Annotated in this window: 45 protein-coding genes (1 of these 45 cut by a window edge); 38 read left to right on the top strand and 7 right to left on the bottom strand. The window is 41.6% G+C overall.

All coding sequences use genetic code 11. The features are described 5' to 3' along the window. From ID165_RS09640 to rhaM, 3 genes are all read right to left on the bottom strand, one after another. A protein-coding gene (locus tag ID165_RS09640; RefSeq protein ID WP_192350128.1) for a cytosine permease crosses the window boundary here: on the bottom strand, positions 1-814 show its 5' portion. Its footprint begins 611 nt before the window's first position; only the first 814 of its 1,425 coding nucleotides appear in the window; its start codon is at positions 812-814; the stop codon falls past the left edge of the window. Between the two features lie 100 nt (positions 815-914). Then, positions 915-3,647: a glycosyl hydrolase gene (locus ID165_RS09635; RefSeq protein ID WP_370539757.1), complete on the bottom strand. Its 2,733-nt coding sequence runs from the start codon at positions 3,645-3,647 to the stop codon at positions 915-917. Then, a complete protein-coding gene (gene rhaM, locus ID165_RS27095) occupies positions 3,535-4,008 on the bottom strand; it encodes an L-rhamnose mutarotase (protein WP_370539744.1) in 474 nt (157 codons plus the stop codon). The genes ID165_RS09635 and rhaM overlap by 113 nt, the downstream gene beginning before the upstream one ends. A gap of 348 nt (positions 4,009-4,356) precedes the next feature. Between rhaM and ID165_RS09625 the strand changes: the two genes are divergently transcribed. The 3 genes from ID165_RS09625 (at position 4,357) to ID165_RS09615 (ending at position 7,241) form a co-directional block, all read left to right on the top strand. Beyond that, entirely contained in the window at positions 4,357-5,814 is a 1,458-nt protein-coding gene (locus ID165_RS09625; protein ID WP_192350126.1) for a glycoside hydrolase family 28 protein, read from the top strand. A 51-nt stretch (positions 5,815-5,865) separates the two neighbouring features. Beyond that, positions 5,866-6,717, top strand: coding sequence for an AraC family transcriptional regulator (locus ID165_RS09620; RefSeq protein WP_192350125.1), 852 nt, complete (start codon positions 5,866-5,868; stop codon positions 6,715-6,717). Positions 6,718-6,803: 86 nt separating this feature from the next. Beyond that, the gene (locus ID165_RS09615; protein ID WP_192350124.1) at positions 6,804-7,241 is read left to right on the top strand and encodes a hypothetical protein; all 438 of its coding nucleotides are present in this window, start codon (positions 6,804-6,806) and stop codon (positions 7,239-7,241) included. 192 nt (positions 7,242-7,433) lie between these two features. On the opposite strand, the gene ID165_RS09610 is transcribed toward ID165_RS09615, so the two are convergent. Then, positions 7,434-8,933: a rhamnogalacturonan acetylesterase gene (locus ID165_RS09610; protein WP_192350123.1), complete on the bottom strand. Its 1,500-nt coding sequence runs from the start codon at positions 8,931-8,933 to the stop codon at positions 7,434-7,436. A gap of 330 nt (positions 8,934-9,263) precedes the next feature. Here ID165_RS09610 and ID165_RS09605 point away from each other — a divergent pair, with 330 nt between their 5' ends. From ID165_RS09605 to ID165_RS09570, 8 genes are all read left to right on the top strand, one after another. After that, on the top strand, positions 9,264-9,959 hold the full coding sequence (locus ID165_RS09605; protein ID WP_192350122.1) for an ABC transporter ATP-binding protein: 696 nt from the start codon (positions 9,264-9,266) through the stop codon (positions 9,957-9,959). Between the two features lie 4 nt (positions 9,960-9,963). Beyond that, a complete protein-coding gene (locus tag ID165_RS09600) occupies positions 9,964-12,468 on the top strand; it encodes a TonB-dependent receptor domain-containing protein (RefSeq protein WP_192350121.1) in 2,505 nt (834 codons plus the stop codon). An 8-nt stretch (positions 12,469-12,476) separates the two neighbouring features. Continuing rightward, a complete protein-coding gene (locus tag ID165_RS09595; protein WP_192350120.1) occupies positions 12,477-13,922 on the top strand; it encodes a DUF3526 domain-containing protein in 1,446 nt (481 codons plus the stop codon). Between the two features lie 3 nt (positions 13,923-13,925). Beyond that, positions 13,926-15,293, top strand: a complete 1,368-nt coding sequence (locus ID165_RS09590; protein WP_192350119.1) for a DUF3526 domain-containing protein — start codon at positions 13,926-13,928, stop codon at positions 15,291-15,293. 240 nt (positions 15,294-15,533) lie between these two features. Then, positions 15,534-16,100: a Crp/Fnr family transcriptional regulator gene (locus ID165_RS09585; protein WP_192350118.1), complete on the top strand. Its 567-nt coding sequence runs from the start codon at positions 15,534-15,536 to the stop codon at positions 16,098-16,100. Between the two features lie 105 nt (positions 16,101-16,205). Beyond that, positions 16,206-17,204 carry an aldo/keto reductase gene (locus tag ID165_RS09580; RefSeq protein WP_192350117.1) on the top strand — a complete coding sequence of 333 codons (999 nt, stop codon included), beginning with the start codon at positions 16,206-16,208 and terminating at the stop codon, positions 17,202-17,204. A 125-nt stretch (positions 17,205-17,329) separates the two neighbouring features. Then, positions 17,330-17,923 (top strand): Crp/Fnr family transcriptional regulator, encoded by a 594-nt coding sequence (locus tag ID165_RS09575; protein WP_192350116.1) that lies wholly within the window; start codon positions 17,330-17,332, stop codon positions 17,921-17,923. 96 nt (positions 17,924-18,019) lie between these two features. Next, on the top strand, positions 18,020-19,156 hold the full coding sequence (locus ID165_RS09570) for a tRNA-dihydrouridine synthase (protein ID WP_192350115.1): 1,137 nt from the start codon (positions 18,020-18,022) through the stop codon (positions 19,154-19,156). Between the two features lie 309 nt (positions 19,157-19,465). Here the strand turns inward: ID165_RS09570 and ID165_RS09565 are convergent, their stop codons facing one another. Next, on the bottom strand, positions 19,466-19,831 hold the full coding sequence (locus ID165_RS09565) for a helix-turn-helix domain-containing protein (protein WP_192350114.1): 366 nt from the start codon (positions 19,829-19,831) through the stop codon (positions 19,466-19,468). 175 nt (positions 19,832-20,006) lie between these two features. On the opposite strand from ID165_RS09565, the gene ID165_RS09560 reads away from it, so the two are divergent. The 8 genes from ID165_RS09560 (at position 20,007) to ID165_RS09525 (ending at position 30,256) form a co-directional block, all read left to right on the top strand. Beyond that, positions 20,007-20,747 (top strand): 3-oxoacyl-ACP reductase family protein, encoded by a 741-nt coding sequence (locus ID165_RS09560; RefSeq protein WP_192350113.1) that lies wholly within the window; start codon positions 20,007-20,009, stop codon positions 20,745-20,747. Positions 20,748-21,003: 256 nt separating this feature from the next. After that, the gene (locus ID165_RS09555) at positions 21,004-21,735 is read left to right on the top strand and encodes a helix-turn-helix domain-containing protein (RefSeq protein WP_225587057.1); all 732 of its coding nucleotides are present in this window, start codon (positions 21,004-21,006) and stop codon (positions 21,733-21,735) included. A gap of 152 nt (positions 21,736-21,887) precedes the next feature. Continuing rightward, on the top strand, positions 21,888-22,241 hold the full coding sequence (locus tag ID165_RS09550; RefSeq protein ID WP_192350111.1) for a cupin domain-containing protein: 354 nt from the start codon (positions 21,888-21,890) through the stop codon (positions 22,239-22,241). Between the two features lie 345 nt (positions 22,242-22,586). Continuing rightward, positions 22,587-23,132: an RNA polymerase sigma-70 factor gene (locus ID165_RS09545; RefSeq protein ID WP_192350110.1), complete on the top strand. Its 546-nt coding sequence runs from the start codon at positions 22,587-22,589 to the stop codon at positions 23,130-23,132. A 64-nt stretch (positions 23,133-23,196) separates the two neighbouring features. Next, entirely contained in the window at positions 23,197-24,210 is a 1,014-nt protein-coding gene (locus ID165_RS09540) for a FecR family protein (RefSeq protein WP_192350109.1), read from the top strand. 154 nt (positions 24,211-24,364) lie between these two features. Beyond that, the gene (locus ID165_RS09535) at positions 24,365-27,712 is read left to right on the top strand and encodes a TonB-dependent receptor (RefSeq protein WP_192350108.1); all 3,348 of its coding nucleotides are present in this window, start codon (positions 24,365-24,367) and stop codon (positions 27,710-27,712) included. A 23-nt stretch (positions 27,713-27,735) separates the two neighbouring features. Next, the gene (locus ID165_RS09530) at positions 27,736-29,376 is read left to right on the top strand and encodes a RagB/SusD family nutrient uptake outer membrane protein (protein ID WP_225587056.1); all 1,641 of its coding nucleotides are present in this window, start codon (positions 27,736-27,738) and stop codon (positions 29,374-29,376) included. A gap of 52 nt (positions 29,377-29,428) precedes the next feature. Then, a complete protein-coding gene (locus ID165_RS09525; protein WP_192350107.1) occupies positions 29,429-30,256 on the top strand; it encodes an endonuclease/exonuclease/phosphatase family protein in 828 nt (275 codons plus the stop codon). 146 nt (positions 30,257-30,402) lie between these two features. On the opposite strand, the gene ID165_RS09520 is transcribed toward ID165_RS09525, so the two are convergent. Next, the gene (locus ID165_RS09520; protein WP_225587055.1) at positions 30,403-31,002 is read right to left on the bottom strand and encodes a tol-pal system YbgF family protein; all 600 of its coding nucleotides are present in this window, start codon (positions 31,000-31,002) and stop codon (positions 30,403-30,405) included. Positions 31,003-31,335: 333 nt separating this feature from the next. Between ID165_RS09520 and ID165_RS09515 the strand changes: the two genes are divergently transcribed. From ID165_RS09515 to ID165_RS09490, 6 genes are all read left to right on the top strand, one after another. Continuing rightward, on the top strand, positions 31,336-31,743 hold the full coding sequence (locus ID165_RS09515; RefSeq protein ID WP_192350105.1) for a DUF4332 domain-containing protein: 408 nt from the start codon (positions 31,336-31,338) through the stop codon (positions 31,741-31,743). Positions 31,744-31,833: 90 nt separating this feature from the next. After that, positions 31,834-33,372, top strand: coding sequence for a helicase HerA-like domain-containing protein (locus tag ID165_RS09510; protein ID WP_192350104.1), 1,539 nt, complete (start codon positions 31,834-31,836; stop codon positions 33,370-33,372). A 37-nt stretch (positions 33,373-33,409) separates the two neighbouring features. Continuing rightward, positions 33,410-34,615, top strand: coding sequence for an NAD(P)/FAD-dependent oxidoreductase (locus tag ID165_RS09505; protein WP_192350103.1), 1,206 nt, complete (start codon positions 33,410-33,412; stop codon positions 34,613-34,615). A 5-nt stretch (positions 34,616-34,620) separates the two neighbouring features. Beyond that, positions 34,621-34,971 (top strand): hypothetical protein, encoded by a 351-nt coding sequence (locus ID165_RS09500; RefSeq protein ID WP_192350102.1) that lies wholly within the window; start codon positions 34,621-34,623, stop codon positions 34,969-34,971. A gap of 202 nt (positions 34,972-35,173) precedes the next feature. Then, a complete protein-coding gene (locus ID165_RS09495; protein ID WP_192350101.1) occupies positions 35,174-36,145 on the top strand; it encodes a YheT family hydrolase in 972 nt (323 codons plus the stop codon). 43 nt (positions 36,146-36,188) lie between these two features. Then, positions 36,189-37,706: an FMN-binding glutamate synthase family protein gene (locus ID165_RS09490; protein ID WP_192350100.1), complete on the top strand. Its 1,518-nt coding sequence runs from the start codon at positions 36,189-36,191 to the stop codon at positions 37,704-37,706. 188 nt (positions 37,707-37,894) lie between these two features. Here the strand turns inward: ID165_RS09490 and lhgO are convergent, their stop codons facing one another. After that, entirely contained in the window at positions 37,895-39,097 is a 1,203-nt protein-coding gene (gene lhgO / locus ID165_RS09485; RefSeq protein ID WP_192350099.1) for an L-2-hydroxyglutarate oxidase, read from the bottom strand. Between the two features lie 285 nt (positions 39,098-39,382). Here lhgO and ID165_RS09480 point away from each other — a divergent pair, with 285 nt between their 5' ends. The 13 genes from ID165_RS09480 (at position 39,383) to ID165_RS09425 (ending at position 57,379) form a co-directional block, all read left to right on the top strand. After that, on the top strand, positions 39,383-41,860 hold the full coding sequence (locus ID165_RS09480) for a DUF5686 and carboxypeptidase-like regulatory domain-containing protein (protein ID WP_192350098.1): 2,478 nt from the start codon (positions 39,383-39,385) through the stop codon (positions 41,858-41,860). Between the two features lie 288 nt (positions 41,861-42,148). Beyond that, complete coding sequence (locus ID165_RS27090; RefSeq protein ID WP_370539743.1) at positions 42,149-42,253, top strand: hypothetical protein; 105 nt, start codon at positions 42,149-42,151, stop codon at positions 42,251-42,253. Beyond that, a complete protein-coding gene (locus ID165_RS09475; protein WP_192350097.1) occupies positions 42,216-42,494 on the top strand; it encodes a hypothetical protein in 279 nt (92 codons plus the stop codon). Before ID165_RS27090 ends, ID165_RS09475 begins: the two co-directional genes overlap by 38 nt. A gap of 854 nt (positions 42,495-43,348) precedes the next feature. Further along, complete coding sequence (thrS, locus tag ID165_RS09470) at positions 43,349-45,298, top strand: threonine--tRNA ligase (protein WP_192350096.1); 1,950 nt, start codon at positions 43,349-43,351, stop codon at positions 45,296-45,298. Positions 45,299-45,382: 84 nt separating this feature from the next. Next, a complete protein-coding gene (gene infC / locus ID165_RS09465) occupies positions 45,383-45,937 on the top strand; it encodes a translation initiation factor IF-3 (RefSeq protein WP_192350095.1) in 555 nt (184 codons plus the stop codon). 26 nt (positions 45,938-45,963) lie between these two features. Then, a complete protein-coding gene (gene rpmI / locus ID165_RS09460; protein WP_087941465.1) occupies positions 45,964-46,158 on the top strand; it encodes a 50S ribosomal protein L35 in 195 nt (64 codons plus the stop codon). A 111-nt stretch (positions 46,159-46,269) separates the two neighbouring features. Continuing rightward, complete coding sequence (rplT, locus tag ID165_RS09455) at positions 46,270-46,614, top strand: 50S ribosomal protein L20 (RefSeq protein WP_057936299.1); 345 nt, start codon at positions 46,270-46,272, stop codon at positions 46,612-46,614. 559 nt (positions 46,615-47,173) lie between these two features. Continuing rightward, complete coding sequence (locus tag ID165_RS09450) at positions 47,174-47,863, top strand: RNA polymerase sigma factor (protein ID WP_192350094.1); 690 nt, start codon at positions 47,174-47,176, stop codon at positions 47,861-47,863. Positions 47,864-48,235: 372 nt separating this feature from the next. After that, on the top strand, positions 48,236-49,300 hold the full coding sequence (locus ID165_RS09445) for a FecR family protein (RefSeq protein WP_192350093.1): 1,065 nt from the start codon (positions 48,236-48,238) through the stop codon (positions 49,298-49,300). A 49-nt stretch (positions 49,301-49,349) separates the two neighbouring features. After that, positions 49,350-52,844, top strand: coding sequence for a TonB-dependent receptor (locus ID165_RS09440; protein WP_225587054.1), 3,495 nt, complete (start codon positions 49,350-49,352; stop codon positions 52,842-52,844). Positions 52,845-52,861: 17 nt separating this feature from the next. Continuing rightward, positions 52,862-54,868: a RagB/SusD family nutrient uptake outer membrane protein gene (locus ID165_RS09435; RefSeq protein ID WP_192350092.1), complete on the top strand. Its 2,007-nt coding sequence runs from the start codon at positions 52,862-52,864 to the stop codon at positions 54,866-54,868. A 28-nt stretch (positions 54,869-54,896) separates the two neighbouring features. Continuing rightward, positions 54,897-56,105, top strand: a complete 1,209-nt coding sequence (locus ID165_RS09430; protein WP_192350091.1) for a DUF5000 domain-containing lipoprotein — start codon at positions 54,897-54,899, stop codon at positions 56,103-56,105. Between the two features lie 68 nt (positions 56,106-56,173). Beyond that, the gene (locus ID165_RS09425; protein ID WP_192350090.1) at positions 56,174-57,379 is read left to right on the top strand and encodes a DUF4998 domain-containing protein; all 1,206 of its coding nucleotides are present in this window, start codon (positions 56,174-56,176) and stop codon (positions 57,377-57,379) included. Positions 57,380-57,671 lie beyond the last annotated feature (292 nt).

The following is a 57,671-nucleotide window of genomic DNA, read 5'->3' as shown; positions in this document are numbered from 1 at the left end:
ATACACCTCCCGTAGTGGAAAAACCATACGTCCACTTCTTGGCATAGCGTAAGATGGACATATCTGCCATTCCGATATGCATGCCCATATTGCAAAACCAAGCAAAGAATAGGATATGCCAAAACGTGAATTTGCTCTGTCCTTCAAGAGGAATTCCAGTCCAAATAGTGCTTTCTGCTACCGGCCAAAATTCAGAAAATGAGTTGATTCCCAATCTCGGCAATACGCCCACCGCAGCAGCTATAAAGACCATAATCATCCATGGCGCTGCGATATTGGCGAATTTTGAGATCACATTGAAGCCAAACATTGCCACAACAGTAGTGATAGCACCGATTCCGAAAACGGTGATAATCCATCCCACACTGTTTGGATAAACGTCGGTCAAGGAAGGCATTTGAAGATTAAAAGGTATGCCAACAGCTGTAGCGGATACTGCGATCATAGAGCCAGCCAAGAAGCAGAATAACGCGGCGTTTACTAAGTTATAGACCAGCGTAAATCGATTGCCTGCGATTTTTTCTAGTTGGTAATAAAGCGTGGTACGGGTCTTTACGGCTACTTTTCCTGTGAAAAATGCCCAGCTGAGGATGGCTAGAATATTTCCTAAGAGCAAGCCACTTACCAAATCTCCGGCGGATGCACCGTGTGCTACGAAAAGAGGCCCAAGCACAAACTCAGTTCCTGCAGTATGTTCGCCGGCGTAGGTGCCTATAAAGCTTTTCCAGCCTTTAAGTTTGTTCTTGGGAATTGGAGTCCGCTCGTATTCATTGACAGCTTCGAGCCGCTGTTTTAGGTTTTGGGTTGATGACATAGGTTTTCTTTTGGGCTGAAGTTCAAATTAGGATAGGAGGCACGTTCATGTATCCTGTAGTATATGGGTATAAAGAGGAAGGAGGTTATCAGTGTGTTGATTATTGGTCAAATTCTAAAATCTCAATTTTCCCATCGAGTCCGGATGGCATTGTTTTCCAATTGCTGGCGTCAAATGGTTTATAATCTATATTTACAAAATTGATTTCATGGTAATTTCTCCATTCTATTCCGTTTCTATCCAGACATCGAATGCTATTTGCCATTAGGTTGGCTATTTCTATTCTGATGGTGTTTTTCCCATTCTGTAGCTGTTCACTTATATCAAGTTGGTAGGGAATACTCCAGATATTTCCTGCATACGCTCCATTGATCCAGATTTTTGCACTTTCATACACCTTGTCAATGGTCAATAAATACTGATTTCCCGTAGTCTTTCTGAATTCGAATTCAGAGGAATAGCCCGCCTGACCGGAGAAGTCATCGGCTTCAGGATCGCCGTTGTCTGTCCAAGGTTTGATGATTACCAAAGCCTGGGGGGAAGGGAGTTTTGGTTGTCCCTGAGTAAAGTTCACCTCCCAGTTTTTCGATATATCTGTTGTGCCTGAAGTCTTGGAGTAATCGGGCCAGACCGCTATTTGTAAATTGGTCTTCTGATCAAATGTTTTTAGAAAAATAGATTCTCCTGATTTGAGATGGACTGTGACGCTTGTTCCCCCTGCTGTTTGTTGGGAAGGAAGAAGGCCTGTTTTGCTTGTAAGAGGATCCATTGCCATCACGGTTTCTGCTTTGGTGTTAAGTGAGATCGTCTGGGATATGGCATCCGAACTATGGTTCACCAGAAAGTAGTAGCTGCCGTCTGCAACTTTTCTTCGGATGAAATCCAATCCGGAATCGACTAAGCTTTCCCGATAAATCCCTAACTGCGCTAAGGTCTTACCCAGCTCATCCGAAAGATATATTCCACCTTTTCCAAGAGTTGATTTCCCTTCTTCAAAAGACATAGAAGTCCATAATTGATTGAATTCACTTTCTCTTGACTTTTGGTCAATGTGTAAGCCGGGGATGGATTTTGGTTTGGACTGGAAGATCACTTTTGCACCGGCTTCTGCCAGTCTGAGAATATTTTTGAGTGTCCCGATTGGCATAAATTCCGTTTCCGGAATTATCAAAACCTTTCCGGAATTTTGTTCTGATGTTTTAATCAGGCTATTAGCAACTTCTGAATTTCCAATCATATCGTCCGAAATAAAGTCTAGGGAATAACCAGCCTCCATCAGTTTTTTGGATTGCTTATAAAACTCCGTAGGGTGCAGCCATTCATCCACTGCATGGACGGTGATCATTTCCATCCGTCCTTTTGGCTCCGCCCAGACATCGTAGACAGGCCAATAGACCAACAATTCATTATCCGCTTTTCCGGCTTGCAAAATCGCCTGTGATCTGGCAATGTAGTCATTGAATCCCTTGAAGTGAGGCCAAAGGCTATTTTGCTGAGTTAGATTGAGTGAAGCATAAAACAACCAACCGGGATAGGGCACATCTTCCGGGCTGTAAGTGACGCCATGATAGAATATGTGGTTGACTCCCGCAAGGAATGCCTGCTCTACTTCGGGTTTCATCTGGGCAAAGGATGATTTGAAATGCTCACCGAGCCAAGTGAAGGTCTCGGAGGAGACTAGATTCTTGCCTGTCAAATGAGCCGCTGACGATGCAAACTTCAGCATGATCGGATCCGGATCTACATTTCGAATGTCTGCGCTGTCTCTCCTCAGGCCCGGGATAGGAAAATAGCTTGATCCGAACGTCTCGCATTCGGGAATATCCACCGCAGCATAGAGATCGAGCAGATTTCCCGGAGATCCGTGAGCTTGATTTTTGGTCAATTTCGATTGGCTGTGTGCCCAATTTGTCCAATTTTTGGTAAAATTGGTTAGCAGGAGATCATTGATCGTCTCCCTGTAGTCAGATTTTACTCTCCGCACTATATCCAGGTTTTCTTCACTTTCCAGGTATGGTAAAAATTCTTTCAAATCATATCCTCTACGTTTTTCAAATTCTTCAAAAAAGTTGGTGGTAAAATCTGCTCCATATACTTCAAAACTGTCATTATAAAATGCCCGGATACCATAATCTTTTCCTGCAAATGCCTTTTTAAAATACGAATTGTAGGAATCAACAGCACTTTTGCTGAAATGGTCCAGCGTAAATCCAACCCCACCCGGTGCCGCTCTTTTGACCATCTGGCCTGTTTTGTCCATGAAAATGGCTTTGATGTTCCATTCGCCCGTTTCATCCCAAGTTAGCTTTCCCTTATCATCCACATAGGCAGTGATTTCCTTCGCATTGGTATTCTGGTCATATGCCATCACTGCGATCAATTGAGCATCTGACTGAGTTCCTTTTTTCTTTTGAAATATAATTGGAGTAGAAAGTGCCTCTCCATCTGTTTTTTGATACTCCTGAATCACCAGCCGTGTAGCTGCATTTTCCACACTTACTTGCGGGCCTCCAAATGGCCAGCCTGTTCCCTGTGTCATATCCACACCCATTCCGAGCCCATGAGCTTTGTTCACCGTAAAATCAAGCATGCTCAACCAATCTTCAGAAAGGAAGTGGATGTAGCGATCTTCATAGCCTTTTGCTCCATAGATAGGAGCGATTTCTACTCCGCCAAGTCCTGCTTTGTGGTATATCTCTAGCAGGTTGGAAAGATTCGTTTCATCCACGGCGTTTCCCATCCACCACCAGCGGGTCCAAGGTTTGGCAGTTTGGGTGATTTCGGGCCATTCGCCGGAAGCAGGAACTTCCTTCTCTACCTGTTGAGACCCCAGAAATAGTAATAGTATAAGTGGAGTGAATAAAAATAAGCTTCTGTACTTTGGGGTCATTGGAAATGGAGTTTTGAAGATCAAAAACGTTTGGGAGTTCTACTGAAATAGGAGAGTTGTCTGGATTGGTTTCCATGATATCAGCCATGTGTTTCCACCAGCGTTGGACGATCCATGTGCTGCCTAGTTCTTGGGAATTAGCTTCCCCCTCAATCACCTGAAAGGCAAATAGACTGGAAGTTTCCCTGTCCAAAAAGATCTGGTAATCCAGGATTCCGGCATCTTTGAGTAAAGTGACCAGTTCGGGCCAAATCTCCCGGTGTCTTCTTTCATATTCCTCTTCAAAACCCGGGATCAGTTTCATCCGGAAAGCTAATTTTCTTGGCATTTTGGGTACTATAAATTGGTAATAAGAAACGATACAGTACGTAATTTATAAAAGCTATCCGGTTAGAAAAATGAATAAGTCGATGATCATAGAAATATTAATTTAATCCGTGAAAAGTTGCTTATTCAAGCAAAAGGATAAGTTTTCTGTGCAAAAACCTATTGAATATTGCGCAACAAACATCAAATCATGAATCTAAAGAAGAGTCATAAATAGGACTCTGCAGTAAGTGGCGTAAGAATCCCTTGTGCAAAAGCCTTAACTAAAATTGCATAAAACAGCGTCTGTCACGAGCTGAGTAATCAACCAAAATTCAATTCTGTTATGAAGTCAATTCCATTTTTCTCCCATTCAAAAAATATTTTCTATTTGATTTTTTGTCTTGCGATAGGTCTGACGCAAGGCTGTAATTCCAAAACTTCCTATACCGGGATAGAAGTTGTGGCCGAAGAAGATCCTTGGGATTTGCTGCCATCAATCCGTGCGCAGATCGTAGCTCCTGAATTTAAGGATCAGGACTTTTGGATTACTGATTTTGGAGCTAAAATGGGAGGGAAATTTAAGAATACCGATGCTTTTGCAGCAGCTATCAAGGCTTGCAATGAAGCTGGCGGTGGACGTGTGGTAGTACCCGAAGGAACATGGCTCACGGGAGCGATTCATCTCAAATCAAATGTCAATTTGCATTTGGAGGATGGGGCACTTATTCAGTTTAGTCAAGATGATAAGGATTATCTTCCTGTAGTATTTTCCCGCTGGGAAGGCATGGAGTTGATGAATTATTCGCCTTTTATTTACGCATTTGGGCAGGAAAATATAGCCGTGACGGGAAAAGGCATTTTGGATGGAAATGCAGATATGAAGAACTGGTGGTGGTGGTGCGGGGCAAACCATTACGGATGGAAAGAGGGCATGGGAAGACAGACCGAAGCCCGAATGCTGCTTCATCAAATGGTAGCCGATGAAGTGCCCGCTGAAGAGAGGATATTCGGTGAAGGGCATTACCTGCGTCCCCAGTTTGTACAGTTTTACAAGTGCAAAAACATTCTTCTTCAGGATGTGAAACTGATCAATTCACCGATGTGGAATATTCATCCTGTGTTGAGCGAAAATATCACGATCGAGAGATTGAGGATAGAAACACTGGGACCAAACAATGACGGAGTAGATCCGGAAGCCTGCAAAAATGTACTGATCAAGGATACTTATTTCGACACTGGCGATGATTGTATTGCGATCAAATCTGGCAGAAATCAGGACGGAAGAAACATAGGAGTGGCTTCTGAGAATTTTATCATCGAGGGATGTACGATGAAGGAAGGTCATGGGGGTGTGGTGATCGGATCAGAGATTTCCGGAGGAGCAAAGAATATTTATGCGCAGGACCTGGTGATGAGCAGCGAAAATCTGGATCGGGTTCTTCGTATCAAAACGAGTTCCAAGCGTGGTGGAACCGTGGAGAATGTCTATATGCGAAATGTGAAAGTGGGTAAATACAAGGAAGCAGCGGTGCGGTTCAATATGTTCTACGAAGAAGAAGGAGATCATATTCCTCAAATTAAGAATGTAACCGTGGATAATCTACAGGTGGAAGATGGTGGAAAATATGCGGTGATGATCGATGCTTACGAGGAATCTCCTGTGGAGAACTTTCAAATGATAAACAGCACTATCAATGGCGTGGATGAGTTTTTCAAGGTTAATCACTTTATAAACGCTAAATTTAAAAATGTCACAATCAATGGTAAAGAGGTGAAGCAGCTTGTGAGGACGGAGGAGTAGAGAAGCCTATTAGCTGTAAGCCTCCCGGACACCCGGACATGAATCAAACAGATGATAATCGACAGAAAACATTTTGACTTAAATAACAAATGTGTAATTGAAAAATTACTCATAAGGGCTCCATTTAGATATGGCGAGATTTTTCAAAATGAAGCTTGTTTCTTATTTATCAAGGACGGAGAAAGTATACTGAATTCTTCTACTGAGAAGTTGACCATCCATGTTTCAGAGAGTGTGCTGTTGAAATGTGGAAGTTATTTTGCGGAATTAATTCAAAAATCCGAACATCAGAATTGTGAAATTTTTGCAATACATCTTCATAAGGGCATTCTGAAAGAACTATACAAAGACGAAGTACCCAGCTTTGTTAAACCAACTGGTGAAAAATATTTTGCCCAAAAAATTGAAAAGCAGGACATCATAATTCACTTCATTGAAAGCTTGGAGTTCTACTTTCAGAATCCAACATTGGTTAGCGATGAATTATTGAAACTTAAAATAAAAGAACTTATACTAGTACTGCTTCAAACCAACAACTATGAAAATATCATCAGTTTATTTTCTCATTTGTTTACCCCGAGAAAAGCAGGTTTTAAGGAAGTAATTCAAGCCCATCTATTTTCAAACATTACAATACCGGAATTGGCAGTACTTTCAGGTCGAAGTTTATCTGCTTTTAAACGGGATTTTGAAAGTTATTTCAACGACACTCCTGCCAATTACATTAAAGAACAAAAACTTTTAAAGGCGAAGAGTTTGTTGGCATCAACGGATTTTTCTGTTAGTGAAATTTGTTATGAAGTTGGATTTAGTGACACTTCTCATTTTGCCAAATTATTTAAACTGAAATATAATTTGACTCCGACTGAACACCGAAGAAGTAAAGTTTCGAAGATCATTTGAGCTTCTTGTCTCATTTTTTGGACTTTATCGCCAAACTACTTTTAAGTATTAGTTGCAATTTTGTCTTAAACTTAATCAACTAATATATGACATATACAAAAATTACCACTTGGTTTTTGGCCATATCAATGTTTCTATTTGGTATTCTTAAATTTATAAATCCCTTCAAGAGCTGGTACATGGCTCAGGTTACTAATAGTGGTCTAGGTCAACTATCATACGTTATGGGTATTATGGGAGAGATTGCCGTTGGGCTAACTCTCTTAGTATGCTTGATCTACAGACAGAGAATCCCAACGAAATTATATGCTCTTTTGACAACTATTTCGTTTTTCACGATCATCATAGTAATGCTTACAGGAGTATATGTTCATCTAAATCCGAATGTACCTGCTGATATTTTGCCGCTTAAAATCAAACCACCCTATATCCCTATTTTCTTTTTATTGATTGCGTTATCTAATATTGCATTGACAACACGAAATAATCCAAAAGCAAGGCGGGTAAAAAGGCCTAACAGATAAAGCGGATTGGTAAAATAGGAGATTTGTTGCATCACATGACTTTTTTCGTAAATCTGAAGAATGTACTTAGTCGTAAATCAAAGTTGAGCGATACAATCGCCACCTTGGTCAAGCCGCAAACCAAGGAAGATAGCAGGTAGGGGAATTTTATTACTTTAAGCTAGACACTATTCTAAATACATAAATTCATAATCACTCCTTAAGAAAAGATTTTAAACCATTCTCTGCCAACATTTTAATGGCGTTCGTTACTAGTTCTGCATTCAGTTCAGCACCTTCTTCTACAGTATGTGTGTGATCCGTATTGTTAAAGAAATGTGTTTTCACATATTCCTCGCCCAGTTCATCGTACTTCGCTGCCACCAGTAGATTTAAGTCTATAAAGGCAGTTTCAGTGTCCTCGGCCACCTTCTTTGCCCAGAGGCCATAATCCGTCTCTGCCGTGATGACTTTGCCGTCTTTCCAGTTGTTTCGGGGAATCAGCGAACAGACAATAGGAGTGACTCCCTTGGCTTTGGCGGCCAAAATCATCTGACGTAAATATTGACCATAGGAATAAACCGTTTCCTGACGCTTGGTGATGGGATTGTATATGTTTTCCGCTTCCAATCCGGCACTTTTGATCGTGCCCCGGGCTCTGGCTTCATCATCCGGCGGACTTGAGTCATTATGCCCAAACTGCATAATCAGGTAATCTCCGGGTTCTAATTTATCCAAAACCTTATCCCAATGTCCATACGTCTGAAACGTTCGGCTGCTTGTACCACCGAGTGCATGATTTTGGACTTTGATTTTGTCTTGGTCAAAATACGGAGCAATAAAATCTCCCCATCCCCAAAGTCCTCCGGCACCGTCACCTTGCCCATTTTTCACGGTGGAATCTCCGATTAAAAAGAGGGTAGGTTTATCCTTTGTCAAATAATCTTTCAAGTCGCAAGTAGTCAAATCCCGTAATCCCTCCGTAACTGACCAGGCATTGATCCTAGCTCCGGCTTTATTGGTATGGGTGTGATCTCTTTCAAAAAGTCCCTTTACGACTTCCTGACCCCATTTGTCGTATTGGTCAGCAACTATTGAATTGAGGTCAATAAAGGAGGCTCCCTGTTTTCTTGCTGATTCCTTGGCCCATTTCCCAAAATCCTGATTGGCCCTTTCTGTTTCTCCATCCTGAAATTTATTTCTCGGAATCATGGATGCCACGATGGGAGTTGCCCCTTTCGCTTTGGTATCGCTGATGAATTTTTCCAAATACCATCCATAGGTATGAACCGTTTCCGGACTGCCGTCAGGCCAGGTGAGTTCGATTGTTTCATCGCCCGTTCCTCTCAATACGCCACGGTAACCGGCTTTCGTAGTATCAGGTGCACTTCCTTCGTTGTGACCAAACTGCATAATCACATAATCTCCCGGCTTGAGCCTTTCGAGAACTTGATCCCATCTCCCTTCTTTGATAAAGGTTCTGGTGCTTCTGCCGGCCATAGCCTGATTACTGACGGTCAGTTTGGTACTGTCAAAAAACTCCTGCAGGAAATTCCCCCAGCCCCGCTGCAAATTTCCTTCTCCGTCATTTCTTACTGTAGAATCTCCGATCAAGTAGAGGGTTTTCTTCTCTTCAGTTTGTTGCTGAAAAGCGGTGAAAGCAAATGATAAAACAAGAATTGACAGGAAATGAAATGGAACTTTGAACTTCATGGAATAATAGTAAACGCTACAAGGAAAGTTGATTTTGGCTGTCTAATTTAAAGAAAGAATATTTATGGTGTATATGTGCTTTTCTTCTGGTGTATTCAGTGTTTTATGCCTAGAGCTTCTATTGCCCAAGTATAATACTCATTTTGGACCTTGACTTAATTTTGAACCTGCGGTTCTATTGACCGATGGTGCTTCCTTCCCAAAAGTCGTTTCCGTACAGAAAGCAATTAGGCAGAAATATTTTCAATCTTTAATTCCCCGCACCATTGCATAAAAAGATGGATTGTGTCATATTTGCAATATTGTTGCAATATAACTTAATCATTTACGATGCTTGAAGCCATCAATCTAACCAAGAGCTATGGGACATTCCAGGCGCTCAAGGGGCTAAATCTTAGAATTGAAAAGGGAGAAGTGTTTTGTTTGCTGGGTCAGAACGGCGCCGGAAAGACGACTACCATAAATATTTTTCTTGGGTTGATTCCATCGACATCCGGAAAGGCACTAATCAACGGTATTGAAATCAAACCTAACTCCTCCGACTTCAATAAACTGATAGCCTACATTCCGGAAATAGTCCAACTCTATGGTAATCTATCAGGGATAGAGAATTTGGATCTGTTTAGTAGAATGGCGGGTTTTAACTATTCGAGGCAAGAATTAGAATCTTTTTTAGTTAAATCAGGCCTACAGCGGGAGGTTATTTCCCGCCCATTATCCACTTATTCGAAAGGGATGCGTCAAAAAGTGGGTATTTCCATTGCCCTCTCAAAGCATGCTGAGGTTATTTTTATGGACGAGCCGACATCAGGACTAGATCCAAAAGCTACTGCGGAATTTACTGCGATTTGTAAGGAATTGGCTTCTAACGGTACGTCAATTTTTATGGCCACTCATGACATTTTCAATGCCGTAAATGTGGGAACAAAAATAGGCATCATGAAAGAAGGAGAACTGGTTCACATGGCCACAGCCAAAGATGTCGATGCCAAGGAATTGCAGGAATTGTATTTGAAAACTATCTAAACACATGAATTTAAGATTTATAGTTTTCCTATTTTTCACGGCATTCTTATGCCTGCCTGTGACTGCTCAGGTTTTAATTAGAGGTACTGTCACGACACCTGATAATGCCTCGCTTCCCGGAGCCAGGGTGCAGATCCAACATGATCAGGAAATAGCCCAAGCGATAACGGATGTGAACGGCTACTTTGAACTTTCGATAGAAGGAAAGAAGACTGTTCAGTTGGAAATAAGATTCCTTGGGTATAAAACATACCGAAGTACTATAGCTATAGAAGGCGGGGGCAGCAAGGATTTGGGAAATATAGTTCTGGCGGACGATGAGCAGCAACTTCAGACCATTGAGGTGATCGGTCGTGCGCAGCGGGATTATACCAGTGATTATTCATTTTCCGCTACCAAAATTGGGATTAAAAACAGGGATTTGCCACAGTCTCTATCCGTAGTGACCAAGGAGCTTATTGACGATAGGCAGGCGTACCAATTGTCAGACGCAGTCAAGATTGTGAGCGGAGTGAGTTCTACGGGATTTTACAATCATTACAACATCCGGGGCATTACCCAGAATGAAGAAGGGCAGATTCTAAATGGAATGCGTACGCATCAGTACTTTTTTCTTCAGCCCATTACGGCAAATATTGAACGTGTGGAAGTACTGAAGGGGCCCGCGTCAGTGACCTTTTCGAGCGTAGATCCCGGAGGAAGTATCAACATGGTCACCAAGAAACCATTGAAAGATAATAGAAAGGAGATCAGAATGAGTGTCGAAAGCTTTAGTACATTCCGTGGGACATTGGATTTCACAGGGCCTGTAAATCAGGAAAAAACTTTACTCTACCGCTTAAATATAGGAATGCAGGAAGGGAAATCATTTCGTGATCAGATCCAGAATGATGCCTTCTTGGTTTCACCTTCTTTTAGCTATGTGCCCAATGATCGTACCGCTATAAATGTAGAAATGATCTACAGTGACAATAAAGGTACGCTGGACAGAGGGCAACCTATTTTCGGTGCAGAAGCTGGCGCAACTAAGCTCAACAGTACGCCTATCAGCCGTAGTCTAAGTGCCGGTGATGATTTCTTTCGGTCTACCGAGCTGGTGTTTATGTCAAATCTCAGCCAGAAGCTGACCGCTTTTGCCAATTTCAATGTGGCTTATATGAAGCAGACCTGGACGGAAGATTTGGCTGAGCATCGCACGACAAATGCTTTTGCGGTGGATATAGCCAACAATCCTGTACCTAGTCTGGTAAGTATGCGCTATGTGGAGCGTCAGCAATTCTGGGATACTGATAACCTCAGTACATATTTTGATGCGGATTTCAATACGGGAAAAGTAGGTCATAAAGTGTTGGTCGGATACGATCTGAGCCGGTGGCACAAGACAAAAGGAGGAAAACAGAATTCCGCACGTGGATACTTGCGGGCGGATGGTACAGTCACCAATGGATTTGATCCCACCGCAGCTCAGGATTACATGACTTACGAGGTCAACGGTATGACGCTACCGGTGCCTAATGTGCCTCATTTTGACCTGAACAATCCCACCTATGAGACGCTAAATACAGAGGATTATAACTTCAATTCAATTTTCAGTGTCCCACCTACCTTGACCACTACCAATAGCGCTTATGTACAGTATCAAGTGAAATTCGGTAGGTTTTCTTCCTTGCTTAGTCTAAGACAGGAAAGGTTTGAGGATATTACCAACTACGATATAGCACAAGAGGCAAGTTTTAAAAATTCTGCGTTGATCCCTAGAATAGGGCTCACCTATGGAGTCACCAAAGACATAAACGTATATGCAACTTACCTGGAAGGATTCCAGCCCCAGTCCAATACCGTATCGCTGATGCCGAGCACAGCCGCATTTTTCTGGGATCCAAATTCTCCCGCACGATTCAAGCCTCTCCTTAGTGATTTGAAGGAGATCGGTGCAAAAGGAGAATTTCTTGACAGCAGATTGAGTGCTTCGGTTGCGCTCTATGAGATCAATCAGAAGAATATCCTGATGAATGCCAACTTGCCGGAATTCCCTGATTCTTTGGTACAAAGAGGTGCTGATAGGAGCAGGGGGGTAGAAGTGGAACTGAACGGCTACATTTCTTCGAATTGGCAAGTGAATGCTGCATATAGCTACATCGATGCGGAGATTGTCCGGGATGTTGACAATACATTGAGTGGCAAACGGAAAGAAAACACACCTACCAACAGTGCCAATCTTTGGACAAGGTATAATTTTGTCAATGGATTTTTTGAAGATATAGGAGTTGGGTTGGGAGTACAATACAGCGGAGATAAGATCCCGTGGTTTACCAGAGATTTTACTGTACCGGAATACACATTGGTAGATATGGCAATCTACTATGCCCCTAAGAAAAGTGATTTTCAGCTGACTTTGAAAGTGAACAACCTATTGGACAAGACTTATTGGGTGGGAGCACAAAACTATCTTAGGCTTTTTCCCGGGGCGCCGAGGAATGCCATGTTGACAGCAGCTTACCAATTTTAAATCCAGCCATGAGAAAAGAAACAGTCTTACTGATAGCCAGACATTTTTGGATGAATACCTTCAAAACCAGGGCTATATATCCTTTGATGACAATCATTTTTGGCTTGCTGTGTTTCAGCGCTTATACGGGATGGACGAATTATGAAAAGCAATCTGAAATCCGAAGTCATTATCAGCATGAAGCGCGGGAAAGCTGGGAGTCCAACCCTGACAAACATCCACATAGAATGGCGCATTTTGGCACTTTTGCTTTTAGGCAAAAGTATCCTTTGAGTATGTTTGATTCCGGTATTGAGAGTTTTACCGGAAACGCGGTGTTTCTTGAAGCCCATAAGCAAAATTCCGTCAACTTCTCGGAAGCAAGTCTTTCTACCGGTCTTCTGCGATTTGGAGAGTTCAGTATGGCGATGATACTTCAGACGGTTTTTCCATTGATTATATTTTTTCTGGGTTTTTCGGCTGTTTCCGCAGATCGGGAAAATGGGACACTGAAGATAATTCTGACTCAGGGAGCTAGATGGAAGGAAATATTGATGGGGAAAACGCTTGGATTAATGGCATTGGCCCTGCTATGCCTGGCGCCGGTGGGACTATTAATGTTGTATTTTCTAATTGCAGAAGGAGGGGACGTTGAAGGCTTATGGCCGAGGTTCTTTGTATTGGGGTTGGTTTATGGAATGTTTTTTATGCTTCTAAGTATGGTGACTATCGCGGTCTCCACCAGTTCAGGCAAATCCAAAAATGCGCTTATCAAATTACTGGCAATTTGGCTTCTACTGGTTGTATTGCTACCCCGATCCTCGCAGGCGCTGGGAAGTTATTTCTTTCCGTCTCCCTCCAAAGTGGAATTTCAATCTGTCATAGAAGAGGAGGTTATCCAAAAAGGTGATAGCCATAATCCCAATGATCCCTTTTTCAAGCAGCTAAAGGATTCTGTGTTGAATGCCCATCAGGTATCCTCCGTAGAAGAGCTTCCTTTCAACTATGGGGGATTTGTAATGGCTCAGGGAGAGAAAAACAGTTCTATTATTTATAACAATCATCTGAATGAGCTGATGCAGATATACAAGAAGCAAAACAGTATTTCAGAGTTGACTGCGGTGATCAACCCGTACATGGCCGTGAAGAATCTGTCAATGGCATTATCAGGAACAGACTTTGATGCCTATGTGGATTTTCAGGATCAGGCAGAAAAGTATCGATATGAGCTGGCGCAAAAGATGAATGAACTTCAAATGGAGTATATCAGTCCGGCCAAAGTTTCCGGTTCAGATGGTAAAAGCCATGTGGTAGGCAAGGAGAATTGGAGTGAAATGCCTGATTTTCACCATCGCTTTTTTTCATTTGGCAAAGCTGTAAAAAATGAGCTGTTATCCTTGATTTCCTTAGTGCTATGGTGCCTGGCCGCTGTATGGTACATCTCTTATCTTTCCAAAAAAGCTAAATCCGTTTAAGTTATGTATCGGTTAATGTTTAAGCAGTTTTTTAGATCAAATGTGGTTATTCTGTGTCTACTCTTGGTCTCGGTACTGGGGATGACGGGAATCCTGATCGGCAAGCAGTTTCTGGATCGTCAGGAAAGAGCCACTGAGCAGGTTACGATTTACCAACAGGAACACATAGAAAGGAACGTCAGCTTTCATCAAGAGGAATTTGGGTTGTTGATGTATTATTTGAAATTTGCCCTGATCAATAAGCCTGAAAAAATGGCTGGTCTTTCCATCGGCCAAAGTGATGTGAATCCGGCCATTCAACATGTCACAATCCGGAATTTGGAAGGCCAGAAATACGATACGGATTTGGTAAATCCCTCAAGTCTGCAGTCAGGTAATCTGGATCTGGGCTTTGTGATTATCTATCTGCTTCCTCTGCTGATTATCGTGTTCACCTTCAACCTCCTTTCGGAAGAGAAGGAAGTGGGGACTTGGCAGCTTGTATCCATTCAGTCTAGATCCAAGCTGAAATACCTGCTGGCCAAGTTGTCCGTAAGAGTGCTTGTGATTTTAGCTCTTTTTGTACTGTTGCTCACAGCGGCAAAGTTGATCTTGGGAATTCCGTTTGATGCTGCACTTTTTGCTTTTTTCCTGTTGGGATTCTGCTACATTATCTTCTGGTTTACTGTTTGTTTTTTGGTGGTTGTTTTCCAGAAAAACTCAAGCTTAAATGCCCTTACGATGCTGTCTCTTTGGCTGGTGCTGGCTATACTGCTGCCGGCAGGCATCAATAGCTATGTGAGCAACCGATACCCGGTCCCTGAAGCACTGGCAACCATGATCGAGCAGCGGGATGGTTATCATAAAAAGTGGGATTCTGATAAGCGGGAAACCATGGCAGATTTTTATGCACATTATCCGCAGTTTGAAGAGTATGGCATGCCGGTGGACGATGAAGAGGAATTCACTTGGCTCTGGTACTATGCCATGCAGCAAATGGGGGATGATGAGGCTAGAGAGGAAAGTGATGCCATGAGAGAGAAGCTTGAGCTGCGCGGACAGGTAAGCCGAAGCATTGCTTGGGCTATTCCCACGATGCATGTGCAGCTGGCTTTTAACAAGCTGGCGGGAACAGGATCTACAAGTCACCTGGAATTTTTGGATAAGACCAATGAATTTCATGAAAAGCTGAGGCTTTATTTCTATCCCAAAATTTTTGATAATGCCTTAGTCCTTGAAGAGAATTGGGAGAAGTTTAAGCCGGAATTTATAGTAAAGGAGAATGTGGTAGAGTGGTTTAGACTTTTATTGCCCGTAATTATCTGTTCAGGTTTGTTGCTTTTCCTCACATTTTTGAAACTGTCTCTTAGTAAACAGAAGGGAGAGTGGTAATAGAGGCGAAAACCCGTACAGGAAAATCGACCTATTGCGGATAGAGGGGATATAAGCGGCGCATTTGGTAAATGGAAAGCTCTATTTGCCAAATGCGCTCCTTCATGATTGACAAGGAAACATGGGAGAAGATTTAATTCTACAAACCCCTTATTATCCGGGTTTCATTTTTTATTTTTTCGGGAATGATAGCGCATTGATCCTCCTGCATATACCTTTGAAAACCATCTCCAACACTTAATGAAGGAAATCTTAAGAGAGCATATAGAAGAAATCATCCAGCTTACAGATGATGAGTTTGCCTATGTATTGTCACATTTCACGCTGAAAAATTTCAAAAAGCATCAAATCGTGGTGCATCAGGATGATCCGGTAAAGTATAATTTTTTTATCCTAAAAGGATTGATGAAATCGGCACGGATTGCTTCTGACGGCAAGGAACATATCGTGCAGTTCGCTATGGAAAATTGGTGGATCACCGATTTGGAAGCATTTCACTATGGTACCAACTCCAAGTTTACCATCGATTGTCTGGAAGATGCTACCACTTATACGATAACATTGGAAAACAAAACCAAGCTTTGCCGTGAGCTGTCTAAAATGGAGCATTTCTTCCATATAAAAACCACTGCAGGATACATTGCTCTTCAAAAGAGAGTTCTTTGCCTGATCAGCAGTAAAGCCCAAGACCGATACCATAATCTATTGGAACAATATCCCGGACTTATCCGCCGTCTTCCCAAAACGATGATTGCTTCTTTTTTAGGTGTGAGCAGGGAAACCCTGAGCCGATTGGACCTGAATTAGTGTGATAAATCGCACACCAAATCTGTGAGGAACATCCTGTCTTCCCCGGGAAGACTGACAGACCTTTGTATCATTAAATCTATCCAAAATGATAAAAAGGAAATCATGAAATTCAAAAACTTGGGAAATTCAGGACTAAAAGTCCCAGTACTCAGCTTAGGCACCGCTACTTTTGGAGGTACCAATGAATTCTTTGGGAAATGGGGAAAAACGGATGTTAAAGAGGCTTCACGGCTTATAGATATTTCTTTAGAGCATGGGGTCAATTTCTTTGATACTGCCAATGTTTACTCACAGGGCGATTCAGAGTCTGTATTGGGAGAAGCACTCAGGAGCAGAAGACAAGATGCCATCATTTCCACCAAAGCCACGTTTCAAATGGGAGATGGCGTGAACGATAAAGGAGCATCCCGTTTTCACCTAACCAAAGCTTTAGAGGACAGTTTGACAAGATTACAGACTGATTACATCGATTTGTTTCTCATGCATGGTTTTGATAAAACCACGCCTGTAGAGGAAACTTTGCGAACCCTTGATCGGATGGTATCGAGTGGAAGAGTACGGTACATAGGCTGTTCCAATCTTGCAGCTTGGCAACTGATGAAATCCCTCTCCATTTCCGAAAAAGCAAATCTGGAAAAATACATCGTGTATCAGGGATATTATTCATTGATCGGCCGGGATTATGAACAGGAATTGATGCCCTTGTTGCAAGACCAAAACATGGGCCTTATGGTATGGAGTCCACTTGGCTGGGGACGCTTAACGGGGAAAATCAGACGGAATAAACCCATGGAAGAAGGCAGGATAAAATCCGGTGGCGACGTGGGATCTCCGCCGGTGAATGATGGGCTTATTTTTGATGTGGTTGATGTGCTTGAACGGATTGCAGTCGAAAAGAACAGAAGCATTCCTCAGGTGGCTATTGCCTGGTTACTCCACAACCCCACCGTTTCCAACGTGATAATAGGTGCACGGAATGAAAAGCAATTGATAGACAATCTGGAAGCTGCTGACTTGACGCTGTCTGAAAAAGATCTGCAAGAACTGAATAGGGTATCAAAGCAACCGATGATATATCCGCACTGGGTTGGCGAAAGATAGCCTTAGGTTAAAATTGAGTAAGCCGGATTTGGGTTTATTCTCCTAATGGGCCGTTATTTATACCATGGTCCACTGCAATGCCGAATTCCATGTGGGCAATAGTTTGTAAGTTAACATTGAATTTTATGGGTTCCGGAGAAAAGTATGCAGCGTATCAATCTATTATCAACCACGTCTTAAAAAGGATTCAGCTGACCAAGGAAGAGCAGGATTATTTCAGTTCTTTGCTCACCGTCCGCACTATTTTACCTAGGCAATACTTGGTTCAGCAGGGAGAAGTCTGCCAATACGAAAGTTTTGTATGCAAGGGCTTTTTGCGTTCCTTCTATATGGATGACAAAGGAAATGACCACACGCTCCATTTTGCCTTCGAAGATTGGTGGATCACCGATTTTACAAGTTTTCTTCTACAAGAACCTGCCTCTAGAAATATAGTGGCTCTTGAGCATTCTGTCTTGCTTCAGCTTAATAAAACAAGTCTTGACCAGCTATATCGGGATATCCCCGCTTTTGAAAGATTCTGGAGGATCATGCATCAAAATGCCTGTATGGCGCAGGATCAACGCATTCTAAATGCTATTTCCATGAACGGAGCAGATCGATATAATGCCTTGATCCAAAAATATCCCACACTGGAACAGCGCATGCCCCAAAAACACATCGCATCCTATCTAGGTATTACTCCTGTTTTCTTAAGCAGGATAAGGAAAGGCAATTAGCCGGATATTAAACTAGTTTAAGCGTTTAAATTAAATTAGTTATACGTGGCTTGGTGGCGTTATTGGCAAATTTGAATTCCAAATAAATTCAACACCATGTCAACAAACAGCTTGTTTAATCAAATCCAATTAGAAGGGCATCAACTCAGTAACCGCTTGGTGGTAGCCCCCATGACCAGAAGAAGTGCCACGTCTGCGGGAGTTCCTACCGAAGCGATGGTTGACTACTACCAAGCTTTTGCCCGGGGAGGTTTCAGCTTGATAATCACGGAAGGCATTTATACCGATAGCCTCTTTAGTCAAACTGACCTCAATCAGCCCGGCTTGGTAAATGAGGAACAAATGGAGGGATGGAAAAAAGTGGCAGCAGGAGTTCATAAATCAGATGCCCTAATCATCGGCCAACTGATGCACGGAGGAGCGCTATCGCAATGCAGTGCAAAAACCATCGCTCCTTCCGCAGTTCAGCCCAAAGGACTAAGATCCACCGAAAAGGATGGGTTGACAGGGCCATTCCCCATTCCAAAAGAAATGTCTGAGGAAGATTTGTCAGATGTCAAGAAGGGGTATGTCCAAGCTGCCCTGTTAGCTAGTAAAGCCGGCTTTGATGGAGTGGAACTGCATTCCGCCAACGGGTATTTATTTGATCAGTTTCTTACCCCGCACACCAATTTACGTACAGACCGGTATGGCGGTAATACCTATAACCGGCTGAGATTTCTGATGGAAGTTTACACTGCTGTGAAAGAAGCGGTGCCCGCAAAATTTATAGTGGGCATCAGACTGTCGGAAAGCAAAGTAAACGACCTCAGGTATCGATGGCCGGGTGGATCTACAGCTGCAGTAGAAATATTTACCGTATTAAAAGGACTGCACGCGGATTATCTCCATATAGCAGCTGAGGGAGGGAATTGGGCGCGAGAATGCCTGTATGGGGACGGAAGCTCTTCCAGTGGTTTGGCGAAAAAAATAACAGGTGTACCCATTATTGCCAACGGGGGGCTGCATGACGTACAAATCGCAGAATCTTTGATTTCTAGCCAACAGGCAGATCTGATTTCTATAGGCAGGGCTGCATTGGCCAACCCGGATTGGCCCCGTAGGATAGCAGAAGGAAAATCGCCGATTCCGTTCTTTAAGGAACTGATTAAACCCAGCCTTACTTTACAGCATACTCAAGCAGTACTTGAAAAACTAGCAGGGAATTCCTCGGGTAACCGTATGGTACTGTAAATCCTGTTCAAGCCAAGACTTGCCAAAGATGCAAAATCCTTAATTTAGCCTTTTCAGATTTTCTGATCCTGCTCTATTGCGAATCAAAGCAGTAGAGCAGGAATTAACTCCAAAGTTTTGACCAAGAAGTAATACAAACTCCATCTCTCTAAACAAATGATCGAGATCAGAAAGTATTTTGATGGAAATGGCATTGTGTATTTATGGTTTAGAATTCCCCTACAGTTTCTTTTTATTAGTTGGTCCTATATCTGTACAATACGGTTTTAATTGCTTTAGAAATCCACCTGCTTTGCTGCTGCCCATGTGCTAACAGTCATGATGGCCATCACTGCGTTGAAGAATACCCCACGAGGAAAGCTCTCTAAGGATTCTTTCAGTAGACCGGCCTTTATCGGTCAATTCATATTCCACCCTAGGAGGAACTTCAGCAAATACTCTTCGGTTCACCAGACCATCAGCTTCAAGCTCACGCAGTTGGGCGACCAGCATACGCTCAGAAATACCCTCTATCGATTTTAGCAGTTCGTTGTATCGTTGTTTTGCATCCGGCAGACTGAACAAAATTGTCGGTTTCCACCGACCTCCGATAAGGGACAACGCATATACTACTCCACAATTTTTGATTTGGTTAGCTTCATTTATGGAATTGGTTGAATTTTCCTTTTTTCGCATACTTACTTTTTTGTTAGTAGTTAACAATTTGCGTGTTGTCTGCAAAACTACTCTGCATGATTTAGGTTTACAAACATGAAATCGAGCATGATCCCGTACGTACGGGATCACACACTGTGATGATTATCAGCCATGCGAGATTCCATGTGACCATTAAAAATTAAATTATAAACACATGAAAACATTAGAAAACAAAGTAGCATTGATTACGGGCGGAAGCCGGGGAATTGGTGCCGCCATCGCAAGAAAACTCGCAGCTGAGGGAGCAAAAATATCGATCACCTATCAGAACAATGATGTTATGGCCAATCAATTAGTTGATGAAATCAATTCCGCAGGCGGAAGCGCGGTAGCTATTCAGGCAGATTCAGGTCTAGCGGAACAAGCCATTGCTGCAGTGCAGCTTACCGTGAAGCATTTTGGGGGCTTGGATATTTTGGTGAACAATGCAGGCATAGCCGTATACGATCACATTTCCAAACTTAGTCTAGAACAATACGATCGTGTGATGGATGTAAATGTCAAGGGCGTTTTTGCATCGGTGCAGGCTGCCGTCACCCATCTAAAGCAAGGTGGAAGAATAATAACTATTGGAAGCTGCCAAGCAGATCGTATGCCGGACGTCGGAGGAAGTTTGTATGCTATGAGTAAGTCAGCGCTTATAGGGTTGACAAAAGGATTCGCCAGGGATCTTGGGCCTCTAGGCATTACTTCAAATCTCATCCAACCCGGTCCTGTAGACACGGATATGAATCCCGCAGGCAGTGAGCATGCGGCTGGTCAGCTGGCGCTAATGGCGCAAAATAGCTTTGGAAGACCGGAAGATATTGCCTCCATGGTCGCTTTTATTGCCGGTCCCGAAGCCCACTTTGTGACAGGAGCATCGCTTACAATTGATGGAGGTACCAATTGTTAGCTTAAAACCTATATCAATTGACTGTGGGTCATCTTCAGGTAGTTGATATAGGATTTTGCCGATAATTTCATATTCTTGCCAACTCTGCAGTCGGGGTTACTTGACAGACCAATTCCGCAATAACAAAATTCGTGAGTTAGCGTAATTTAGGAGCGACTGAAACTACTGCTGTTATATTTGAAACTTTAATCAATAATTTCTCTTGGTAAGTGTTTTTCGTTTATCCGAAACTGATTTAGCAGAACCTAGACGGATCATGAAATATGTATTGATCTGGTGTAGGGAGGGTAGTCTTATTGTTCAGATAGATGGAAGTGATTTCAAGCTTGCAACACACGATACGGTAACGATCACTTCTGGGCAAATTCATTTTATTAAGGAAAGCAGCGGTGCAGATGGATATGTCCTTGAATTCACCTATGATTTTTTTTGTAAGGACGATAAGGATGTAGAGCTGATTTTTGAAAATGGCCTTTTCTGCCACTTCGATGAGAATCAGGTTATACCGATAGGTAATTTCAAAGAGTTGGATGAGCAATTCAGACGTATTGATCAGGAGCTGAAAGAGGAACCCTATCAATACCTTACATCTGTACATTCAAGAATTGAGTTGATTTTGGTGGAGATCAACCGCTCAAAGATCAGCCGGGGGGACGAGATATGGAAACCGGATGCTTTGCTGCTAAAATTTCTAGAACTGGTAAGAGGTAGTTTTGATTCTACTTATACATTGGCACAGTATGCGGAAAAGCTGAAAACCACCGAACAAAAATTAAATGACCAGGCCAAAATCCACGCAGGCAAAACTGCACAGATGGTCATCTACGGATTGATCACGTCGGAAGCGAAAAGACTGCTGGTTTATGAAAGCTTAAGCGTGAAAGAGATTGCTTTTCAACTTGGATTTAAAGATCCATTATACTTTTCAAACTTCTTCAAGAAACACATCGGAGTATCCCCAAAAGTCTACCGGGAACGAGTAGGCTAAATCTTACATGCTTTTTCCGGAATCCTCTATTCCGAAAGGGTGAAATCTTGTGGAGTTTTGCATAAGATATTTACCGCATTGCAGGGAGCTCAAATAGCAAGGCATTGTGGGGATTCAATTAAACCTGATTTATAAACTTAAAATTTAATGACATGAGCACGGATATTCATGATTACATTGTACAGACATCATCCACAAAATGGTCACCCTTGGTAGAGAAAGGAATAGATTGTACGGGGATTAGCTGGATGCCACTTAGATTTGATGAAGAAGGGAAAAGACCGGTCACTTTTCTTTTGAAGTTTGAACAGGGGTCAAGGTATCCTTATCACAATCACCCCGGAGGTGAAGAAATACTGGTACTTGAAGGAGGATGTGAAATTGAGGGGACTGCTTTCAGGAAGGGCGATTATTTATATACTCCGGCTAATTTTAAGCATGCGGTAGCATCTAGTCAGGGCTGCACACTTTTTTTGATGGTTCCGCAGGAAGTCCAAATACTTTGAAGCTGAAATTAATTCTCCCGGTTTTAGAGCGATACTTTGATCTTTACTTTTAAGTTCATCTTTAGCTTCCATGAAATATTTTACCGGCATTGCTTAAGAATTTTCATTCTTCTTTAACCCGCAAAAACATCAGTGTTGAGACAGAAACAAGGATGCTGTGGATGATACGAAGGGTCTGATGGTTAGTAAAAAAATCAAAGCCGGGCTTTGGCCCGGTCTACAGTCCAGACGAATTTTTTTGATAGAAATGGTTTCTTAAGAAATAATTTATACTTTGACTTTTAACTATTTGATAATATTAAAGGCCGTTTCAGTTTAGAACCCAAAAGTATATTTGTTGCATATATGTTGAGTAATGAAGACAAGGAGGCTTTAGTACAGATTTCCGCGAACAATACGGTTGGATTAAAATTCATTTTTGAAAAGTACTACAATGGTCTTTGTGAGTTTGCAAAGTTCTATGTCTTGCCTTCAGACGTTGCTTCTGATCTTGTAACAGAATTTTTCATCAGATTTTGGAATCAGCGCCACCAGATTGTCATCAAGGGATCTCTCAAAGCCTATTTGTTTAAATCCATAAAAAATGCTTCACTCAATCATCTTCGTGGTAGGAAAATGGAAATGATGAATTACGAAGACTATAGTGAGGTTTTGGTAAGTACAGAGCTGACTCCGGATGAACAGATGGAATTCAAGGAATTTCAAGATAAACTCGACACATTCGCAAATACCCTTCCTGAGCGGAGAAAGCTGATTCTTCAATTAAAACTCAATTCAGGATTTTCCAATGCGGAAATTGCCGAAACTTTGCAGATAGCTGAGAGCACAGTCAAAAACCAACTGAGAACAGCCATATCTAGCTTAGATGGTACTATCAAGTTGAAAAATTAAACTTTCCTGGTTTTTTTTCGATTTGGAATAGTCGAATTGCGAAGAAATAGTGTCCTACTTGTGTATGCAAGGAAACATTAACTTCAAAAATTTAAAATATTTTGAGAATTACCTGCTGGAGGAATTATCTCCTGAGGAGGCTGATTTTTTTGATAAGAGGCTTAAGAGTGACTCGGAATTTGCCGAAGAATACGCTCAGTTTTTAAGACTGCTTGCTCAATCGGAAAATTTAAAATCTTCCGATTTCCAAGATGATAATACAGCTTGGAAAAGCATAGAAGAGGGGATTTACATTCCTACTTCTAGGGAAGTACATATAGCTGAACCTTGGTGGAGATGGAAAGGAGCGGCTTGTATTGGCGTTATTCTATTTCTAGGCATATTGGCATTTTGGCTGTTAAATCCTGCTTCAAAGAAAAACATCGAATTGATCACTAAAGCAACGGCTGATGGCCAGAAGGCTACCATCACCTTGGTCGACGGTACTACGATAAGATTAAATTCTAACAGTTCGATTTCTTATCCCAAAGAATTTTCAGATAGTTCCAGAAACATTTTACTTACGGGAGAGGCATTTTTTGATGTAACCTCTGATAAAAAACGTCCATTTGTTATTTCCTCAGGGCAAATGAAAACCACGGTATTGGGCACATCTTTTAATATCCGGGCATTTTCAGATGAGGAGCAGCAGGAAGTGGCTGTTAAATCAGGTATAGTTCAGGTCAATTTTGGAAATCCAAAGCTAGCCCCTGCGAAATTGCAGGTAGGGGACATGGCCAGATTCGATATCGAAAGCCAGAGTCTGGAACTGCTTAAGGTTGATCCTGAGTCTGTTGCCATGTGGTCCCAGGGGTATATTTATTTCGATAATGAACCATTGGAACAGGTTCTAAAAAGTCTGAGTAGGTGGTATGGAGTAGAATTCACCGTGGAGAACCCCGGTTTGTTAACCTGTAGAATTACGCTCAAACAGCGAGATGAGAACTTAAAAAATATTCTTGACATCATTAAATACGCTAGCCATGTAGACTACGAATTCATCGACAACCGAATTATCATCAAAGGAAAATCTTGTTAAAGGAAAATGCGGGAGTGTTGGAGCACCCCCGCAAATCATTCTGAAACGCCCTGTATAGGTTAGTCTACAGGTACACTTCCTTGTGTCTAAACTCTTATTTAAACATTACAAAATTATGCAATCACGCTTACTAAAAAAAGTAAAGCCCGGGCTTATGAGGCTATTTTACAGTGTATTTATATCCTGCCTACTTACTACTTCCCTCTTAGCCGGTAATGCAAGCGGACAAGATCTTGAATCTACCAAAGTCAGGCTCAATTCAAATTATACCAATCTGAAGCAGATTTTATCGGCAATAGAAAGTCAGACTGATTTTCTGTTTACCTATAATGAGGCAATCAATCCAAATAAGATAAAAGTACCGATAACAGGAGGAGAAAAATCGCTTTTGAAAGTGCTGGAGCATATTTCAAGATCGACCGACCTGAGTTTTAAGCAGATAAACTCTATGATTGCCATTAAGGAGAAGGAGGCAGGATTAGAGAAGAAAACTCCTGAATTCCAGCTCTATTCCGGGACTGTAATGGATGGGGAAAGCGATGAGCCTCTGCCGGGAGCTACTGTACAGATAAAAGGAAGCACCACAGGTACCGTGACAGATGCAAACGGTGGTTTTGAATTAAACGCTGAAGCGGGGCAGACCTTGGTAATAAGTTTTATAGGATATGAATCCCAAGAGATTCTACTGGGTGACAATTTGACGATTACTGTTTACCTGGGCGGTGATACCAAAGCACTGGATGAGGTGGTTATTGTGGGTTTTGGGGAGCAAAAGAAAGTGAACGTTACGGGTGCGGTGGAGATGGTTACCAGCGAGGATTTGGAAAACAGACCCACGACCAATACTTCCAATTTACTTCAAGGCTTGATGCCGGGCCTGGTCGTACAAAACTATACTGCCATGCCTGGGCAGGACAACGGCAGCATCAGGATAAGAGGATTGAGTAGTATCAATAATTCAAATCCATTGGTCATTATTGATGGAATTGAAGGCAATATGAATATTCTCAATCCTGATGATATTGAATCTGTTTCAGTTTTAAAAGATGCGGCATCAGCTTCAATTTATGGTTCTAGGGGAGCAAATGGAGTGATTTTGATAACCACGAAATCAGGAAAAAGAAAAGGAGCACCTCAGATTAGTATTAATAGTTATTTCGGGATCCAGCAACCACTGCAGATGCCGGATATGTTAGGCTCGGTGGAGATGATGCAGCTACAGAATGAGGCTTTGAGGAATGTGGGGCAGTCGGAAACATATTCCCCTGAAGATATTCAAAAAGTAATAGACGGATCTGATCCTAATTTTTCTGCCAATACCAACTGGATAGAAGAAGTTTTTAGAACTAGAGCTCCTCAGCATCAAACCAATGTCTCTGTATCGGGAGGTGCCGAAAATCTAAGTTATTTAGTGTCCTACGGACACTTAAATCAAGACGGATTAGTAATTGGTGATGCATATTCTTCCAAACGAAACAACCTCCGGTTTAAACTAAATACCACCTTGCTGGATGTGGTTGACCTTAATGCAAACATCGGGTATATCGATAGGGTATATCATTCCCCTCAGTGGGCCACAGAAGCGGCTGGAGGTGTGATAAGGGGAGCTCTGACTATTTCTCCTTTAGTCCCTGTAAGGTACACCAATGGAGAATGGGGATACGGTGGCGGTTCCAACAATCCTGTGGCAATAGCCACAGACGGAGGCAGCAATGTTTTTTCTTCCCAAGAATTCACCGCCAATATTACCGCTCAAATCAATCTCCATAAAAACCTCAGCATCAAGGGTCAATATGGTCAGGTAATGAGTAATTCAAGAAGAGAGACTTTCGTGAAAAAAGTGGTTCACCGTCATCCTGATTCCGGAGATATTCTTTGGTTTAATGTAGAAGAAAATTCTTTGGAAATCAGGGACTATGTCAACAGATACCAAAATGCACTGGCTCAATTGGATTATAAAAACACATGGGGTGATCATAATTTTTCCGTCCTTTTGGCATTCCAGCAGGAGTGGCAACGATACGAGTCTTTCTCGGCAACTCGCCGAAATTTTCTCTCTGAGGATGTGCCTGCTTTGAATTTGGGAACAAATCCGGTACAGAGCAACAGCGGTGATGGCTATCACTGGGCATTAAGATCAGGTATTGCCAGATTGAATTATGATTTTAAGGGTAAATATTTACTTGAGTTGAATGGGAGATATGACGGTTCTTCCCGTCTATCAGAGAATAATCGGTACAAGTTTTTCCCTTCATTCTCCGCAGGCTGGAGATTTTCGGATGAGGGATTTTTTGAGGGGTTGAAGAAGGTGGTATATGATGGGAAGGCCAGGGTGTCATTTGGGGAATTGGGAAACCAATACCTCAGCAATATGACTGGCTATGCGGAGTATTACGCATATTTGCCTGTACTGAATGCTGTGGAGACCATGCCGATTGGTGATCAGCGGACCAATGGGTTTGCCCAGACTATTTCGGCAGGGACAAACCTGTCTTGGGAGACTGTTCAAATGCTAAACATTGGGTTGGACCTTTACTTTTTCGAAGGGAGATTGTCGTTCGTAGGAGACTGGTTTAACAAGCAGACAAAAAATATTTTATTGCGGGTTCCCCAACCTTCGGTATTGGGCATCACTCCAAGTGATATCAATGCAGGAGCTGTAGAAAACAAGGGATGGGAAGTAAGCTTGGACTGGCAGGATCAAATCAAAGAGTTTCGATACGGATTGAACGTCCAACTGTCTGATGTGCAGAATAAAATCCTTGACATGGGGGATACTCCTCCTGCCTATGCAACCAATGTGAATCTGGTAGGGCATGCGAGTGGCTCGTATTACGGATTTGTGGCCACTCGATTGGCTCAGGAGAGTGATTTTGATTTGATAGATGGGGAGTTGGTTCCAACTATTCCGGTGACGGCAAGTGAGATTAGCAAATTTGCACCGGGTGACTTGGTGTATGAAGATCTTAATGGAGATGGAGAAATCACTGCTGAGGGAGATCGAAGAGTACTCGGCAATGCTTTTCCCCGCTACACCTATTCCATAAGGGGAAATATAGGCTGGAAAGGCTTTGATATGTCATTTTTCCTTCAAGGTGTGGGTAAAGCGGTGGGGTATCTGTATGATAATGCAAGGCATGCTTTTAAAAGTTCTTCAATGTATCCTCAGACTATCCACAGAGACCGATGGACGCCGGATAACACAGATGCATCTTATCCTAGGCTGATTTTCGGAGAAACTTATAATTCCCGGGTATCATCATATTGGTTGGAAGATGCTTCGTATTTGAGACTAAAGAACCTTCAGATTGGCTATTCGCTTCCTGCCCATCTTCTCGATAGGCTTCGTGTCAATAAGTTCAGGGTGTATTTCTCCGGAGATAATTTATTGACCAAAACGAATTTTTATTACGCATATGATCCGGAATCACCGCTTTCGGCGGGAGGTTATTATCCCCAGGCAAAGACCTTCACCATGGGTGTAAATATTGGACTTAAATAATGCTCACCAAGACACGTATAAAGATGAAAAATATCAAACTAACCATAGCAATCCTGATTATGGCAATTGGGATGCAATCCTGTAACGATGACTTTTTGGATCGGGAGCCTTTGGATGCTATTTCCGATACGAATTTCTGGCAAAACGAAGAGCAGTTGCTCTTGGCTGTCAACGGAACCTATGACTTTATCAAGGGAAAAAATACCGTGGATATGGAAAATATGGCGGATAATACGGTATGGCCTACTCAAACTAACTATCGACTGATTTCCACCGGCAATTATAACAATGATCTGGGAACGCTCAATACAGAATGGACACAGGCATATGAAGGGATAAGAAGATGCAATCACTTTCTTGAGAATTATGATAAGGCGGAAATGCCCAATGAGGATCTGAAGAGAAGATACGCCGGAGAGGTTAGGTTCATCCGGGCTTATTTATATAGCTACCTGACTTTTTTGTTTGGCGACGTACCGCACATTACCAAAGCGCTAAATGTGGGCGATCCGGAAATATATGGTCCCAGAGATTCCAGAGACGGAATAGTGTCGTGGATTCTGGATGAGTTGACGGCGATAGCCGAAGATCTCCCGGAATCGTATGGGGCACAGGACTATGGTAGAATCACCAAAGGAACAGCATTGGGCTGGAAATCAAGAGTAGCGCTCTTTTATGAAAAATATGATGTGGCAGAGTCTGCAGCCAGGCAAGTAATGGATTTGGGCGTATATGAACTTTATCCCGACTATTATGAGCTTTTCATGACTGAAAGCGATGCCTCCCAAACTACCTCAAACAGAGAGACCATGTTCAGTAGAATTTATACCACTGATATCAGCATGCATAATCTCAGTCGTGAGATTCATGTTCCGGACCAGTCTGCAAGATGGAATCCAACCAAATCTCTGGTTGATTCTTACCTCTGTATAGACGGTAAAATAATTCAAGATTCACCATTGTATAATGAAACGACTTATGACAGTCTGTTTGAACATAGAGATCCCAGGATGAAAATGACGATTCTTTCTCCGGGGAGTCTATGGGGAGGCAGGGAGGATGGAAATCCTGAAAACACGGATAATACCATTTTTACAGCCCCTAAATTCAATCAAGACAGGCAAGGCTCAGTCACTCCAACAGGCTACTATTTTACTAAATATTGTGATCTGGATGCTGTCCCTACCTATAATCGGGATGAGAATGATATCATTATCATGCGATATGCGGAGATCTTGCTTAATTATGCTGAGGCTAAATTGGAACAGGGAACTCTCACACAAGATGATTTGGACCAGACAATTAATCTACTTCGTGAAAGAGTGGGAATGCATCCTATGATTATTTCGGAATTGGCCTCTTGGGGGATGGATCTCCGGGAGGAAGTCAGAAGGGAAAGAAGAATAGAGTTGGTGCTGGAAGGACAGCGTTACTTTGATATCCTGAGATGGAAAAGTGGCGATCTGTTGGCCAGGGATGTTAAAGGAATAAAAAAGGAATTTATTATTCGTCAAAATGATGTCGAAAACGTTCCCACCGATGAAGATGGTTATATTATTTTCCTCAGTGGTAACACATTTGACGATTCCAAGCATTACCTGTGGCCGATTCCTTTGGCACAGCGGGATCTGAATCCTAACTTATCCCAAAATCCAAACTGGTAAGTCATTAGCCCGGTCCGTATGATGGACCGGGCTTTATCAACTAATTTCCACTATGTCTAAGTATATTCTTCTATTCCATTTATTGTTTGGTTTTTCGGCCTGTGCCAATTCAGAGCCAACTGCCAAGCCTCCGACTCCCATTCCGGGCGAGCAGCAAGGGAAATCTATTAAAGTGCTCTCTTACAATATCCACCATAGCAATCCACCGTCAAGACCTGACTTAATAGATCTGGATGCAATAGCTAAGGTGATCAAAGAAAGCGAAGCGGAAGTGGTGGGGCTTCAGGAGGTGGATGTTTTCACTTCCCGTTCCGGATCAGATTTGCATATGGCCAAAGAGCTCGCAGAATTGGTTGGAATGCCTTACTTCTATTTCTCCAAAGGGATAGATTACCAAGGAGGTGAATATGGAACGGCCATACTTTCAAAATATCCGCTATCGGATACCAAAACCGTTTTACTGCCCGCAGAGGAAGGAACAGAGCAACGGACTATTTCACTGGCGACGGTCACATTGGAAGAGGGGGTGCGTTTTCAGTTTGCCAATACCCATTTGGATTTCAGCAGTGCCACTAATTCCCTTTCTCAAGCAGAGAAAATTGGAGAGTATTTTAGTGAGGAAACATCCCCGATAATTTTGGTTGGCGATTTTAACTCTACACCCGACAGTGCTCCGATCCGCTTATTGGATGGGAGTTTTACCCGTACCTGTAAAAATGACTGTGCTCCAACCATACCTGTCATTAATCCCAAAAAGACCATAGACTTTATTATGTATAGAGGGGCTGAAGATTTTGCTGTCAAAAGTCATAGGGTGATTCAGGAAACATATGCTTCAGATCATTTGCCGGTACTTGCTGAATTAACTTTGATCAATTAAAGGAAAGAGTGGCTATTAACCGGGAGGATATAGCTTAGTGATATTCCCGTAGCCATTCGTGTTTGACGAGTGGTTGTAATTTCTCTTGCTATGTCAAAAAACCGGATAGTATAACCCACATATTACTTTCCGAAATAGTGATTATATCAATGTTCATGCTCATGCGATAGGTCTTCATGGTTACAGATGTCTTCAGAACTTAATTTCCCATTACCATTACAGGTTTGACAGGAACTTACTTCTTTCAGGCTTCCTTCACATACCGGGCAAGTAAGTCTTCCCTTACCTGCACATCTGTCACACTCGAAGTACTCTACGATTTTGAAGATATTCATTTTAGTGATCATACCTGATCCGCTACAGCGGCTACAGCCTACCACTCCTTTTGCTTTGCAATAGTGACAATCCTGCTCGATCTGCCGCTTTCCTTCACAGGTAAAACAAGTCTTAAAGCGATAGCCCCTACGGTCACAAAGCTGGCATTGTTGAATTTCTTTCAACGGTTTTTTCAATCTTTCCTGAAGTTCTTGTGCTCCTTTATAATGAGAGCCTGTGAAGCCTGTCAACTCTATATATTTATTGAGAAAATTGGCTGAGTTGTCATATTGCTTAAGTTCAAAAAGTGTCTCTGCAAATAAATAAGGCATTTCCTCAGGAAGAGGTTGGCCTGAATCAATCAGGTTTCTGAAAATTGAATTTGCAGTCTCATAGTCATTTCTCTCAATCGCCGCTTTTGCTCCCTTCATCCAATGATCTGTTTGCCCTAGATTTGGACCGATTTGTCCCAGTGAGACTTGGCAGAGTGCAGTTGTTAAAACAAAGGTGAATAAGAATAGGGGAAGGCAAAGTCTACAGCTCACGGGATATTGTTTTTTCTTATGAAGCAATAAAGGTAGAAGTTTCTATATCGTAAAGTTAATGTTTCCAAAAAGGGTATTGTCATCCTATTCCCCCAAATGGATTTTGGAAGTTAAAAATTGTCTTTATTTTAGAGGGATATTCTAATCACAGTTTTATTATCAATATGTGGAGCTTACAGAGCTATTAGTCATAATACATAAACCCTAAAATACAGAGAAATGGGAAAACCAATTACAATGATCGAAAGCATAGGCCCTGCAATGAAAGAAAAACTTGCGGCTGCAAACATAAGCACTGTGGAAGGCTTATTGGAAAAAGGCGCATCTAAGTCCGGAAGAAAAGCTATTGCAGAAGCATCCGGTTTGGATGAAAGTAGAATTCTTGTGTGGGTGAATATGGCTGATCTTTTTAGAATTAATGGAGTAGCAAGTCAATTTGCCGAGCTTCTTAAGGCAGCCGGAGTAGATACCGTGAAGGAATTGAGAACTAGGAATGCTGAAAATCTTTATGAAGCCCTTGTGAAAACCCAAGAGGAAAAAGGACTAACAAGAGTGGTGCCCCCAGCTTCTAAAGTGTCAGACTTTATAGAGCAGGCTAAGGTTCTTGAACCGATGGTTACCTATTAATCGTTTTAAGGATACTTTAAATTCATTGAAAACCTTTTTGCTCCAGGCATTAAGGTTTTTTTGTAGTTTGGTTTAACAATCAGTTCGGCAATGAGTAAGACAGAAGAATTTATCAACCATTTGACCGAAGGTCAGAAATATAAGAAAGACTCAATAATTCTCGGAACGGGCGTATTGGATGGAGTGCCCGTGACCGGTGCCCAAGTCAGAATAGCACTGAAAACTATGAATAGGCATGGACTAATCGCCGGTGCCACCGGAACAGGGAAAACGAAAACTTTGCAGGTGATTGCTGAGCAGTTGGCTTTGAAAGGAGTTCCTTCGGTTTTGATGGATTTGAAAGGAGATCTTTCCGGGCTCGCCCAGCCTGGAACTGCAAATGATTTTATCAAAAACAGGTCTCAGGTAATCGGGGTAGACTACGTGCCGATGGGGATGCCCATAGAACTGATGTCCATCTCTGACGAAAAAGGAGTAAGACTGAAGGCAACTGTCTTGGAGTTTGGGCCAGTTCTCATAGCCCAGATACTTGAACTGAATGATACGCAACGCGGTGTGATTTCACTTGTGTTTCGCTATTGCGATGTACATCACTTGCCTTTGATAGACTTGAAAGACTTAAAGCGTGTGTTGCAGTTTATCACCAATGAAGGCAAGGAAGCGATTCAAAAGGAATTTGGCCAAGTCTCATCGGCTTCGGTGAATACTATTATGCGGAAAATCATCGAACTTGAACAACAAGGGGCTGAGCGATTTTTCGGAGAAAGGTCATTTGAAGTAGAGGATTTCTTGAGAACCAAAGAGGGCAAGGGGATAATCTCAGTCATTCGTTTGACTGATATTCAAAACCGTCCTAAGCTATTTTCCACCTTTATGCTTAGCTTACTTTCGGAGATTTATGAAACTTTTCCCGAGCAGGGCGATGCGGATCAACCAAAGCTTTGTCTTTTTATTGACGAAGCTCATTTGGTATTTTCCAAGGCATCCAAAGATCTGCTTGATAAGATTGAGGCGATTGTTAAGTTGATCCGGTCAAAAGGAGTGGGTGTTTATTTTTGTACTCAAACTCCCACCGATGTTCCGGATACTATATTGGGACAGTTAGGGTTGAAAGTGCAGCATGCGTTAAGGGCTTTTACAGCTAAGGACAGGAAGGCTATTACCAAAACAGCAGAAAATTATCCGGACTCACCTTATTATGAGACTTCTGCAGTATTGACAGCTATGGGAATTGGAGAGGCTTTAGTCACGGCTTTGAATGAAAAAGGCATTCCCACACCCCTTGCCCATACATTGGTCAGAGCTCCGATCACTAGAATGGATATTTTGAATGCTGTGGAAATAGATGAAGTAGTCAAAAATTCTACGTTGATTTACAAGTACAATCAGGAAATAGACCGGGAGAGTGCCTTTGAGTTGCTGGAGAAGAAAATGGCTGAACTGGAAGAGGTGCAGAAAAAAGCCGAATTGCCGGGGCCGAATGTGACTGCCAGAAGTACAAGAAGAACCGCTCAAGATGAGTCATTGATTGAGGAATTGAGCAAAAATACCATGGTGCGGCAGTTGGGAAGAACTATTTTCAGGGAATTGACAAGAGGGATTTTGGGCTCATTTACGAAAAAAAGATGATTAGTTTAATTAAGTATAATCCAATGGAATATAGGTTTTGAAGATAGGTGTAATTGGTGGTGGAGCTGCGGGTTTTTTTGCTGCAATCCATGCAAGTGCAACGGATAGAGAAGTTACCATTTTTGAAAAATCCCCCAAGCTGCTGTCAAAGGTGAAAGTTTCCGGAGGAGGAAGGTGCAATGTGACACATAAGCCGATGGAGATCTCAAAATTGGTCAAGAATTATCCAAGGGGAGAGAAATTCCTAAAGTGCGTTTTTACCAAATTCAAATCAGAAGATACCATCAGATGGTTCGAAACTAGGGGGGTGGAATTGAAAGTGGAAGCTGATGGTAGGATGTTTCCGGTGTCGGACTCATCCCAATCTATTATTGATGTCTTGCTTAAAGAAGCCCGGAAACTAAAAGTTACCATTAAGAAATCGTGCGGGGTTAAGACTATAATTCCTGACCCAAACGGTTTCAAACTTGATACGGATGAAGGGATTTTCTTAGTCAATAAGCTAATCGTAGCGACAGGCGGGCATCCCAAGTCGGATAGTTATTCCTTTCTCAAAAATCTAAATCACAGTATTTTAGATCCAATTCCCTCATTGTTTACCTTTAATACACCCAAAGAATCTCTTAGGGAGCTTATGGGGCTATCCGTCACAGATGGGTTAGTAAAAATCGAAGGAACTAAGCTAACCTATCGAGGACCTGTTTTGGTGACTCACTGGGGAGTGAGTGGCCCTGCAGTTTTGAAATTGTCGGCATTTGGAGCGCAGTGGTTGAGAGACAGGAATTATGTAGCTACGGCATTGATAAATTGGAACGGAGCATTTGGAGAAGAAGAATACAGTATACACATCAGAAATTACATTCTTGCCCATCCTCACCGTAAAGTAATGGGCAATTCACTTTTTGATATTCCATCTAGGCTTTGGGAGCATTTCTGTATACGTTCAGAAATAGCAGTGGGACAATTATTCTGTACGCTATCCAAAAAGCAAATCAATAAGTTGGTACAGAATCTTTTTTGCTATATTTTAAAGGTTGAAGGAAAGACCACTTTTAAGGAGGAATTTGTAACTGCAGGTGGGATTTCATTAAATGAAGTAAATCCTGAAACTTTGGAGAGTAAATTTCATCCCAATCTTTACTTTGCCGGTGAAGTCTTGAATATAGATGGGATTACCGGTGGTTTTAATTTTCAGGCTGCCTGGTCTACAGGATTTCTTGCTGGAATAGCCTCATCCAATTAATCACTATGGAACAAATTTATCCTGAACTTGATCAGCGTATCTGCGAAATATCAGATGGTGATAAGGAATTTCAGAAGGAATTGACTTTGGCAATTTATTTAGGACTTCTCGAACTCAAAGAAAAATATACCGAAGGCTCTATCGAAAAAAATGACACTAAAATTCAGCAAATTCGCCATAAACTAAAGCCTACACTAAGCATGTTTGAACTTTCCCACATCATAACAGAACTTCAAGTAGGCAAAAATATTATTGAAAATGAGGGGTTTGAGGGAGCGGCATTTGAAGTACATTATCGGAGCTTGCATAAAAAGCTCGATCAAGCTATCAAACGTGTCTATGACTTGACCCAATAAAAAAAGGAGCTGACACCCGCCGCTCCACTTTTGAAATTACCCTATGAAGAATTATACATCACAAAAGTAAAGCAAAAGTATCTTGGGGATTTTAAGAGAAAATGAATTTTATGTGTTTATAAAGTATTTTAGATGTCACATGGAATCCCTGCCTGTATTCTAAGGTTCGATTTAAGTAAAGCTTTTCTATTTTTGAAGCCTGATGAGTATAATTGAATCTACCTACAATGGCCCTCCTGCCTATTTATTTAATGGACACTTGGAAACGATTATTCCAAGTTTGTTCAGAAAAGTCTCAGACGTATCTTATATACGGGAGAAAATCGACACACCTGACGGTGATTTTTTGAATTTGGATTGGTCTCGTGTAGGAAGTTCCAAGCTGCTAATTATTTCCCATGGCTTGGAGGGAGATTCTGAAAGGCACTATGTCAGAGGAATGGTCAAGTTGTTTAATTCCAGAAAAGTAGACGTATTGACTTGGAACAACCGTTCCTGTGGAGGAGAAATTAATTTGAGACCAATACTGTACCATCATGGTGCGAGCTATGATTTGGAAACGACCGTTTCACATGTGTTGGAAAATCATTCTTATAGGGAGATTTTCCTGACCGGAATAAGTATGGGAGGAGCCCAAACGCTAAAGTATCTGGGAGAAAAGGGCCGGGATTTGCCTAAGGAAATTAAAAGAGCGGCAGTTTATTCTACCCCCTGCAATTTACTTTCCAGTGCCACCACGCTGAAACTACGGAGTAATGCTTTTTACAAGAATAGATTTTTGGGAAAACTCAAACTTAAGATCCGGGAGAAAGCAGCTCAGTTTCCTGAGTTACTGGATCTGGAGCTACTGGATAAAGTCACTGATTTTGATTCCTTTGACACACTGTTTACAGCCAAGCTTCATGGATTTAAGGATGCTTCGGATTTCTACAAATCAGTCAGCGCGGATAACTGGATGCCTTCAATAGCGATTCCTACTTTGGTGATAAATGCACTCAATGACCCACTGCTGGGGCCTGAATGCTATCCGGTCAAGCTTGCGGAAAAGATGCAGGAGCTTACACTTGAAATGCCCAAAAGAGGAGGCCATACAGGTTTTGTAGTTTGGAGACAAGAGTTTACCTGGGCTGAGCATCGCGTCCGGCAATTCCTTTTAAACAAGTCATTGGGATAAGGGTTTTATTATATTGTAAATCAATTCAACAAACTGTTCCAATATGAAAAGAGTGTTTTTCGGTAGTCTGATCTTGCTATCATTACTGACATTTTTCCTGATGTGGTATTTCCAATTTGTCCAGTTCAAATTTGGATATTTTATACTTGGAATTATTGTAATTCTTTTTGCCATAGGGCTTTATGACGTTAATCAGAAGACACATGCTATTTTGAGAAATTTCCCTGTAGTAGGACACTTTCGCTATTTGCTGGAGAAAATCAGCCCCGAAATCCAACAGTATTTTATCGAAACAAATACGGATGGAAGTCCATTTAGCAGGAATATTCGCTCTCTGGTATACAGGCGTGCCAAGAATGTCAATGATTCGCATCCATTTGGAACTCAAAAAGATATCAATGGGGAAGATTATATAGGACTTAGGCATTCTATATACGCTGTACATACGCAGGATGAAGATCCTCGGGTAACTATCGGGAATGACTCCTGTAAGCAACCTTATTCTTCATCCATCTTCAATATCTCGGCGATGAGCTTCGGTTCTCTCAGTTCAAATGCCGTCAAAGCACTGAATCTTGGGGCCAAAAAGGGCGGTTTTTCCCATAATACCGGAGAAGGAGGAATATCCGACCACCACAGAGAAGGAGGGGATCTAGTTTGGCAAATCGGCACAGGATACTTTGGATGCAGAGACGAGCATGGGAATTTCAGTGCCGAGAAATTTACAGAGAAGGCAAATTGGCCGGAGGTAAAAATGATAGAGATAAAGATTTCCCAAGGTGCAAAGCCTGGGCACGGAGGAGTGCTTCCCGGAGTGAAAAACACCGAGGAAATAGCCAAAATACGGGGTGTGGTGAAAGGCATGACGATTCTTTCACCTCCCGCACACAGTGCATTTACCAATGCCTCAGAACTACTTGAGTTTATCACTAAGTTAAGGGAGTTGTCAGGAGGAAAACCTGTAGGATTCAAGCTCTGTATTGGACGAACCGAAGAGTTTTTGGCGATTTGTAAGGAGATGGTATCGAAAAATGTCTTTCCCGATTTCATCACAGTGGATGGAGCAGAAGGGGGAACCGGTGCAGCACCGCTGGAATTTTCAGACAGTGTGGGATTACCACTGGAACCCGCACTGATATTTGTCAGAATGACATTAGAGAGATTTCAAATTCGAGATAAAATCAGAATTATTGCTTCGGGAAAAGCTATCAGTGCTTTTGCAATACTAAAAAATATCGCTCTTGGCGCTGATCTATGCAATTCTGCTAGAGGATTTATGTTTAGTGTGGGATGTATCCAAGCGCTTCGTTGCAATACAAATGAGTGTCCTACGGGGGTAGCTACCCAAAAAGCGAGTTTGGTTAGAGGGTTGGTGATCACAGACAAATCCGAACGGGTTTACAATTTTCACAAAAACACGGTGCATGCTGTCCAGGAACTTCTGGGAGCTTCTGGGCACAAGCACACTTCAGAGCTCAGTGCAAGCGATCTGGTAAAAGGAGATGAAATGATTAAGCTTGCCAACAGATACTTGCCTGATTCGGTAAATACTCAGGTTTAAGTTTACTTCGAGAGATCCTACCACGGCGCTTACGTGTGGTCTAAGTCTCATGACTTAGACCTATTACAATACAGTCTTCAGGCTGTTTATTTTAGGACTATTTTTCTTCAGTACAGGCTGAAGACTGCATTGCCCGCCGGCACAAGCCAGGAAGACTTGCACAAAAGTTGTAAATTTTTTCCGGAGATTTACTCAAATCTTTTAAGTGCCAATTCAGCCACAGTTCCGCCTATTGCCAACGAACTGGTGGCTGCCGGAGAGGGGGCATTTAATACATTGATAGTATGAGAAGATTCCTTGATAGAAAAATCATCCAACAGTCCACCCGTACGGTCGCAAGCTTGGGCTCTCACACCGGCTCCGCCTTCAGTAAGGTCTGATTCCCGGATTTCCGGAATCAGTTGCTGCAGGGCTTTAGTGAATGCCGCTTTAGAAAAAGACCTGTACATCTCGCCAAAGCCTGTCTGCCAGTATTTGGCCGCTACTTTTTGAAAGCCCGGCCAAGCCAGCGATTCTGCTAGTTCTTTTAGATTTATTTGGGATTTTTTATACCCTTCCCTTCGGAAAGCCAAAACGGCATTGGGACCGGCTTCCACACCACCTTTCATCATTCGGGTGAAGTGGACACCGAGGAAAGGGAAATTAGGGTCCGGAACAGGGTATATCAGGTTTTTGACCAAAAACTCCCTATCCTTCTTCAGTTTAAAATACTCTCCGCGAAACGGGATGATTTTCACATCGATAGGATCATTTTCACTCATCTGGGCAACCTTATCAGAATAGAGTCCTGCACAGTTTATAACCAATTTACTTTGCAGGGTTTTATTGGAAGTTTCAATATAATTAATACCTTCTTGTTGCTTAATTTCTAATACTTTATGGTTTAAGAATATTTCACCACCATGCTGGATTATTTTCCTTCCATAGGCTAACGCTACTTTATAATAATCTACAATTCCTGTCTGGGGTACATGAAGTGCCGCCACTCCCGTACAATGTGGCTCATACTCTTTCAACTCCTCCATAGCGATGTGCCTGGTTCCCTTCAAGCCATTCTGAAGACCTCGTTCGTAAAGGTTGTGAAGTAATGTTTTTTGTTCTTCCTTTGTAGCAACCACTACTTTTCCCGTGATTTCAAACGGGATTTTTTCTTCCTCACAGAATTGTATTAGTTCGTGATACCCGCTTATGCAATTAGTAGCCTTTAGAGAGCCCGGTTTATAATAAAGCCCGGAATGAATCACTCCACTGTTATTCCCGGTTTGATGTTTAGCAAGTTGATTTTCTTTTTCCAGAATGGCGATTTTGAGGGTTGGACGTTTTTTTTGGATCTTGAGAGCAGTTGCAAGCCCTACAATTCCACCTCCTATTATTACTATATCGTATGTCATGATTCCAGTTTTCGGAGCCAAATATAACCAGTGTTTAGCGTAAAAAAACCGGATAATCCTCTCAGGTTTTGCAATAAGATTCACACAGGCCGATTAATTCATTACAAAACAATGGTGTAAAGCTTATGGGTTTTGGGTAATAAAAATCGGTGGATTATTCAATATTCCTTTTCAATACAGACTGGGATTTATGAATCCTTTGTAATTTTTAACTTCCTACTTAGCAATTTGCACGGTTAATGAATTTATTTTGCAGGAAATTGCACCCAGTACTTTCAATACTTCATGCTTCGTAATTACTTTCTCCTTTTTCTCTTTCTGCTTAGTTCCCAATCCATTGCCCAGTTTGTGGTGAAGGGGAAAGTGACCGACTCTGCTACAGGAGATCCAATACCTTTTGCGTCTGTGCTATTGAAAGGCACGTCGGTGGGGATTTCTACTGATTTCGAGGGAAACTACAGCATAGATGCCCGAACGCTTACAGATAGCATTTCTGTAAATTATTTGGGGTATATCAGTGCCGTAAAAGCACTACAGCAAGTAGCTGAGCAAACGGTCAATTTCCAGCTCAAACCTTCGGATTTTGAAATGGAGGCATTTGTTTTTGAAGCTGGTGAAAATCCTGCTTTTGAGATAATACGAAAAGCAGTAGATCGAAAAAAAGACTTTGACAAGCGGGAGTTAAGCGCATATCAAACAAAGAATTACACGAAAATTGAGATTGACATTGATCATGTCTCCGAGGAATTTACCAAAAGGAAAACTGTACAAAAAGTCACTGCGGTATTAGACTCTATTAAGCAACTTACCAATGACGAAGGTGAGAAGATCTTGCCGGTTTTCTTTTCAGAGACACTCTCCAAATTCTATTTTAGAAATAATCCGGAACTCAAAAAGGAGGTGGTCGAGAAGTCCAAAGTGACCGGGGTGGGTATTACGGATGGATCTACTACTTCCCAGATCACAGGCTCTGCTTTTCAAGAATATAATTTCTACAAAAATTGGCTTTCTATTGTAGGAAAGGATTTTGTGTCTCCCATTGCAGATGGATGGAAACAGTTTTATGATTACGATTTAGTTGATTCTGTAGTGGTAGGAAATGATTCCTGTTATTTACTGAAAGTCTATCCTCGGAGAGAACAGGATCTGGCATTCACGGGTACTGTTTGGATCAATACCAAAACTTATGCTCTGAAGCAGGTGGATTTGACTATTCCCAAAGAGGCTAATCTGAACTTTATTGAGCGGATCAAAATCCAGCAGGAGCTTACACCCACGGCTGCCGGTCCATTGATTCCTTCCAAAACCCGCGTTCAGATTAAAATAGGGCAAATCACGCCGAAAACGGCAGGGCTGCTGGCAAAATTCTACACTTCGGCAGACAGCATCAAAATAGGAGAGCCACAGCCAACTTCTTTCTTCAATCAATCCGTGACCCTGATGCCTGATTTTGACGAATCAAGTGAGGAGTTTTGGAAGGACAACCGACAGGATATGCTGAGTCAGCACGAGATTGCAGTGCTGCAGATGGTGGATACGCTGAAGAGGATTCCAATTGTCCGCTTTTATACGGAAGGGCTTAAGTTTTTCGGAACAGGCTATCTACCGATAGGTAAAGTGGATATAGGGCCTTGGCCTGGTTTTTTCAATTACAATGACGTAGAAGGAGTGAGGCTGGGGATGGGTTTTCGTACCAATCTCAAGTTCAGTGATAAATGGGTCTTAAGAGGCTATTTGGGCTATGGGTTCAAAGATGCTGAATTTAAATATAGCGCTAAAGTCACGAGGATTTTGGATAGAATGCACTGGACTTCTGTCTCTCTTTCCACCCAAAAAGAAATCGACCAAGTCGGGTTGGAGATTTCCAGCTTGCAGGGGAATAGTGTCTTTTTGGCAGCCAGCAGGTTTGGGACGTTGAGAAGACCATATTTCAGCAGAAAACAGCAAGTTGATTTTCAGCGGGAGTTTTTCAAAGGGTTTCTGATGTATTCAGACCTGAGTTTCACGAGGTTTGATCCGATCTACGATTTTTATTATTTGGAGAAGGAGACGAGAGAATTCAAATCTAAATTTGAAACTACCGAGGCAAGATTTGGCTTGAGATACGGGCGGGACGAAGTCATTTTGATCAATGATAATGAGCGGACCTCTTTAGGGCCACTTAGATGGCCTATTTTCGACTTGAGCTATACCAAGGGGATGAACTGGCTTAGTGGAGATATCAATTATTCCAAGTTGAATTTCTACGTGTATCAGCGGCTGAACATGGGAATGTTTGGGGTGTCCCGATACGAATTCGATGCGGGAAAAGTCTTCGGGGAGGTTCCTTATCCCTTGTTGAAAAATCACTTGGGAAATGAGACCTTATTCTATACCTCAGCTGCATTTAATACAATGAACTTCAATGAATTTGCCTCTGATCAGTATGCAAGTTTACGCTATAGGCATTATTTCGAGGGATTTTTACTTAATAAAGTTCCACTGCTCAAAAAACTGAAATGGCGTGCTGTGGCAAATGCAAATGTTCTATATGGGTCTGTCAGTGATAAAAACATAGCAAACGCCCCCACTGTGGATCCGGGAGGTAACCCGATACCGAGCTTTGGTAGACTAGATCCCACCAAGCCTTATGTGGAATTGGGTTACGGGATAGAGAATATCTTTAAATTCTTCAGAATAGATTTCTTCCATAGAATGACTTACTTGGATAATCCTGATGTTAAGCCATTTGCAGTCAAAATATCGGGACAGATTATTCTTTAGGGATTGGATTCTATTCGCTAGATTTAGAAGGTGAAAAATGTCTGCCTATTTATAATTTTCCTACTATTTGGTTTTTTTACTTCCTGTTCCTCAGATCGGGAGAATAGTTCAGCACAATCGAAAGAGGGGCTAGAACTCATTAAAGTTGATCTCTCAGAAGCTAGAGAAGGGAAACTCTCTGAATTCTTTGAACCTAATATTGAATATATCTGGCTGAAGGAGGGTTCGAAGGATGCGTAATTGTGAGGTTTACAAAAAGTATTTTTCCATAAGGACAAGATATTTACATTGGATGTTTATGACTGTGAATGTGTTAAGCTATTTGACATGTCTGGAAAATATCTTTCTAAAATCGATGCTTCTGGTGAAGGGCCGTCAATATTTAGAATTTGATGATGCTGCACTAGTTGGAAGCGAAATTTTGTTTCTGGGTATTTATCCTCCCAAGCTGATGTGGTTTGATCTGGATGGTAAATTTCTCAGGAAAGAAAAGCTGGCTAGGCCTACTGATACTGGAGTGTTTTCCGAAGATGAAAATCGATATTACTTTTTTAATGACACAAGAGAACCAGGTGAGCACTTTGTGGAAAGTGTATCGGAGACATTTCAGGATACAGTGAAAGTTCTACCTTGATAGAAAAGAGGGATTTTACGGAAATTTCTCTACCAGGAAAGTTCTTCAAAAATCTGAAAAATGGCTGTATTTCGCAATGCCATTTAATGATACGATTTACCGGATAAATTCAAAGATTTTTAGTCCAAAACTTGAATTTGACTAGAGGGATTACGCACAAAGTATAGATGAACTGAGAAATAATAGTGAAGCTCTAAATCCATCGCAAGAGCTTGATTTTATTAACAAAAAAGCACAATTATACTTTGTACCGAATAATTGGTTTATTAATGAATCCCAGCTTTATTCAGGATTTACTTACAAAGAGGAGAGTTATAATGTGTTTTTTGATAGAAAAAGCCAAAAGACTAGCGTAATTAAGGGAAGGATTACTGATGTTCTTAATGAAGGTTTCGATCCCTATCTATTCTGCATCAATTTGAAGACGGGCAAGTAGGTTTTACAATTCCACGAAAAACCCTATTTGAAACGCTGGAAAAAACGAGAGCAGAGCTTGGCCAGGAAGGCTTTGAGGAATATGTGAAAGGCAAAGGGAAAAGCTTTGGACAAGCAGCTTTTGCCGCGAAAGACTCTGAAAATCCAGTGTTGATTATCTACACCGTGAAGAAATAAGCCTACATCACTATATTCTAAAAGCCGGCTTGATACTAACCTACTTGACCATCAGCTCCGTGACAAAACTAACTAATCTCTCAGTGTCTCCTCAGTGTCTCCTCAGTGATCTATGTGGCCAAACATAAAATAAGCGCTCATTTCTATATTCCCTTCCCATATATTTTTTGATTGCATCCGTCTTGTGCATATTTGTAACTTGATCTTTATGCCCCTTTGTATGGGCAGAACTAATTTTACACATGTCACAACAAATTAAAATTACCCTTCCGGATGGCACTGTGAAGGAGTACGAAAAGGGAACTACCGGACTACAGATTGCTGCAAGTATCAGCGAGGGTTTAGCCAGGAACGTTCTAGCCGCAAAAGTAAACGGACAGGTTTGGGATGCTACCCGGGCGATCAACGAAGATTCTTCCATCCAATTATTGACCTGGAATGACGGGGAAGGTAAAAATACCTTCTGGCACTCTTCAGCCCACTTGCTTGCAGAAGCATTGGAAGCGCTTCATCCGGGGATCAAATTCGGTATCGGTCCTCCGATCGAAACAGGTTTTTACTACGATGTGGATTTCGGGGATAAAACACTGGACGGTTCGGAACTCGAAGCCATTGAGAAGAAAATGATTGAATTGGCCCGGGAGAAGAATGAGTACATCCGTGCTGATATTTCTAAGAAAGACGCAGTCGACTATTTCCGGAAGAAAGGGGATGAATACAAACTTGACCTTTTAGAAGGGCTTGAGGATGGTTCAATTACGTTCTACCAACAGGGAAATTTTGTGGATCTCTGCCGTGGACCGCATATTCCCAATACCGGTTTTGTCAAAGCTGTGAAGCTGACAAATATAGCCGGAGCGTATTGGAGAGGTGATGAGAAGCGAAAAATGTTGACCCGTATCTACGGTGTGACTTTTCCCAAAGCCAAAGAGCTTACGGATTACCTGACTTTGTTGGAAGAGGCAAAGAAACGTGATCATAGAAAATTGGGCCGTGAATTGGAGCTTTTTACATTCTCAGAGAAAGTAGGAGCAGGCCTTCCACTTTGGTTGCCGAAGGGTACCTTGCTGAGAGAGCGTCTGGTCAATTTCCTGAAAAAAGCGCAGGACAAGGCAGGATATCAGCAGGTGATCACTCCACATATTGGGCACAAGGCACTGTATGAGACATCAGGTCATTACGAGAAATATGGCAAGGATTCTTTTCAGCCCATTGCTACTCCGCACGAAGGAGAGGAGTTTTTGCTCAAACCTATGAACTGTCCGCATCATTGCGAGATCTATAAGCATAAGCCTCATTCCTATAAGGAACTGCCGATTCGGTATGCGGAATTTGGCACGGTATATCGCTACGAGCAAAGTGGTGAATTGCACGGATTGACCCGTGTTCGGGGATTTACTCAGGATGATGCTCACATTTTCTGTCGCCCGGATCAGGTGAAAGAAGAGTTTATCAAGGTGATTGATTTGGTGCTTTATGTGTTTAAAGCGCTGGGTTTTGACGACTATACAGCTCAAATCTCTTTGAGAGATCCTGAAAATCCATCCAAATACATAGGAGGAGACGAAGCTTGGAATAAAGCAGAGTCTGCCATCATTGAGGCTGCGGCTGAGAAAGGGTTGGATACAGTCACTGAACTTGGGGAAGCGGCATTCTATGGGCCTAAGCTAGACTTTATGGTGAAGGATGCATTGGGAAGAAGATGGCAGTTGGGAACTATTCAGGTAGATTATCAATTACCAGAACGGTTCGAGTTGGAATACATCGGCTCAGACAACCAAAAGCATAGACCTGTGATGATCCATAGAGCACCGTTTGGTTCCTTGGAGAGATTCGTGGCAGTGCTTATTGAGCACTGTGCAGGTAATTTTCCGCTATGGCTATCGCCTGAGCAGATCAATATTTTGCCTATTTCTGAGAAATATGTGGAATATGCCGAAGAGATAAAATACCTCCTCGAAGATGCCGGTATATCAGGCTCTATAGACAATAGAGATGAAAAGATTGGAAGGAAAATCCGGGACTCTGAAGTCAAAAAGGTGCCTTTTATGCTTATAGTAGGGGAAAAGGAGCAGGAAGAGCGAAAGCTTTCTGTCCGTAAACATGGCGAAGGAGATCTAGGTAATTTCTCTGCGGAGGAGTTTATAAATTATTTTCAGGGCATTATTTCAGCATCATTGAGTAAGGAATAATACTGTATTATTTAATTCAGTTTTTCTTAATTAGAAATAATTCCGATATTTGCATCCAATTTCATAAAAACAATCAAAGCAAACTTGAGAAACCAAAGACAACCCTATAGAGGTAGACAGGAAGAGCCTTATAAAGTAAACCACAAAATCAGAGCACGTGAAGTAAGACTGGTTGGAGATTTCGTCGAAGGCGGTAACGCATTGCTTCCGCTAGAAAAAGCCATCAAACTCGCTCAGGAAAATGATCTGGATCTTGTAGAGATTTCTCCGAATGTTGATCCTCCAGTTTGTAAAATCCTTGATTATGCGAAGTTTAAGTACGAGCAGAAAAAAAAGCAGAAGGAGATCAAGTCCAATGCAGCGAAGATTGTTTTGAAGGAAATCAGATTCGGACCGAATACCGATGATCACGATTACAATTTCAAACTGAAGCATGCAATCAACTTCTTGAAGGAAGGCGCAAAAGTGAAGGCTTACGTACATTTCGTAGGCCGTAGCATCGTGTTTAAGGAAAGAGGAGAGATGTTGCTTTTGAAATTTGCCCAAGCACTTGCAGAATATGGTGCAGTAGAGCAACTTCCTAAAATGGAAGGAAAGAGAATGAATATCTTCATCGCTCCGAAAGCAGGAAAGAAATAAATTTCAACTAATATAAATACAGCAAAATGCCAAAGGTAAAAACCAAATCCAGTGCAAAGAAGCGGTTCGCTTTGACAGGAACCGGTAAAATCAAAAGGAAACACGCTTTCAAAAGCCACATCCTGACCAAAAAAGCTACCAAAAGGAAGCGTAACTTGACTAAAACTGGTCTGGTTCACGAGTCTGACGAAGGTAGAGTAAGAGACATGTTGAGAATCTGATTCTCGACAGTCGCTTAAAAATCAATTAATTAAGGTTTATTTATTCACCAGGCACATTGGTTTACAAGATCCATATAATTCAGGACACCATGCGTCAAAAAACAAAACACTATGCCTAGATCGGTAAACGCCGTAGCGTCCAGAGCAAGAAGAAAAAAAGTGCTTAAAGCCACAAGAGGTTACTTCGGAAGAGGTAGCAACGTATGGACAGTAGCCAAAAACAAGTATGAGAAAGGTCTTCAGTATGCATACAGAGACCGTAAAGCAAAGAAAAGAGAATTCAGAGCTTTGTGGATTCAGCGTATCAACGCAGGTGCTAGACAGCACGGCGTATCCTATTCTCAATTGATGGGATTATTGAAGAAAGGTGAGATCGAACTTAACCGTAAGGTTTTGGCAGATCTGGCCATGAATCACCCAGAAGCATTTAAAGCTGTAGTTGAAAGAGTAAAATAAGGTTGCACTGTCTTATTTTATTGAAAGCCTTCCCTCGGGAAGGCTTTTTTGGTTTCAGGAAGATCTAGACTAGAGTGAAGTCAAATCAAAGCATGGGCTCGGCAAGCTAGACCTATCTCTTTATTACGAAAGGCTGGCCTAGTTTCCGTTATTCTCGTTTTTTATATCAGGATTCTGTCCAAATATGCTATTTCCTTTTGTGCATCATGGTCCCGCTTCATCATCACATTAGCGAATAATTGATGCTTGGTTGTAGCCGTTTGCACAGCAAGAAAGTAATTGGAAGATAATCGACTGTTAGGAATAATTTTGTATGTTGCGCCAGACTGGTCTTTTGTGTGGCAATTACAATTTGCACCAAAGGGCGGAGATTCCCACTTCGGTAGTTTCGATTTTCTCGTTTTATTCTGTTCTAAACATGCAGTTTTGGGCTGGGGTATACTGGAGGATCAGTATGTTGAAAATATGATTTATTGATTGGAAAATAATTTTTATACTCTTGAATTTTATACAAACATCGATTAATCGATGGTAATATGTAAGTTAACATCTACCCAAAATGAAAAATTTCACACAATTGCAAAAAAAAAATATACTTCTTATTCAGCAAAAGGAGCGGAAGGATTTTGAGAAGGACGAGTCAATTGATGAAAAATCAACATGGAGTGAATTTGTAGAGGGTAGCAATGATGCCTTAGTTCTATTGTATGATGCTTATGCGGACAAACTATACAATTATGGGACTCAACTTACTCGTGATAAAGAGCTTGTAAGGGATACTGTACAAGATGTATTTGTGAATTTGGTACAAAAGAGAGATAAGATCAAGCAGCCTGAGTCTGTTAAGTATTATTTGTTTGCATGTTTTAGGAGGAAACTTTTCAAAACTTTGGAAAGGAATAAAAAAATTGCTTATAAAGAGCAATATGATAGGAATGACGGATTTCAATTGACAGTAGAACCTGATGTGAAATCTATACATACTCAGTTTACAATAGATACCAAAAGGATACTTGAGAATGCATCTAAAAAATTGCCTACCAAGCAGCGGGAAATTATCATGCTACATTATTTTGAAGGTTTGACTATTAATGAAGTAGCTGAAATCCTTGGTTATTCCAACCCTGAATCAGCCAGAAATTTATTGTATAAATCACTGAAGGGAATGTCCGATATCCTTAGGGAACATCACGATGATCTTTTTACAGTGGGAATAATGACAGCTGGCAATTTTTTGGTACTCGGGTAGTCGAGGTTTGTGTTTTATGTCCTTGGATCTTTTTTTTCCAATTCGGTAAGAAATCTACGGGTTCTAAAGGTTGGGGATGTATTTACCTAGGATATACCGGGCAAGTTTCTGGCGTTTTAATTCTATCAGTAAAAGAAGGGGCGTATACCGATCCTTTGAACCGCCCTCCGAGAAGCAGAATTTGGCAAATCATTTTTCTTGCGGCAATAATATATTGAGAAGTCGGGTTTGAGTAGATTTTTTCACTGATTCAAGTGTGCTACTTAAAATTTAATTTCAAAAAAAATATATTTTTTGATGGAGATTTAATTTCTCAGGTCTCTATACAGGTAAATAAGAAGAATCTTAAAATTTATCCTTGTACCTGTACGAATGAACGGATTTCACCCAAGAAGCATAGAAGACTTTCTAAAGTGTGCTGATTTTATTGATTGGATCAATAACCCCAAACCAAATACAGACAAATTTTGGGAAGACTGGTGTGCAAGAAACCCTGATAAAATAAATATGCTCCAGCACGCCAGAGAGCTTTTACAGGGAATGAAGCTGGAAGAAAACAATAAGCTGGATAAGAAGGAACGAAATCAGATTTTAGAAAAATTGATCATTGAAAACAGGGCATATAACCGTAGGAGGATAACGGAGTATAGAGAGAAGATGTCTAGAAGCACTTCCATTCGAATAAGGGCAGTTGCGGCCTCGGTTGTGTTGATTGGAGTCCTGTTTTTTGGAAGAAGCTTACTGACTGAAAAAGAAAATACACCTGTTCACAATGAAATCTCTTGGGTTACGAAAGTAGTTCCCAGAGGAATTAAGAAAGTATTTACCTTACCTGATAACTCTGTTGTCACTGTTAATTCAGGCTCAGAATTTTCGTATTCTTCTGATTTTAGTAATGATAGAATGGTGAAATTAAAAGGGCAGGCATTTTTTGAAGTAACAAGTGATCCCAAACGCCCTTTTAGAGTTGTAAGCAAAGATATTACTACAATGGTCTTGGGTACTTCATTTGATATGAAGGCATATGATGATGGTAGTGACCTACACGTGGCTGTCGTTTCAGGAAAGGTAGAAGTGAAAACTGAGGTAGGACTTAACAGTCTTCTTACAAAAGGAGAAGTCTCTTTTTACAATCCCGAGCTCCAAGCTATGCAAAAGACTGATTATGATTATGAAGAGCTTATTGGTTGGAAAGACAAAATAATCAAATTCGACAGAGCATCTTATAACGAGGTGTTTAGGGTGCTCTCTAATTGGTATGACATAGATTTTATAGTAGATCCATCATTGCGATTAAGAGGAAAATACACAGCTAAATTCAAAGACCAAAGCCTTCCTAATGTTATAATAGGATTGGAGCATTCATCTAATCTGAAGTTTGAATTTCAAGGAAAACAAGTCCTTGTTAGCCGAAAACAGCAAAATGATATTAAATGAATTAATAATTAGAAGTACTAGATCTATTTAACAAAAAACCCGACTTAGCATGAAAAAAACAATACCCAAATTTAAATTACATTATCTAAACAAGTTATTATGGACTTGGTTATTAGGTTTTCTTACGGTAAATCTGTCTTTTGCTAAAGAAGCCTATTCACAGGAAAAGGATTTAAGTAAGGTTTACTTATCAATCCACACGGACGACGCTTCTATATTGGACGTTTTTCAAGTAATCTCAGACAAGACAAATTTTGCTTTTGCGTTTGATGAAGAAAATATTGTGGAAATACCCAAGCAAACTTTGAATATGGACAGGGTTACGCTTTTGGCAGTTTTAGAAGTCCTTTCCAAAAATACAGACCTGAGATTCAAGAGTGTAAATAGTATAATTCATGTTTCTAGGGAGAATACGCCGAAAAAAAAGGAAGCTGAGGATAAGATAGTTAAAGGACAGGTCACCTCTGCATCGGATGGATTGTCTATGCCCGGTGTAACAGTTATGGTAAAGGGTACTCAAATCGGTACAGCAACGGATGCAGACGGTTTCTATACATTGGCTATACCTGACTCTGAGGGCGTGGTGCTAAGATTCTCTTTTATAGGGTACAAGAGTGAGGAAGCTCTAGTAGGTAGTCAAAGCACAGTGAATGTGAGTTTACAAGAAGATTTGCAAGGTCTAGATGAGGTAGTGGTGGTTGGTTTTGGTAAGCAGAAAAAGGGGAGCTTAGTAAGCTCAGTGACTTCAGTTAATGTTAAAGAGCTCCAGATACCTTCCTCAAACCTAACACACGCTATAGCGGGTAAAGTGGCTGGTGTAATCTCTTTTCAGCAGAGTGGTGAACCAGGCATTGGAACTGATAATTCTACTTTCTTTATCAGAGGTTTATCCACTTTTGGCACAGGTAAAATTGACCCCCTGATTCTGATTGACGGGATTGAATCCACTCCTTTGGATATGGCTCGATTGCAACCGGATGATATATCAGATTTTTCAGTTCTCAAAGATGCCGCCGCTAGCTCCATTTTTGGTGCCAGAGGTGCTAATGGAGTGGTGCTTATCAATACAAAGTCAGGTGAAGAGGGAAAGCTAAAAGTTAGTTTTCGGGCAGAAAACAGGATTTCAACCAACACGAGAAATTTCCAGTTAGCGGATAATATTACTTATATGCAAATGGCGAATGAATCAGCTACTGCACGTTCACCCTTGGCGATTTCACCCTATTCCCAGTTTAAAATCAATTCTACAAGAGATGGAGGAGATCCAAATTTGTTTCCCAACAATAATTGGATAGATAAATTAATCAAACCTTATACTGTAAATCAAGGCTATAATATTAATCTAAGCGGTGGAACTAGTAAGGGGAGGTACTTTCTGGCGGCAACCTATAACCGGGATAATGGGATACTTAATGTGGAACCCATAAATAATTTTAATAATAATATCCGATTAAATAATTATTCCATCCGATCCAATATCGATATAAACCTTACTCCTACTACTTTATTGATCGCCAGAATCTATGGACAGTTTGATGATTATACTGGTCCAATCGGCGGTGGCGGCGGAACGTTTAGTAATGCATTAAACGCAAACCCAGTGATGTTTCCTTCGGTATATCCAAGAGAAAAGATGCCATTCTTAGAGCATCCGCTTTTTGGGTCGGCTAGATCGTTGGATGCCGGCGCTGTAGAGACGACAACCATGTATGTCAATCCTTATGCAGAAATGGTCAAAGGGTATCAGGTTAACAAATCATTTAATCTGAACCCGCAATTAGAAATACATCAGGATTTGGATTTTATCACGGAAGGATTGCGCTTGCGGGTTATGACCTATGCAAAAAGACGGGCGTCTGTCAGTATGAATAGGTTTTATAATCCATTTTTTTACAGCTCAAACATTAATCAATCGGACGGAAGCTATACAATCTCTGTGCTGAATGATGGTTCTTCTACCTCCATAGGCACGCCAGGAACGGAATACCTTAACTATACCGAAGGCGAAAAGCTTGTTGAGTCTACATTTTGGTTACAGGGTGCGATAGATTATAACCGAACTTTTGGGCTAAAGCATGATGTGGGAGCGATGCTTGTTTCTTATATACAACACTATGAAGCCGGTAATCCAGGTAGCTTAATTCTGTCTTTGCCCAACAGAAATAATGGGGTGTCAGGTAGGTTTACCTATGGTTTTGATGACAGGTATTTGGCGGAATTTAATTTTGGCTATAACGGATCCGAAAGGTTTGAGCAGAACAATAGGTTTGGATTCTTCCCTTCAGCGGGTATTGGGTATTTGATTTCCAACGAACCCTTCTTTGTTCCTATCCGTGGGATGGTGTCTAATCTGAAGTTCAGAGCTACATACGGCATAGTGGGAAATGATCAAATTGGAGCGCGGGACCAACGTTTTTTATACATGTCCAATGTCAATCTAAATGATGCAGCCTATGGATACTCTTTTGGAAGGGATGAAGGAGCTCCTACCTATTCCAGACCGGGCGTGTCAATATCACGATATGCCAATCCTTTGATCACCTGGGAAAAGTCAAAGCAGCTCAATGTAGGTATGGATCTGGGCTTGTTTAATAATTCCTTTGAACTGGTCTTGGATGTGTTTAGGCAGCAGAGATCTCAGATTTTACAGAATGTGACCTATATAGATAATGCTGCGGGGTTGATGGCCACACCATTCTCTAATTATGGCAAAGCAGAGACCAAGGGATTAGATCTGATGGTCAATTATTCCAAAACTGTTGCGAAAAAGTTCAGGATTGATTTTAGAGGCACGTTTACCTATGCATCCAGTAAGGCTATTCGGGTAGATGAATTGGACTATGACGAGAACCTTGTTCATTTGGCCAGAAGGGGGTATTCCCTGTCCCAACAGTGGGGCTATGTGGCTGAGCGATTATTTGTTGACCTGGAAGAAGTTGCCAATTCCCCCGTGCAGTTTGGGGACGCAGGCCTTTTGGCAGGAGATATCAAATACCGGGATATTAATGAGGATGGCGTCATCAATACTGATGACATGGTGCCCATTGGCTATCCTACCCAGCCGGAGGTTATATTTGGATTCGGCTCTACAATCAGATATAAGCAATTTGATTTTAATTTTTATTTCCAAGGAGCTGCCAGGGTGTCTTTTTTTATTAATTCGGAAGCTATCCAACCATTTTATCAAGCAAATGGCTATCAGACCGGTTTGTTGCAGGCTGTGGCTGATGATTATTGGTCTGAGGAAAACAGAAACGTCTATGCCTTTTGGCCTAGGCTGAGTGATTGGCGGGTGAATTCCAACAATCAGACCTCAACGTGGTGGTTAAGAAACGGCAGTTTTTTGAGGCTTAAGAACGTGGATATCGGGTACACTATTAAAGAGGTGAAAAAGCTGGGTATAAAAAGCGGAAGGATCTATTTGTCAAGTATTAATCTTCTGATGTTCAGCAAGTTTAAGATGTGGGATGTGGAAATGGGAGGCAATGGATTAGGATATCCTATCCAATCTGTATACAACCTTGGGCTTTCGATCAATCTATAAGATAAAATATTGGAAATATGAAATTGAACCGAAAATATAAAGAGAAGGCATGTGCTGAAAGGAATACATGCGAAAACGGTAAAGCATCTAGTCCTATTGGAAAAGGTAAAATCCGTTTCCTATGGATATTACTGGTCTATGTATTAGGCGCATGCCAAGAATATCTGGACATTGTTCCTGACAATGTAGCGACAATTGAAAATGCCTTTAAGTTGCGAAATGAAGCTGAAAAATACCTGTTTACCTGTTACTCATATTTGCCTTTGACGGGCGATGCTTGGTATAATGTTGGGATGTTTGCAGGTGATGAAATATGGTTGCCCCAGTCGGCGCAGACTACTTGGCATGCAGCATTTAGGATAGCGCAGGGACAACAAAATAAAGATGCTCCTTTGTTTGATGAATGGGGCGGTGCTAGAAAGGGCGGTGCTAACTACCGGGATGAATATAAAATTTTCAGGGGTATCCGGCATTGCAATATATTCTTGGAAAATGTAAAGGATCTGAATAAAGTGCCTGATTTACCTATTGAGATGCGGGAAAGGTGGATAGGGGAGGTTGAGTTTTTACTGGCGTATTATCATTACTATTTATTCAGAATGTATGGGCCTATTCCGATTATCAATGAAAATACCCCAATAGACGTGCCTGCCACTAAAAGAATGCCTGTAGATGAGTGTGTGCAATTTATTTCAGACCTGTTAAGTCAAGCGGCGGAGAAATTACCAAGTAGGATAGTGGACGAAAATAGTGAATTTGGAAGAGTAAATAAGAGCATAGCCCTAGCAGTGAAAGCAAAATTATGGGTATATGCTGCAAGCCCATTGTTTAACGGCAATAGCGATTATGCCAATTTCAGAGACCACGAGGATGATCTTTTGTTCAATTCTGACTATGATCTGTCAAAATGGGAAAAAGCCAGAGATGCTGCTAAGGAAGCCATCGATGAGGCTGAGCAAAGTGGTCATGCACTTTATCGCTATGAAAATGATGTGTTGGGATTGAGTTCTGAAACTAAAACCCAACTAAACATCAGAAATGCAGTCACTGGCAGATGGTCCAAAGAGCATGTCTGGGCTCTTTCAGGAAGTTCATTCATCAATCAAAATCTATGTATGCCCCCGATGCAGAGGGGATCTCAGGTTGGCAGGCATCTATTAAGCGGACTTTGGGGAGCCCCTTTAAAAATAGCCAGGATGTTTTATACAAAGAATGGTATTCCTATCGAAGAAGACAAAACCCTCGACTTTTCTGATCATTTCGAACTGAGGAACGGGACAGAACAAGAGCGGTTTTATATTGAGCCAAACGAGCGGACTGCAAGACTCAATTTTGACCGTGAGCCTAGATTTTATGCAGATTTGGGTTTTGACGGCGGGATTTGGTACATGAAAGATGGAAACGCTACAGGCTCTGATGTCAATACTTTTTTTGTTCGGTCAAAGAACTCTGAAAGAGCAGGTTATGGAGACTTTGTGAACTGGAATGAGACGGGGTATTTTGTTAAGAAGCTTGTTCATTGGGAGTCGACCACTCAGGGTTCTACAGAGCCTGTTTGGAAGAATTACCCCTGGCCTGAAATTAGATTGGCAGATTTGTACCTCTTGTATGCAGAAGCTCTCAATGAAGTAGAGCCAGGGTCTTCTACCGCCATTGCCTATTTGGACAAGATCAGGGAAAGGGCAGGACTAAATGGAGTAGTTGAATCTTGGCAGACTTACTCTACCAATCCAGGTAAATATTCTACCCAAGGTGGTCTAAGAGAAATCATTCATAGGGAAAGGATGATCGAACTGGCTTTTGAAGGGCAGAGATTTTGGGATTTGAGAAGATGGAAAAAGTCCTTGGAGGAACTTAATAAGGATATTACCGGAATGAATATAATCGGTAAGTCTGTAGAGGCCTACAACAATGAGCGTGTTATTTATAGCCAAGGGTTTATTGGTCCCAGGGATTATTTATGGCCCATTGGGAATTTTGATATCCGAAGAAATAGCAACTTGGTAGAAAACCCGGGATGGTAATGAGTTTCCGCTCTAAAAATTGAATGTTATGAAAATAGATATAAAAATATTAGCGACAGCGATATTCCTAGTGGTACTGATGATTTCATGTGATGAAGCCATGGAGTCCAGAGAGCCTTCAGGCAATGACCAATCTGTACCAAGCGCAGTAAGCAATGTTCAGGTAACCAATCTACCGGGAAAGGCGCTTTTTACTTACAGTGTACCCGAAGATAAAAATTTACTGTTTATAAAAGCTGAATATCAGTTGCCCAGCGGAAAGAGCAGAGAGGTTACAGCATCTTTCTACAAAGACTCTCTACTGGTAGAGGGCTTTATAGATACGTTGGAGCATGAAGTTAAAATCTACTCGGTAAGTAGAAATAACGTGGAATCCGCCCCTTTTGTGGTAACTGTTAAGCCATTGGAGGCTCCAGTATGGAAAGTTTTTAAGAGTTTAGAAGTCCAAAATACTTTTGGGGGATTTAATGTCTCTGCCAATAACCCGGATGAAGAGGAGGTTTCTATATATATCATGAAACGGAATGCTTTCAATCAATTTGATGTGGATAACCGCATGAGTGTGTTCACATCTGAGGATGATATATTGGCCAAAATAAGAGGTTTGGACACCTTGGCGTATGATTTTAGAATCTTTGTAAAAGATAAGTGGGGAAATTCAACGGATACTGTTGCCCAAGTCGTAGAACCTATATTCGAAACACAGTTGGATCCTGTCGGGTTTAGAGCTTTTGTTCTACCTGGAGATGCTCCACAGGTTCCTAATGGAGCTAGATTGGAATATGCTTGGGATAATCGACTAGGCTGGCCCTGGACTAGTTTTACCCACCAGGTTAATGGGGGACCGGAGCCCCATATTATCACATTCGATATGGGGGTAGAAGCCAAACTTAGCCGATTATGGATCAGAGCATATCCCGAATTGAATCCCCAACAGTTTTACTTCCTCACGTCCTTAAGAAAATTTGAAGTTTGGGGTTCTGTAAGCCCAAATTTGAGTGGTGCTTTGGATGAGAGTTGGACCTTATTGGGTTCATATGAAGTTGAAAAACCCTCGGGAACATCTTATGGACAGGATAGTGCACTGGATAGAGAAGTAGCTTCTGCCGGTTGGGACTTTGAAGTGGATCTTGATGCTCCTAAAATCCGCTATATCAGAATCCGATGTCTGGAAAACTGGGCAGGCGGCACTGCACAAAGCATCAATGAACTTAGGATTTATGGAGATCCAAGGTGATTTGAAACAAATAGGTTTAAATCTAATCTTGAGAAAATTGATTAGGATGCACATAAAATGAATCAATCATGAAGAAATATATAAATAGTAATATTAAGTGCTCGATTATTAGCTTGCTTGCCGGTTTTTTAACATGTTCTTGTTATAATTATGAATGGGATGAGTTTAAAAAATATACGCAAGAGGGGGAGATTATTTATCCGGGAAAACTGAAAGAAATGGAGATTCTCTCAGGAAAGGGGAGGGTACTCATGAAAGCAGAATTGAATGCAGATCCCAAAATTTCCAAATTGAAAGTTTATTGGAATGATTACCGGGATTCCGTGGAGTTCCCGGTGGAAAAAACATCAGGTTTGAATTCATTAGAGCATATCTTTGAGGTGGACGAAGGCGTGAAAAATTTTATTGGCTTCACGTTCGACCAAGATGGAAACAGGTCTGTTCTTGTGGATGCTGTAGGCACTTCTTATGGCGAGGGCTATCGCAGAAAACTTTCCAATAGGTTTATTGAATCTTTGACTTTTAACTCTGATAATACGGTAATCAATTGGGGACAAATGGATCCTTCCCTTGGTGCAGAATTTACTGAATTGGAATATTCGCTTGGGGATGAAGAACTGAAAACCATCATTACCCCGGCCGGTGAATCGCACACTTTGCTTGAGGGTGTGACCAGTTCCACCACTATTCGTTATAGAACGGTATTTAGACCAGAAGTGACTAGTATAGATACTTTTGCCCTTCCATTCTTGGAGGAACTAATAGTTGTTGTTCCTCAGTTGCAAAATGCACAAGTTCCGTTTGTTCCGGAGACGAGAAGTGGTAGGTGGGGGACATTGGCAGGCTGGATGACCAATGACGCCATTAAGATCCATGACGGACAGGGAGGATGGGATGAGTGGAATGGAAACATATTTAACGTGGAGTCCGGCTGGGGTGCCCCGGCTATTGAAAATGGAAAAATCTACCAGACTTTAACCCTTGAGCCGGGAAATTATACGTTTGAGATTTCAGATCTGCGAGATACCAATTTGACCGAAAACGATCATGCATATTTGGTGGCGGCATTGGGAAGTGGCCTGCCTGATGTGGAGGATGTACAATCGTCATTAGCACATGTCCATATTCTTGAGGGAAAAGACGTAAATGAACTTAAGGTCACGTTTATAGTAGAGGAGACATCTGAGGTAAGTGTTGGGTTTTTGACCACGCAGTCGGGTGATACTCCCGGTAGGTATTGCAATATCAGGGCTTTCAATTTTTACAAAAACTAATTTATATAGTAAATGGAAGCCTGAGTAGGTTACAGTTGACAAGTTAGATTCGAATAAATAAGTAAAAGACGTCTCAAGAACAGGTAGCTCAAAAAGGCTGGCCGATTTTTCGGCCAGCCTTTGCTGTCTTGAAGAAATTCGGGAAGAGTTGAACCCGTGTCCGCTGTGGCGGATATGAATCTTGAATTCAGACATATTTGGTAAGTACATATTGTGTTAACCATTCTCTTCCTTTTCCGGATTTAAGTTCTTTTTCCCGGGTCAATGCTTCTTTTTTAGTTTTAAAGAATTC

This window comes from Algoriphagus sp. Y33 (assembly GCF_014838715.1).
Lineage (GTDB): Bacteria > Bacteroidota > Bacteroidia > Cytophagales > Cyclobacteriaceae > Algoriphagus.
Note: the sequence above shows the minus strand (reverse complement) of the source record. Positions and strands in the feature narration are given on the sequence as shown.

Bases quoted from the DNA above. Each gene is read 5' to 3' on its own strand.
- rhaM (WP_370539744.1), bottom strand. From the start codon at position 4,008: ATGAAACTGATCCCGGGTTTTGAAGAGGAATATGAAAGAAGACACCGG.
- ID165_RS09625 (WP_192350126.1), top strand. From the start codon at position 4,357: ATGAAGTCAATTCCATTTTTCTCCCATTCAAAAAATATTTTCTATTTG.
- ID165_RS09620 (WP_192350125.1), top strand. From the start codon at position 5,866: ATGATAATCGACAGAAAACATTTTGACTTAAATAACAAATGTGTAATT.
- ID165_RS09615 (WP_192350124.1), top strand. From the start codon at position 6,804: ATGACATATACAAAAATTACCACTTGGTTTTTGGCCATATCAATGTTT.
- ID165_RS09610 (WP_192350123.1), bottom strand. From the start codon at position 8,933: ATGAAGTTCAAAGTTCCATTTCATTTCCTGTCAATTCTTGTTTTATCA.
- ID165_RS09605 (WP_192350122.1), top strand. From the start codon at position 9,264: ATGCTTGAAGCCATCAATCTAACCAAGAGCTATGGGACATTCCAGGCG.
- ID165_RS09600 (WP_192350121.1), top strand. From the start codon at position 9,964: ATGAATTTAAGATTTATAGTTTTCCTATTTTTCACGGCATTCTTATGC.
- ID165_RS09595 (WP_192350120.1), top strand. From the start codon at position 12,477: ATGAGAAAAGAAACAGTCTTACTGATAGCCAGACATTTTTGGATGAAT.
- ID165_RS09590 (WP_192350119.1), top strand. From the start codon at position 13,926: ATGTATCGGTTAATGTTTAAGCAGTTTTTTAGATCAAATGTGGTTATT.
- ID165_RS09585 (WP_192350118.1), top strand. From the start codon at position 15,534: ATGAAGGAAATCTTAAGAGAGCATATAGAAGAAATCATCCAGCTTACA.
- ID165_RS09580 (WP_192350117.1), top strand. From the start codon at position 16,206: ATGAAATTCAAAAACTTGGGAAATTCAGGACTAAAAGTCCCAGTACTC.
- ID165_RS09575 (WP_192350116.1), top strand. From the start codon at position 17,330: ATGGGTTCCGGAGAAAAGTATGCAGCGTATCAATCTATTATCAACCAC.
- ID165_RS09570 (WP_192350115.1), top strand. From the start codon at position 18,020: ATGTCAACAAACAGCTTGTTTAATCAAATCCAATTAGAAGGGCATCAA.
- ID165_RS09565 (WP_192350114.1), bottom strand. From the start codon at position 19,831: ATGCGAAAAAAGGAAAATTCAACCAATTCCATAAATGAAGCTAACCAA.
- ID165_RS09560 (WP_192350113.1), top strand. From the start codon at position 20,007: ATGAAAACATTAGAAAACAAAGTAGCATTGATTACGGGCGGAAGCCGG.
- ID165_RS09555 (WP_225587057.1), top strand. From the start codon at position 21,004: ATGAAATATGTATTGATCTGGTGTAGGGAGGGTAGTCTTATTGTTCAG.
- ID165_RS09550 (WP_192350111.1), top strand. From the start codon at position 21,888: ATGAGCACGGATATTCATGATTACATTGTACAGACATCATCCACAAAA.
- ID165_RS09545 (WP_192350110.1), top strand. From the start codon at position 22,587: ATGTTGAGTAATGAAGACAAGGAGGCTTTAGTACAGATTTCCGCGAAC.
- ID165_RS09540 (WP_192350109.1), top strand. From the start codon at position 23,197: ATGCAAGGAAACATTAACTTCAAAAATTTAAAATATTTTGAGAATTAC.
- ID165_RS09535 (WP_192350108.1), top strand. From the start codon at position 24,365: ATGAGGCTATTTTACAGTGTATTTATATCCTGCCTACTTACTACTTCC.
- ID165_RS09530 (WP_225587056.1), top strand. From the start codon at position 27,736: ATGAAAAATATCAAACTAACCATAGCAATCCTGATTATGGCAATTGGG.
- ID165_RS09525 (WP_192350107.1), top strand. From the start codon at position 29,429: ATGTCTAAGTATATTCTTCTATTCCATTTATTGTTTGGTTTTTCGGCC.
- ID165_RS09520 (WP_225587055.1), bottom strand. From the start codon at position 31,002: ATGAAGGGAGCAAAAGCGGCGATTGAGAGAAATGACTATGAGACTGCA.
- ID165_RS09515 (WP_192350105.1), top strand. From the start codon at position 31,336: ATGGGAAAACCAATTACAATGATCGAAAGCATAGGCCCTGCAATGAAA.
- ID165_RS09510 (WP_192350104.1), top strand. From the start codon at position 31,834: ATGAGTAAGACAGAAGAATTTATCAACCATTTGACCGAAGGTCAGAAA.
- ID165_RS09500 (WP_192350102.1), top strand. From the start codon at position 34,621: ATGGAACAAATTTATCCTGAACTTGATCAGCGTATCTGCGAAATATCA.
- ID165_RS09495 (WP_192350101.1), top strand. From the start codon at position 35,174: ATGAGTATAATTGAATCTACCTACAATGGCCCTCCTGCCTATTTATTT.
- ID165_RS09490 (WP_192350100.1), top strand. From the start codon at position 36,189: ATGAAAAGAGTGTTTTTCGGTAGTCTGATCTTGCTATCATTACTGACA.
- lhgO (WP_192350099.1), bottom strand. From the start codon at position 39,097: ATGACATACGATATAGTAATAATAGGAGGTGGAATTGTAGGGCTTGCA.
- ID165_RS09480 (WP_192350098.1), top strand. From the start codon at position 39,383: ATGCTTCGTAATTACTTTCTCCTTTTTCTCTTTCTGCTTAGTTCCCAA.
- ID165_RS09475 (WP_192350097.1), top strand. From the start codon at position 42,216: ATGCTTCTGGTGAAGGGCCGTCAATATTTAGAATTTGATGATGCTGCA.
- thrS (WP_192350096.1), top strand. From the start codon at position 43,349: ATGTCACAACAAATTAAAATTACCCTTCCGGATGGCACTGTGAAGGAG.
- rpmI (WP_087941465.1), top strand. From the start codon at position 45,964: ATGCCAAAGGTAAAAACCAAATCCAGTGCAAAGAAGCGGTTCGCTTTG.
- rplT (WP_057936299.1), top strand. From the start codon at position 46,270: ATGCCTAGATCGGTAAACGCCGTAGCGTCCAGAGCAAGAAGAAAAAAA.
- ID165_RS09450 (WP_192350094.1), top strand. From the start codon at position 47,174: ATGAAAAATTTCACACAATTGCAAAAAAAAAATATACTTCTTATTCAG.
- ID165_RS09445 (WP_192350093.1), top strand. From the start codon at position 48,236: ATGAACGGATTTCACCCAAGAAGCATAGAAGACTTTCTAAAGTGTGCT.
- ID165_RS09440 (WP_225587054.1), top strand. From the start codon at position 49,350: ATGAAAAAAACAATACCCAAATTTAAATTACATTATCTAAACAAGTTA.
- ID165_RS09435 (WP_192350092.1), top strand. From the start codon at position 52,862: ATGAAATTGAACCGAAAATATAAAGAGAAGGCATGTGCTGAAAGGAAT.
- ID165_RS09430 (WP_192350091.1), top strand. From the start codon at position 54,897: ATGAAAATAGATATAAAAATATTAGCGACAGCGATATTCCTAGTGGTA.
- ID165_RS09425 (WP_192350090.1), top strand. From the start codon at position 56,174: ATGAAGAAATATATAAATAGTAATATTAAGTGCTCGATTATTAGCTTG.